Source organism: Flavobacterium collinsii (assembly GCF_902804485.1).
Taxonomy (GTDB): domain Bacteria; phylum Bacteroidota; class Bacteroidia; order Flavobacteriales; family Flavobacteriaceae; genus Flavobacterium; species Flavobacterium collinsii.
Genome location: NZ_CADCST010000138.1, coordinates 1 through 57,671 on the forward strand (window position 1 = coordinate 1; position 57,671 = coordinate 57,671).

At 32.8% G+C, this 57,671-nt stretch carries 57 protein-coding genes and 1 tRNA gene (1 of these 58 running past the window's edge); 16 read left to right on the forward strand and 42 right to left on the reverse strand.

Translation table 11 applies throughout. The features are described from left to right. Nucleotides 1-108: 108 nt before the first annotated feature. The 4 genes from FLA105534_RS21370 to rbfA all read right to left on the reverse strand — a co-directional run bounded on the left by FLA105534_RS21370 (nt 109) and on the right by rbfA (nt 3,960). Nucleotides 109-711 (reverse strand): N-acetylmuramoyl-L-alanine amidase family protein, encoded by a 603-nt coding sequence (locus FLA105534_RS21370; protein WP_173968111.1) that lies wholly within the window; start codon nt 709-711, stop codon nt 109-111. 58 nt (nt 712-769) lie between these two features. Then, the gene (locus FLA105534_RS21375) at nt 770-2,197 is read right to left on the reverse strand and encodes an MATE family efflux transporter (protein WP_173968112.1); all 1,428 of its coding nucleotides are present in this window, start codon (nt 2,195-2,197) and stop codon (nt 770-772) included. 169 nt (nt 2,198-2,366) lie between these two features. Continuing rightward, nucleotides 2,367-3,566, reverse strand: a complete 1,200-nt coding sequence (locus FLA105534_RS21380; protein ID WP_173968113.1) for an ABC transporter permease — start codon at nt 3,564-3,566, stop codon at nt 2,367-2,369. Between the two features lies 1 nt (nt 3,567). After that, nucleotides 3,568-3,960 carry a 30S ribosome-binding factor RbfA gene (rbfA, locus tag FLA105534_RS21385; RefSeq protein ID WP_173968114.1) on the reverse strand — a complete coding sequence of 131 codons (393 nt, stop codon included), beginning with the start codon at nt 3,958-3,960 and terminating at the stop codon, nt 3,568-3,570. Between the two features lie 230 nt (nt 3,961-4,190). Here rbfA and FLA105534_RS21390 point away from each other — a divergent pair, with 230 nt between their 5' ends. Beyond that, a complete protein-coding gene (locus FLA105534_RS21390; RefSeq protein ID WP_173968115.1) occupies nt 4,191-4,610 on the forward strand; it encodes a CBS domain-containing protein in 420 nt (139 codons plus the stop codon). Between the two features lie 135 nt (nt 4,611-4,745). Here FLA105534_RS21390 and FLA105534_RS21395 read toward each other — a convergent pair whose 3' ends face one another. From FLA105534_RS21395 to FLA105534_RS21480, 18 genes are all read right to left on the reverse strand, one after another. Next, nucleotides 4,746-5,999, reverse strand: a complete 1,254-nt coding sequence (locus FLA105534_RS21395) for a murein hydrolase activator EnvC family protein (protein WP_173968116.1) — start codon at nt 5,997-5,999, stop codon at nt 4,746-4,748. A 23-nt stretch (nt 6,000-6,022) separates the two neighbouring features. Then, on the reverse strand, nt 6,023-6,808 hold the full coding sequence (locus FLA105534_RS21400; protein WP_173968117.1) for a DUF4292 domain-containing protein: 786 nt from the start codon (nt 6,806-6,808) through the stop codon (nt 6,023-6,025). A gap of 139 nt (nt 6,809-6,947) precedes the next feature. Beyond that, a complete protein-coding gene (locus FLA105534_RS21405) occupies nt 6,948-8,300 on the reverse strand; it encodes a tetratricopeptide repeat protein (RefSeq protein ID WP_173968118.1) in 1,353 nt (450 codons plus the stop codon). Nucleotides 8,301-8,349: 49 nt separating this feature from the next. Next, nucleotides 8,350-9,366: a sugar phosphate nucleotidyltransferase gene (locus FLA105534_RS21410; protein WP_173968119.1), complete on the reverse strand. Its 1,017-nt coding sequence runs from the start codon at nt 9,364-9,366 to the stop codon at nt 8,350-8,352. A gap of 82 nt (nt 9,367-9,448) precedes the next feature. After that, nucleotides 9,449-9,883: a dUTP diphosphatase gene (gene dut, locus FLA105534_RS21415; RefSeq protein ID WP_173968120.1), complete on the reverse strand. Its 435-nt coding sequence runs from the start codon at nt 9,881-9,883 to the stop codon at nt 9,449-9,451. Nucleotides 9,884-9,911: 28 nt separating this feature from the next. Beyond that, a complete protein-coding gene (locus FLA105534_RS21420) occupies nt 9,912-11,372 on the reverse strand; it encodes a lipopolysaccharide biosynthesis protein (protein ID WP_173968121.1) in 1,461 nt (486 codons plus the stop codon). Between the two features lie 94 nt (nt 11,373-11,466). Beyond that, a complete protein-coding gene (locus FLA105534_RS21425) occupies nt 11,467-11,913 on the reverse strand; it encodes a GNAT family N-acetyltransferase (RefSeq protein WP_173968122.1) in 447 nt (148 codons plus the stop codon). Nucleotides 11,914-12,389: 476 nt separating this feature from the next. Beyond that, entirely contained in the window at nt 12,390-13,250 is an 861-nt protein-coding gene (gene atpG / locus FLA105534_RS21430; protein ID WP_173968123.1) for an ATP synthase F1 subunit gamma, read from the reverse strand. Between the two features lie 89 nt (nt 13,251-13,339). Beyond that, nucleotides 13,340-14,917, reverse strand: coding sequence for a F0F1 ATP synthase subunit alpha (gene atpA, locus FLA105534_RS21435; protein WP_053472983.1), 1,578 nt, complete (start codon nt 14,915-14,917; stop codon nt 13,340-13,342). Nucleotides 14,918-14,955: 38 nt separating this feature from the next. After that, nucleotides 14,956-15,489 (reverse strand): ATP synthase F1 subunit delta, encoded by a 534-nt coding sequence (atpH, locus tag FLA105534_RS21440; protein WP_173968124.1) that lies wholly within the window; start codon nt 15,487-15,489, stop codon nt 14,956-14,958. A 4-nt stretch (nt 15,490-15,493) separates the two neighbouring features. Further along, complete coding sequence (locus FLA105534_RS21445) at nt 15,494-15,994, reverse strand: F0F1 ATP synthase subunit B (RefSeq protein ID WP_026727280.1); 501 nt, start codon at nt 15,992-15,994, stop codon at nt 15,494-15,496. A gap of 89 nt (nt 15,995-16,083) precedes the next feature. Continuing rightward, the gene (atpE, locus tag FLA105534_RS21450; RefSeq protein ID WP_008465835.1) at nt 16,084-16,281 is read right to left on the reverse strand and encodes an ATP synthase F0 subunit C; all 198 of its coding nucleotides are present in this window, start codon (nt 16,279-16,281) and stop codon (nt 16,084-16,086) included. Nucleotides 16,282-16,314: 33 nt separating this feature from the next. Beyond that, complete coding sequence (gene atpB / locus FLA105534_RS21455; protein WP_173968125.1) at nt 16,315-17,487, reverse strand: F0F1 ATP synthase subunit A; 1,173 nt, start codon at nt 17,485-17,487, stop codon at nt 16,315-16,317. A gap of 567 nt (nt 17,488-18,054) precedes the next feature. After that, complete coding sequence (locus tag FLA105534_RS21460) at nt 18,055-18,282, reverse strand: AtpZ/AtpI family protein (protein WP_173968126.1); 228 nt, start codon at nt 18,280-18,282, stop codon at nt 18,055-18,057. Then, complete coding sequence (locus FLA105534_RS21465) at nt 18,230-18,658, reverse strand: bactofilin family protein (RefSeq protein ID WP_173968127.1); 429 nt, start codon at nt 18,656-18,658, stop codon at nt 18,230-18,232. Before FLA105534_RS21465 ends, FLA105534_RS21460 begins: the two co-directional genes overlap by 53 nt. Before the next feature lie 2 nt (nt 18,659-18,660). After that, entirely contained in the window at nt 18,661-21,273 is a 2,613-nt protein-coding gene (gene porW, locus FLA105534_RS21470; protein ID WP_173968128.1) for a type IX secretion system periplasmic lipoprotein PorW/SprE, read from the reverse strand. 88 nt (nt 21,274-21,361) lie between these two features. Beyond that, entirely contained in the window at nt 21,362-22,057 is a 696-nt protein-coding gene (locus tag FLA105534_RS21475; RefSeq protein ID WP_173968129.1) for an ABC transporter ATP-binding protein, read from the reverse strand. Nucleotides 22,058-22,156: 99 nt separating this feature from the next. Beyond that, a complete protein-coding gene (locus FLA105534_RS21480) occupies nt 22,157-23,617 on the reverse strand; it encodes a DUF5687 family protein (RefSeq protein WP_173968130.1) in 1,461 nt (486 codons plus the stop codon). 127 nt (nt 23,618-23,744) lie between these two features. Here FLA105534_RS21480 and FLA105534_RS21485 point away from each other — a divergent pair, with 127 nt between their 5' ends. From FLA105534_RS21485 to FLA105534_RS21495, 3 genes are all read left to right on the forward strand, one after another. Then, nucleotides 23,745-24,797, forward strand: coding sequence for a ferredoxin--NADP reductase (locus FLA105534_RS21485; protein ID WP_173968131.1), 1,053 nt, complete (start codon nt 23,745-23,747; stop codon nt 24,795-24,797). 121 nt (nt 24,798-24,918) lie between these two features. Then, a complete protein-coding gene (locus tag FLA105534_RS21490; RefSeq protein ID WP_173968132.1) occupies nt 24,919-25,227 on the forward strand; it encodes a hypothetical protein in 309 nt (102 codons plus the stop codon). A gap of 149 nt (nt 25,228-25,376) precedes the next feature. Continuing rightward, nucleotides 25,377-25,790, forward strand: a complete 414-nt coding sequence (locus tag FLA105534_RS21495; protein ID WP_173968133.1) for a hypothetical protein — start codon at nt 25,377-25,379, stop codon at nt 25,788-25,790. On the opposite strand, the gene FLA105534_RS21500 is transcribed toward FLA105534_RS21495, so the two are convergent. Together FLA105534_RS21500 and FLA105534_RS21505 are read right to left on the reverse strand one after the other, a co-directional pair. Next, nucleotides 25,779-26,786, reverse strand: a complete 1,008-nt coding sequence (locus FLA105534_RS21500; RefSeq protein WP_173968134.1) for a glycosyltransferase family 9 protein — start codon at nt 26,784-26,786, stop codon at nt 25,779-25,781. The genes FLA105534_RS21495 and FLA105534_RS21500 overlap by 12 nt on opposite strands. A 40-nt stretch (nt 26,787-26,826) precedes the next feature. Next, nucleotides 26,827-27,432 carry a DUF4254 domain-containing protein gene (locus FLA105534_RS21505; RefSeq protein ID WP_173968135.1) on the reverse strand — a complete coding sequence of 202 codons (606 nt, stop codon included), beginning with the start codon at nt 27,430-27,432 and terminating at the stop codon, nt 26,827-26,829. 111 nt (nt 27,433-27,543) lie between these two features. Here FLA105534_RS21505 and upp point away from each other — a divergent pair, with 111 nt between their 5' ends. Continuing rightward, the gene (gene upp / locus FLA105534_RS21510; RefSeq protein WP_173968136.1) at nt 27,544-28,197 is read left to right on the forward strand and encodes a uracil phosphoribosyltransferase; all 654 of its coding nucleotides are present in this window, start codon (nt 27,544-27,546) and stop codon (nt 28,195-28,197) included. Here upp and FLA105534_RS21515 read toward each other — a convergent pair. Beyond that, nucleotides 28,192-29,121 (reverse strand): DUF6427 family protein, encoded by a 930-nt coding sequence (locus FLA105534_RS21515; protein WP_173968137.1) that lies wholly within the window; start codon nt 29,119-29,121, stop codon nt 28,192-28,194. The two genes, upp and FLA105534_RS21515, sit on opposite strands and share 6 nt — an antisense overlap. Nucleotides 29,122-29,261: 140 nt before the next feature. Here FLA105534_RS21515 and FLA105534_RS21520 point away from each other — a divergent pair, with 140 nt between their 5' ends. Further along, nucleotides 29,262-29,492, forward strand: coding sequence for a DUF6341 family protein (locus tag FLA105534_RS21520; RefSeq protein ID WP_017496855.1), 231 nt, complete (start codon nt 29,262-29,264; stop codon nt 29,490-29,492). On the opposite strand, the gene purD is transcribed toward FLA105534_RS21520, so the two are convergent. Then, nucleotides 29,484-30,758: a phosphoribosylamine--glycine ligase gene (purD, locus tag FLA105534_RS21525; protein WP_173968138.1), complete on the reverse strand. Its 1,275-nt coding sequence runs from the start codon at nt 30,756-30,758 to the stop codon at nt 29,484-29,486. The two genes, FLA105534_RS21520 and purD, sit on opposite strands and share 9 nt — an antisense overlap. 134 nt (nt 30,759-30,892) lie before the next feature. On the opposite strand from purD, the gene FLA105534_RS21530 reads away from it, so the two are divergent. The 4 genes from FLA105534_RS21530 to FLA105534_RS21545 all read left to right on the forward strand — a co-directional run bounded on the left by FLA105534_RS21530 (nt 30,893) and on the right by FLA105534_RS21545 (nt 35,163). Next, on the forward strand, nt 30,893-32,203 hold the full coding sequence (locus FLA105534_RS21530) for a phenylacetate--CoA ligase family protein (protein ID WP_173968139.1): 1,311 nt from the start codon (nt 30,893-30,895) through the stop codon (nt 32,201-32,203). A 45-nt stretch (nt 32,204-32,248) separates the two neighbouring features. After that, complete coding sequence (locus FLA105534_RS21535) at nt 32,249-32,770, forward strand: ORF6N domain-containing protein (protein WP_173968140.1); 522 nt, start codon at nt 32,249-32,251, stop codon at nt 32,768-32,770. 117 nt (nt 32,771-32,887) lie between these two features. Beyond that, entirely contained in the window at nt 32,888-33,976 is a 1,089-nt protein-coding gene (wecB, locus tag FLA105534_RS21540; RefSeq protein WP_173968141.1) for a non-hydrolyzing UDP-N-acetylglucosamine 2-epimerase, read from the forward strand. Continuing rightward, a complete protein-coding gene (locus FLA105534_RS21545; RefSeq protein WP_173968142.1) occupies nt 33,976-35,163 on the forward strand; it encodes a glycosyltransferase family 4 protein in 1,188 nt (395 codons plus the stop codon). The genes wecB and FLA105534_RS21545 overlap by 1 nt, the downstream gene beginning before the upstream one ends. A 55-nt stretch (nt 35,164-35,218) precedes the next feature. Here FLA105534_RS21545 and FLA105534_RS21550 read toward each other — a convergent pair whose 3' ends face one another. The 3 genes from FLA105534_RS21550 to FLA105534_RS21560 are packed head-to-tail and all read right to left on the reverse strand — an operon-like array spanning nt 35,219 to nt 38,569. Then, nucleotides 35,219-36,202 (reverse strand): UDP-glucuronic acid decarboxylase family protein, encoded by a 984-nt coding sequence (locus FLA105534_RS21550; RefSeq protein ID WP_042564890.1) that lies wholly within the window; start codon nt 36,200-36,202, stop codon nt 35,219-35,221. Next, nucleotides 36,199-37,521, reverse strand: coding sequence for an O-antigen ligase family protein (locus tag FLA105534_RS21555; protein WP_173968143.1), 1,323 nt, complete (start codon nt 37,519-37,521; stop codon nt 36,199-36,201). Before FLA105534_RS21555 ends, FLA105534_RS21550 begins: the two co-directional genes overlap by 4 nt. After that, complete coding sequence (locus FLA105534_RS21560; protein WP_173968144.1) at nt 37,481-38,569, reverse strand: DUF1972 domain-containing protein; 1,089 nt, start codon at nt 38,567-38,569, stop codon at nt 37,481-37,483. Before FLA105534_RS21560 ends, FLA105534_RS21555 begins: the two co-directional genes overlap by 41 nt. Before the next feature lie 138 nt (nt 38,570-38,707). On the opposite strand from FLA105534_RS21560, the gene FLA105534_RS21565 reads away from it, so the two are divergent. Beyond that, a complete protein-coding gene (locus FLA105534_RS21565) occupies nt 38,708-39,484 on the forward strand; it encodes a 2OG-Fe(II) oxygenase (protein ID WP_173968145.1) in 777 nt (258 codons plus the stop codon). A gap of 17 nt (nt 39,485-39,501) precedes the next feature. Here FLA105534_RS21565 and FLA105534_RS21570 read toward each other — a convergent pair whose 3' ends face one another. The 8 genes from FLA105534_RS21570 to FLA105534_RS21605 form a co-directional block, all read right to left on the reverse strand. After that, entirely contained in the window at nt 39,502-40,614 is a 1,113-nt protein-coding gene (locus FLA105534_RS21570) for a glycosyltransferase family 4 protein (protein WP_173968146.1), read from the reverse strand. After that, nucleotides 40,604-41,800, reverse strand: a complete 1,197-nt coding sequence (locus tag FLA105534_RS21575; RefSeq protein ID WP_173968147.1) for a hypothetical protein — start codon at nt 41,798-41,800, stop codon at nt 40,604-40,606. Before FLA105534_RS21575 ends, FLA105534_RS21570 begins: the two co-directional genes overlap by 11 nt. A 68-nt stretch (nt 41,801-41,868) precedes the next feature. Beyond that, nucleotides 41,869-43,137, reverse strand: coding sequence for an oligosaccharide flippase family protein (locus FLA105534_RS21580; RefSeq protein ID WP_173968148.1), 1,269 nt, complete (start codon nt 43,135-43,137; stop codon nt 41,869-41,871). A 126-nt stretch (nt 43,138-43,263) separates the two neighbouring features. Beyond that, entirely contained in the window at nt 43,264-43,812 is a 549-nt protein-coding gene (locus FLA105534_RS21585; protein WP_173968149.1) for a hypothetical protein, read from the reverse strand. 95 nt (nt 43,813-43,907) lie between these two features. After that, nucleotides 43,908-44,894, reverse strand: a complete 987-nt coding sequence (locus tag FLA105534_RS21590) for a hypothetical protein (protein WP_173968150.1) — start codon at nt 44,892-44,894, stop codon at nt 43,908-43,910. Nucleotides 44,895-44,902: 8 nt separating this feature from the next. Further along, nucleotides 44,903-46,582, reverse strand: a complete 1,680-nt coding sequence (locus tag FLA105534_RS21595) for a DUF6909 family protein (protein WP_173968151.1) — start codon at nt 46,580-46,582, stop codon at nt 44,903-44,905. A 129-nt stretch (nt 46,583-46,711) separates the two neighbouring features. Further along, nucleotides 46,712-48,196 (reverse strand): GH3 auxin-responsive promoter family protein, encoded by a 1,485-nt coding sequence (locus FLA105534_RS21600; RefSeq protein WP_173968152.1) that lies wholly within the window; start codon nt 48,194-48,196, stop codon nt 46,712-46,714. A gap of 11 nt (nt 48,197-48,207) precedes the next feature. Next, nucleotides 48,208-48,708 carry a peptidase gene (locus FLA105534_RS21605; RefSeq protein ID WP_173968153.1) on the reverse strand — a complete coding sequence of 167 codons (501 nt, stop codon included), beginning with the start codon at nt 48,706-48,708 and terminating at the stop codon, nt 48,208-48,210. A gap of 211 nt (nt 48,709-48,919) precedes the next feature. On the opposite strand from FLA105534_RS21605, the gene FLA105534_RS21610 reads away from it, so the two are divergent. After that, complete coding sequence (locus FLA105534_RS21610; protein WP_041519852.1) at nt 48,920-49,108, forward strand: Sec-independent protein translocase subunit TatA/TatB; 189 nt, start codon at nt 48,920-48,922, stop codon at nt 49,106-49,108. A gap of 74 nt (nt 49,109-49,182) precedes the next feature. Here FLA105534_RS21610 and FLA105534_RS21615 read toward each other — a convergent pair whose 3' ends face one another. Beyond that, complete coding sequence (locus FLA105534_RS21615) at nt 49,183-51,306, reverse strand: Tex family protein (RefSeq protein ID WP_173968154.1); 2,124 nt, start codon at nt 51,304-51,306, stop codon at nt 49,183-49,185. Between the two features lie 116 nt (nt 51,307-51,422). Between FLA105534_RS21615 and FLA105534_RS21620 the strand changes: the two genes are divergently transcribed. Further along, nucleotides 51,423-51,692, forward strand: a complete 270-nt coding sequence (locus FLA105534_RS21620) for a DUF1294 domain-containing protein (protein WP_173968155.1) — start codon at nt 51,423-51,425, stop codon at nt 51,690-51,692. A gap of 145 nt (nt 51,693-51,837) precedes the next feature. On the opposite strand, the gene rpiB is transcribed toward FLA105534_RS21620, so the two are convergent. Beyond that, a complete protein-coding gene (gene rpiB / locus FLA105534_RS21625) occupies nt 51,838-52,269 on the reverse strand; it encodes a ribose 5-phosphate isomerase B (RefSeq protein ID WP_173968156.1) in 432 nt (143 codons plus the stop codon). Nucleotides 52,270-53,068: 799 nt separating this feature from the next. Next, on the reverse strand, nt 53,069-53,302 hold the full coding sequence (locus FLA105534_RS21630) for a DUF2007 domain-containing protein (protein WP_173968157.1): 234 nt from the start codon (nt 53,300-53,302) through the stop codon (nt 53,069-53,071). A gap of 107 nt (nt 53,303-53,409) precedes the next feature. Here FLA105534_RS21630 and rnr point away from each other — a divergent pair, with 107 nt between their 5' ends. From rnr to FLA105534_RS21645, 3 genes are read left to right on the forward strand one after another with little or no spacing between them, the layout of a single operon-like run. After that, nucleotides 53,410-55,587 (forward strand): ribonuclease R, encoded by a 2,178-nt coding sequence (gene rnr, locus FLA105534_RS21635; RefSeq protein ID WP_173968158.1) that lies wholly within the window; start codon nt 53,410-53,412, stop codon nt 55,585-55,587. 27 nt (nt 55,588-55,614) lie between these two features. Next, nucleotides 55,615-56,283, forward strand: coding sequence for a head GIN domain-containing protein (locus tag FLA105534_RS21640; protein ID WP_173968159.1), 669 nt, complete (start codon nt 55,615-55,617; stop codon nt 56,281-56,283). Nucleotides 56,284-56,297: 14 nt separating this feature from the next. Next, nucleotides 56,298-56,975, forward strand: a complete 678-nt coding sequence (locus tag FLA105534_RS21645) for a LysE family translocator (protein WP_173968160.1) — start codon at nt 56,298-56,300, stop codon at nt 56,973-56,975. A gap of 347 nt (nt 56,976-57,322) precedes the next feature. On the opposite strand, the gene FLA105534_RS21650 is transcribed toward FLA105534_RS21645, so the two are convergent. Together FLA105534_RS21650 and folB are read right to left on the reverse strand one after the other, a co-directional pair. Then, a tRNA-Cys gene (locus tag FLA105534_RS21650) sits at nt 57,323-57,393 on the reverse strand. A gap of 94 nt (nt 57,394-57,487) precedes the next feature. After that, on the reverse strand, nt 57,488-57,671 hold the 3' portion of the coding sequence (gene folB / locus FLA105534_RS21655) for a dihydroneopterin aldolase (RefSeq protein ID WP_173968161.1). The gene runs 176 nt beyond the window's last position; the window shows 184 of its 360 coding nt (coding positions 177-360); the start codon falls outside the window, past its right edge; its stop codon occupies nt 57,488-57,490.

Below are 57,671 nucleotides of genomic sequence, written 5' to 3' on the forward strand. Positions count from 1 at the left end.
GAAGATATAAAACAAAAAACAGTTGCAAGAGGGTTCTTGCAACTGTTTAATTAATTATTTTTATGTAATAACCTGTATCGCTTTTTTAGGACGAGACAAAAACTGTTTTTACTTTACTGCTTCTAATATTTTATCTGCAATTTCGGCTTGCCCTTTTTCAGTAGTCATATAATTTCTGTCATTTACATTTGACAAGTATCCCAAATCTAAACTAACTGACGGGCAATTCGCATTTTTCAAAATATAAAAAGGAGCTTCTTTAACTATTCCTTCTGAAAAGTAATTAGCGGCTACTTTTTCAAGTAAATTTTCCGCGTATGCTTTAGATTGATCGTGAAATTTTGCATTTGAAGAAATGTAGGCTTCTATCCCATTCTTACTAAAATTTGGTGAAGAAGCTAGGTGCAGCGAAATCACTAAACTTGGATTTATGTTATTGATCATTGAAACTCTTTCTTTTAATTCCATGTCATGATCTCCTTCGCGCAATAAAACAATCTCCAGGTTCTCATTGTTATTCTGAGCTTTAATTTTTCTCGCAATTTTCTCTACAATACTCTTCTCCTGAACGTCATTTAAGGTTGCTCCAAAATCATTTCCTCCATGACCGGCATCGATTACGATAATCTTTTTGTCAACAGGTTTAAAAGCAAAAATAATACCTAATCCTAAAATTCCTAAAAAGGTTAAAACCTTAATTTGATTTCTCATAATGTTAGTTATTGGTTACCGGTATTTTAACGTTTGTTTTTAAGAAATATTGTACAATCTAAACCTGAATACGTTTCCATTTCCCTCTTTTATAAAAGAAAATTGCCGCTAGCGTAATGGCCGTTTCGGCAACCGGAATTGCGATAAAAACACCTTTTGGTCCCATACTAAAATGCTTAGCTAATACATAGGCTAAAGGAATCTGGAACAACCAAAACCCAAAGAAATTAATTCCTGTTGGTGTCCAGGTATCTCCTGCCCCATTAAAGGTATTGGTCAAAACCATCCCTATTCCGTAGAAGACAAATCCGATACTCATGATTTGCAATGCTTCGACCGCAACGCTTTTAACCAAATCATCATTCGTAAAAAACGAGATAATATACTCCCCAAAACACAATGTAACGATCATAATCGTTGCCATAAAAACTACATTATATTTTGCTGTGGTAAATACTGATTTTTCCGCACGATCGACTCGTTTGGCTCCCAGATTTTGCCCCACCAAAGTTGCGGCGGCATTACTTAGTCCCCAGGCCGGAAGAATAAAAAACATCATTATTCTAAGAGCTGTCTGATAACCCGCCGATCCGTGATCGCCTCCCGTAGTAGCCACCAATTGCGCCAAAAAAATCCAACTGCAGGAAGCTATAACAAATTGTAATACTCCCGGAGCTGCAATTTTAACTAAAGCTTTTATTTGTGTGAAATCGGGAATTAAATAAGAACCTTTAATTTTTAAGACTCCATTTCCATAAAACAAATGATAAATTTGATACACAACTCCAAGACTTCTTCCTGTTGTTGTAGCAATTGCGGCACCAACTAAGCCAAACGCGGGAATTGCTGCAAAGCCATTAATTAGTATCGGGCATAAAATAATATTACAAATATTGGCAATCCAAAGACTTTTCATTGCAATAGCCGCATTTCCTGCACCACGAAAAATTCCATTAATTAAGAATAAAAAGGTAATACTTAAACTGGAACCAATCATAATTTGAGTGTACCTAAAACCATGTTCGGCTGCATCTGCAGATGCTCCCATTAGAAGAAGAATATCTTTTGCATAGATAATTCCGAAAATGCTCAGAAAAATACTCAGTACAAATGCAATAAATAACGCCTGCATACCTGCTTTTGCAGCGGCAACAGGATCTTTTTCCCCAATTCGCCTTGCCACAACAGCAGTTGCTGCCATACTTAACCCAATGTCAATAGAATATACAATTGTCAAAACCGACTCGGTTAATCCAACCGTTTGGATGGCAAAACTGCTATGCTCCAAATGTCCGACAAAATATAGGTCAACCAGCGCAAAAACAGATTCCATCATCATTTCCAAAACCATCGGAATAGCTAATAGAATGACTGCTTTTTTTATGCTTCCTGCTGTATAGTCAAAAGACTCATCTCCTGTGAGTGCTTGTTTTAAAGTAGTATAAATTTTAGAAAATAGATTTTTCTGTATAGTAGTTTCTGTCATGATATATTAAGATAAATGATAAAATTTGTCCAGATGTAGTAATCTGAACTCAAAAAATAAACGTAAGTATCCTAATTATTCCAAAAATAAAATAGGACTAGGCAGAAACAATCATATGCTGTAGATTTTTAAGACGATAAATATAAGTAATATTTTCCTTGTAGAAATACTAATCTAAAAGCTTTTTACTTACCCGGCTGCTCGCTATTAGAGAAGCCACAAAACCAAGTGATACAATGGTTCCCATTACAATGAGTACATTTTCTAAAGTAAAAACTACCGGATATGCCAAAGTTGGTGTCAGCATAATCAGATTGTATTCCTGTTGAAGCAAAACCAAGATAATTCCCAGAACCAGACCAATTACACCTCCAAAAACACTCAATAACGTTCCCTGAAGCAGGAATATTTTTCGTAAACTGTTGATTTCTGTTCCCAGATTATAAAGTGTTTTTAAGTTCGATTTCTTCTCTAAAATCATCATGATTAAAGCTCCAACTAAATTAAAAAGAGCCACAATGATCACCAGTGTAAAAATCAGGTAAACCACAATGTTTTCGGTATTAAGCATCTTGTACAAAGACTCGTTTAGCTGTGCTCTGTTTCTTATCGTTATTTTATTTTTGAATATCTTTTCAAGCTGAGATCTGATTGCGCTTTCATTGGCATTCTCTTTCAGATTGAATTCTATTCCGGAAACCTGATTTGATTTGTACATCAGTAATTCCTGAGCCAGACTTATATCAGCAAAAACATATTTTGAATCTAAATCTTCGCTAATTGAATAAATTGCAACCGGCAAAACGTCTGTTTTATTAAACGCTTCTTCCGGATTTTCAATAGCTCCTTTTCCTGGTTTAGGCGCAAATATTTGCAAAGGATTTTCGAAATCAAGAATTCCTAACGAAAAATCACGGGCAATTCCATAACCAATAACCACCTGATACGTATCTGGTTTCAACCATTCTCCATTAAAAAGTTTTTTCCTAATGTCGTTAACAACAACATAATTTTTGTCAACACCTTTTAGATAGGTTACCAGCTGTTTGTCTTTAAACAAAAACAAAACCCGCTCTTCGATTATCTTACTGTACGAAGCAATACCCTCAATGTTTTTAAGCTGAGCTTCCTGATCCGGTGTTATCAAAAATGATTTCCCATAGGTACTGCTCATTTTCAAATCAGGATCTATTTCGTTTGTAAACGAAAGGCTGAAAACTTTTAGTCCGCTAAAAACGGACAAAACCACAAACAAAGCCATCGTTCCAACAATAATTCCCATGCTGGCAATACGATTGATGATATTGATAGCATTGTTTTTACTTCTGCTAAAAATATAACGTTTGGCTATGTAAAGGGGGAAATTCAATTTATGATTTTCTTCTTTTTTCTAAAAGATCACGGTTTTCAATTGGGTTTTCTCTGTTTGATAACGCATTATCAATTTTTTCGATATAATCTAAAGAGTCATCAATAAAAAATACCAAATTCGGTACACGACGCAATTGCAAACGTACACGTTGTGATAAATCATGTTTGATTAAAGTTGAATTCGACTTTATGCCTTCTAAAGTTTCTTTGGCTTTATCCTGAGGAAAAATGCTTAAATAAACGGTCGCCACAGATAAATCTGTAGTAACACTAACTTTGGATACTGAAATTACTAAATTAGTGATTCCGTTTTTTCGCACTTCACCTTGCAAAATATCAACCAAATCTTTTTGGATGACACCGCCTATTTTTTTCTGTCTGTTTGTTTCCATACTGCAAAAATACTATTTTTAAATTTCAATCGATGCAATTTCAAATGAACAATAGGATGATTTTTATATTCCGGTTCACTTTCTTTCAAAAACGGCTCTTCTTCTGAAGAAAATTCAACAAATATTCTCTGTCCTTCAATATTCCGAATCATTTTAAAACATGATAAAGGTCATTTGTTTTATCTGAATTATTTTACAATTTTAATAAAAATAATACAACACCTTATATTATGAAAAAGAGAGAACCGATCAGTCATATTATGACTAAAAGCGTCATTACTGCAAATGAAAATGACGGACTTAGAAAAATAGTTGACCTTATAAAACAACATACTGTACGCCATATTCCTATTTTGAGAGGCAAAGAAGTAATTGGTATTATAAGCCGCACGGATATTAACCGTTTAACTTTTGGCGCACTCTTCGAAGGACAGGAAGAAGCAGACGAAGCTATTTTAGACATGCTTACTATTCCTCAGATTATGACTTCAAAACCGAAAACAGTTTCATCAGATCTCTGTATTCGGGATTTGGCTCAAATTTTTGTTGTCGAAGAATTTCATGCACTGCCCGTTGTAGATAATGGCAAGCTTACGGGAATTGTAACTACAACAGATGTTATGAAATATTTACTTGAACAATACGATTAACTTCACATAAAAAATCCTTTTCACCATTGTACTTCTGGTGAAAAGGATTTTTTTAAAGTCTGAATCAACTTTATTATTCTATAGTTTTCCGAACCTTTTAACGGTTACATTTAAAACCGGCAAGCGATTATACTATTATCTGTTTTGCAGCCATCCTTCCGGATTATTATTGGATGTATTTTGAAGAATTAAGAACTTGATAATTGTTTTTCCGGTGTCTCCACTGGTTCTTACTTTTCCAATGCTTTGTTTTACATTTACTTTATCCCCTTTCTCTACAAAAACCTGACTAAGATTTTGATAAACCGTAAAGTAATCTCCATGCTGAATCATAACAGCTCTATTTATTGGAGATAAAACAATAACACTTGATACTACTCCCTCAAATACAGCACGGGCACTGGCTCCTTGTTCTGTCGTAATCTCAACCCCTGAATTGTGCACGGTCAATGACGGATAAAGAGGATGAGGCTGATCACCATATCCTAGTGAAATAAATCCTTTTTCTACCGGCCATGGCAATTTTCCTCTGTTGGCTTTAAAATCGGCTGCTAAAATTTTTCCTTCCGGAGTCAATGCAATTTTAGACGACGAAACTGGAGTTTTAGACGCTGTCGAACCCGGGTTTTCTTTTGCTCTTTCCAGGGCCGCTTTTCTGTTGGCTTCGGCAATTGCCTCACGAATCAAACGATCAATTTGTCTGTCAATTCTTTTAGCTTCCTGCTGTTTACTTCTGGTATCAGCAATAATTTTGTTTTTGTCCTTTTTAATCGAATTAACTAATTTTTGCTGCTCTTTCTTTTCTGTTTCTAAGCTTTGTTTTTCTTTTTCATTTTCAGCAATAATTTTCTTCTTTACAATACGCTGACCATTCAGTCTCGCATTATAATCTTCCAGTTGTGCTGTTTTCGATTGAATTTCCAATCCCTGATTTTTTCTGAAATTGGTATATTGTTTTAAATATTGTGCTCTTTTATAAGCTTGTAGAAAACTCTCTGAAGATAAAATAAACATGGCTCTGCTTTGCTCCGATCGGCTTTTGTATGATTTAAGTATCATTTTAGAGTAGTCTGCTTTTAACACTTCAAGTTCTTTTTTGAGTTTATTAACCTTAACCTGATTAATATACATATCATTACTCAAAAGTTTTTCCTGCTTAGCCGTAGTATTAATCAGCTTCTCTTTCAATTTTATTTTATTCGCCTGAATTAAAAAAACATTTACTGCCGATTTTTCTTTTTTCTTTACCGACTGCAACATTTTTTCATTATCTCTAATTTCCTGTTGAATTTGAGCTTTACGCTGTTCCAGTTTTTCTTGTTGCGAATCTTGCGCCCACATGAAGGTAGTGGCACATATAAAAATTAGGCTTAGGAGAAATTTTGGCATGTTTATATTTTCTTTTTGCAAATTTACTTAATTATAACTTTCTTATAACCGCTTGGCACACTGTAAGGAAAAGAAAGTTCTTCGTTAAATGAAATCGTATTGTAATTCAAACTAATATTTGTTTTTCCTTTTGGCTGAATCGCACTGATTTCAACACTTGTTGGTAGTGTTCCCTGATTGAAAACTTTACTATCAGAATAAGAAATCTGTAACATTCTGTTTTCTTCAGGCTGTGAAATTTCTTCTTTTTGCAACAGGTATTTTTCAGCATCCAGATAGAATGTCTTTTTCAATTTAGAATCTTTTTCATCCTCTAAGCGAAAAAGGTTGTCTACAATGGTCTGTGCATATTTTCCTTTTCTCAAATCATCTAAGGCTTCACCAACCAATAAATTCTGAACTTTACTGTAATCCAGTTCTGTCCCCAGCCATTTGCTTAAACTTGTAAAATCGCCTTCGTAATAGGTACTGTTTATTTTCTCATAATAGCTTACTGCTGTTGGGGTAATCAAAGCTTTTGCCATTGTAATCCCCAGAAAACGAACACTTACTAAAATTTGTTTGTCTTTTTCAATTTTAATCTCGGCCGTAACATTTTGACTTTGTTTATCGTCAACATATCGCGCTCCGGCTTTTATGTACAGCGTAGAAAAATCTAACTTATTGTTATAATGATTCTCTACTACTTTTTTTTCTTCTTTTGGAGTAACTTCTTTTACTTCGCTATTATTGTTCTGCACTGCAACCGCCTTTGATTTACAAGAAATCATAAAGACCGACAATAATGCTATCGCTATATATTTTTTCATTTACTGCCTTTTTTAATTTTGAATCTGGACAAATCAAAATCTGTTTAATTGTTTATAGTATTGTTTCGGGTTGTCGAAAACTAAAAATCAAAATCTTAGCATATAAGTACATCCCCCTCTTTCCTCTATTTTCTTTCTTCTATTTTCTCTTTTTCAATAATTCATTTGCCTTCAAAAAGTATTCCTCTTTTTTCTTAGAATCTCCCAAACCATTGTAAGCCTCTCCTAACTGAATATTAAAATTTGCTTCGAGTGTTTTGTCCTCTACCACATAATCAAGCCCCATTTCTAAAACGGTTTTTGCATTTTTAAATTGCTTTAACTGATTATTTCCTAAACCAGCATAATAGTAAAATTGCGGCTGACTTGGATAAACCTCAATCATATTCATTGCCCGTTTGGTCATCGGCTCAAACTGTTTGGACTGCGCATATGCTTCAAGTAAAAGCAAATTGGTTTCACGATCTGTTTCTGAATTGGCTTTTAAATCCTTTACATAATATTTAATCGCATTTTCAAACTGACCTTTGCTGTGATAAAATTTTCCAATTTCTTTCGCCACATCAACATTCGAATCATTATCAAAATAAGAAATCGCTTTCTCTAATTCCGGCGCATATTGCGGGTTCTTGTTTGCGTAGATCAAAAACTCATTTAACGTACGGTGTTTTATTTTAGAATCAATTTTTGAACTTGCCAAAATTACATTCATAGCTTTAATAGCCTTGTCAGCCTGGTTCGCATCTAAGTAAACTTTAAACAAACTTACCTGCGCCCATTCTGACGTCGGAATTTCCTTAGCCAACTGTTTCGCAACATTCAGCGCCTTATCTGTTTCTTCTGCTTTTGAATATAAAAAAATCAGATTTACATAATTTGATTCCTCTTTGGGATGCTGTTTTATCTGATCAATTAAATTATCAATTTCTGCATTTTGATATTTTCCCTGAGATAAAATTTGCATTTTATATCGGTCACGATCTTCTGATTTTCCAAACTTATCATTCATTTCATTGATCGCCACCAATGCTTTATCAAATTGATTCGTGATCATATACAACGAGATCAGATCGTCTTTGTACTCTTCATCAAAAGCAATAATTCTCTGAATCGTTTCAATCGCTAAAGGATAATTTTTGGTTTCATAACTTACGTCATAGATTCCCAACCAATACCATTTATTTTTTGGATCCAGCTGAGTTACTTTTTCAAATGAATCCTGTGCACTTCGATAATCTTTTAAAGACAGATAGTTTTTCCCGAGTTCAAAATAGGCGACCGCATCATTAGGTTTTAACTTAATACATTTCTGTAGTGAAGTAATCGCTTTATCATAATTTTCGATTCCTTTTTGTTTTAATGATTCATAAAAAGCATCCTGATACTCGTCGGTTGCCATAGCAATATCTTCCGGTTCTGTCTGAGCCATAATCGAAATTGGATTGCCAAGCAAAACGAAAAATAAAATTGCGATAACTCCTTTTTGTATCATTTTTAAAATTTATTTTTTAAACAAAAACGAATTTATTCTAACTCATACTCTATTCTAAAATCGAATAATCTCCGATACTTACACTGGTAAACTTGCCATCATAAACAACATGATTACCAATCATTGCATTGTCAAGATGCGCATTTTTTATTTGAGAGTAAGTTTGAATCAAACTGTTGCTGATTGAACTATCCACAACGTGGCAGCCTTTACCAATAGATACATTTGGACCAACTGTTGCATTTTTCAACACTACATTTTCACCAATGTAACACGGTGGAATAATGGTAGAATTTTCCAGTTTCACATCATAATCTACTAAATGTTCACCGTCATTATGTAAAAACCCTAACATTCTTGAATTTGTTTCAACGGTAACATCTTTATTTCCGCAATCCATCCATTCATCAACACTCCCGGTTTTAAAAACTTTACCGTTTGCCATCATTGCTTTGATTCCGTCATTGATTTGATATTCTCCACCATTTTGGATATTATTATCCAAAACTCCCTGAAGTTCATTTTTCAAATCACCTACTTCTTTAAAATAATAGATTCCAATCACCGCTAAATCACTAACGAATTCTTTTGGTTTTTCTACTAATTCTATAATTTCATTATTGGCATTTAACTTTACTACACCAAATGCTTCCGGCTGGTCTACTTGTTTTACCCAAATAACCGCATCGGCAGCAGGATCTAATTCAAAGTCAGCTCTGATCAAAGTATCTGCGTAAGCAATTACTGCCGGGCCTGATAATGATTCTTTGGCACACATAATCGCGTGTCCTGTTCCTAAAGGTAAATCCTGACGGTATATCGAAGCTTTAGCTCCTAAACTTCCTGCCAGTTCTTCTAAACTAGCTACAAGATCATCTCCAAAAAAAGCAGCGTCTCCTAAAATAAAAGCTACCTCTTCGATAGGTTCTTTTAATATTTTAGCAATGTCTTCCACCAATCGATGTACGATCGATTTACCTGCAACAGGAATTAATGGTTTTGGAACTGTTAAAGTATGTGGTCTAAGTCTGGATCCACGACCCGCCATTGGAACGATTATTTTCATTTTTTTATTGAAAGATTAAAAAATTGAAAAATTAAAAGATTTGCTGTTTTTTAAATTTTTCAATTATTAAATTATTAAATTTCTATTTTACTCCTGTACTACCGAATCCGCCTTCACCTCTTGACGTTTCTGAAAGCTCTTCAACTTCAATCCACTCTGCTCTTTCGTGTTTTGCAATTATAAGTTGTGCTATACGTTCTCCGTTTTCAATTACAAATTCTTCATTTGATAAATTTACTAAAATTACGCCTATTTCACCTCTATAATCTGCATCAACGGTTCCGGGCGAGTTTAAAACGGTTACGCCTTTTTTCGCAGCCAATCCACTTCTTGGTCGTACTTGTGCTTCATAACCAATAGGAAGCTCAATAAAAAGTCCGGTTTTTACAATGGTTCTTTCTAAAGGTTTTAACGTAATAACTTCCGTTAAATTGGCACGCAAATCCATTCCAGCCGAGGCAATAGTTTCGTAGTTGGGTAAAGCGTGCTGTGATTTATTGATAATTTGTATTTTCATTTTTATTATAAAAGGTTAAAAAGTATTATTACTTTTTATTCATCATTCCTTTGATTGTTTGTTTTTCGTTGTGATAAACAAAATAGACAAAGCCTAGAAATAAAGGGATTCCAACAAAATAATTCTCTCTAAATCCATAAAAAGAAATAGCCGAAAATACAATTGAAATTCCCAAATAAGCTCCAATTTTGTTCATATCATAAGGTATCGGATAGTATCTGTTTCCTAAAATATAAGAAATCAGCATCATACTTCCATAAGCAGAGATAGTAGCAATTGCAGAACCGTAATAACTGTATTTTGGAATTAAAATATAATTTAAAACCAGAGTTACAATCGCACCTACAATAGAGATATAAGCTCCTATTTGCGTTTTGTCTGTTAGTTTATACCAAACCGAGAGGTTGTTGTAAATTCCCAAAAAGAAATTCGCCAGAATGATTAGCGGCACTACTTTCATTGCCTCCCAATAGGATTTATTATCCAGCAATAAATATTTTAAAACATCGGCAAAAACAATAACACCCAATAAAATCAACGAACCCAGAATCACAAAATATTTAGTAATTACGGCATACGTCTGAGGCGCATTTTCGTTTTTTGCGTGACTGAAAAAGAAAGGCTCGATACCTAATCTAAACGCCGTAGCAAATAAAACCATGAACAATCCAAGTTTATAACAAGCGGAATAAGCTCCTACCTCAGATTTTGCAAGATTCTCAGGCAATAAATAGCCCAATAAAATTTTATCAAAATGCTCGTTAACCGCAAATGCAAGTCCCGCAACTAAAATCGGTAAACCGTATTTCATCATTTTTTTCCAAAGTATCGGATCAAATTTTCTTCCAAGAGAAAGGTAGTTAGGGGAAAGCACAATAAAAGTCGCTAAACTCGCTAGCAGATTTGCAATAAATATATAGGCAATCTGGAAGTTCTCAACATACAAATTATCCCAAACAGAATTAGGGTTTGATGCTGCCAGTTTAGGGAGATACATCAGAAAAAACAAGTTCAGTAATAAGTTAATTACAACATTACCGATTTTAATGGCCGCATAAACCATAGGTCGCTGATTGGCTCTTAATTTAGAAAAAGGTATTAAAACCAAAGCATCTAAAACCAGGATCCATACAGTGTAAGTGATATACTGCACATCTACTTCGGCCAGAGTTGCCAGTGTGTTTCTAAAAATTAAGGCTGCAAATAAGAAAATTATGGACGACCAGAATATCGAAATCGTAGACGTTGCTATTACATTTTTCTTATCCTCTTCGGCACTATAAAATCTAAAAAATGCTGTTTCCATTCCGTAGGAAAGCACCACATTAAAGAAAACCATCCAAGACAAAACAATGGATACCTCACCGTATTCTGCAGTTGGTAAAATACCTGTATATAATCGCACTAATAGAAAACTTAGCATTCTCGGCAAAACCGTTGCCAGCCCGTAAATAGCAGTTTGTTTGAATAGATTTTTATATAATCCCAAAATATGTCTGTAATAAAATTTATAAAACAAAAATAACCAATTCTTTGGTTTATTATTGATTTTGTAGGTTCAATAAAAAAACTTGCCGGTAATTTTATTGAGTTAATTTTTTTTCGTCTAAAATTTTAACAAAGTGAAAACCTCTTGGTCCATATCCCTGATTATAATAGAAACGATGTGCTGCAAAATTTCCAGTAAAAGCATCCAAAACGATGCTACTACAATCTAAATCTAAAGCTTTTTGTTCGATGTAATCCGTCAACAATTTGCCAATACCTTTTGACCTAACCTCGGGATTTACGACAAAATTGTCTATTTCAAGATATTTTCCTGTCCATAGTTTCGTAGCCGACCAGCAACCGGTAATTCCTAAACAAACTCCATCTTCAAAAACACCTATTTGGATGTAGTTATGTGGAACCATTTCTGAAAGATATGCCGTGTACTTTTCGAGGGTAAGCTTAGGATAAAGAAATCGCATGGTTTCAATTTGTCCCAGCATTTCTTCGACTGTAGTGAGTTCTTGTATTTGTAGTTTCATTGTTTAAAAAAATAGATTTCAAAAATACTCAATTTTTTTCATAGCTCCTCACAAAATTGAACCACAACTGCACCTGTAAAATGTATAAAAAAGTTTGAAAATTCTATAAATTTCCAGAACCTCTTCTGTCTTAACTTTGTATCAAAGGGAATGAAAAAGCTAAAAAACACCCCTCAAAAAAGAAAAGCATTAGGACTAATAAAGCTAGTTTGTTCCTATAAAAGACAAAGCACAGGGATTGATTCTGCTGAAATGTAACCCTTAAAAAAACAGAGCATCGGGACTAATAAAGCTAGTTTGTTCCCATAAAAGACAAAGCTATTGGTGATTTTATAAAATGGTATTGATTCTCTGTTTTTGACTAAATTGAGAATCACCATTTTATAACTAAGGTCTAAAAAAATAACAATCCTATATATAAAAAGAGCCGACATTGATATGTCGGCTCTTTTGCTTTTTCTTATAATGAAATTTTCTTATCCGTTCAAAGCTTCCGCTCCACCAACGATTTCTAAGATTTCGTTTGTAATAGAAGCCTGACGTGCTTTATTGTAAGTTAATTTCAATTGGTTTCTTAACTCAGTTGCGTTGTCAGTTGCTTTGTGCATTGCTGTCATACGTGCTCCGTGTTCTGAAGCAAATGAATCGCGAATTCCTTTATATAGTTGTGTCTTTAATGATTTTGGAATCAAAGTCAACACAATTTCTTCTTTTGAAGGTTCGAAAATATAATCTCCTGTAGAAACTGCTGCATCAGATTTAATTGGAGCTAACGGTAAAAACTGTTCTGTTTGAACAATTTGTGTCGCAGCATTTTTAAATTGATTGTAGATTAATTCGATTCTGTCGTATTCTCCAGACAAGAATTTCTCTGTTAAATTATCAGCAATTCCGGCAACATTTTCAAAAGTTAAATGATCAAAAATTGCATTATGATGACCGTGTACTTTATGCGTTTTGCTTAAAACATCATTTCCTTTTTTACCAATAGCAAAAACGTCAACTTGTTTTCCTGCGTAAAATTCGGTACGATTCTTAACCTCTTTAATTACGTTAGAATTGAATGCACCACATAAACCTCTGTTTGAAGTTATAGCTACAAGCAATACTTTTTTTACTTCACGTTGTGTAGTGTAATCACCTCCAACTTCACCATCAAGTGTAGCCGAAAGATTTTGCAATAACTCCGTTAATTTCTCGGCATAAGGGCGCATCGCAGTGATTGCATCTTGTGCTTTCTTAAGCTTTGCAGCAGAAACCATTTTCATAGCCGATGTGATCTGCATCGTCGATGAAACGGAAGTAATTCTATTACGGATTTCCTTTAAATTTGCCATCTATTAATTAGAAAATGTGACAATTTGCAAATTAGATAATTAGAAAAATGCGATACATTCTCTAATTATCTAATCTACTAATTATCTAATTAGTTATATTTTGCTGAAATTTCTTTTGCTGCTTTTTCGATAACATCAGTAATGTTGTCATCTAACTTACCAGCTTTTAACGCGTTAAGCGTATCTTTATGTTTGCTGTTTAAGTAAGCTAAGAAATCAGCTTCAAATTCTTTTACTTTATTTACAGGTACGTTTCTTAATAAGTTTTTAGAACCTGCATAGATAATAGCTACTTGATTTTCAACTGTATAAGGATCATTCAAACCTTGTTTCAAGATCTCAACGTTTCTTTTACCTTTTTCAATTACGTTTAATGTAACAGAATCTAAGTCAGAACCAAATTTAGCGAAAGCTTCCAATTCACGGAATTGAGCCTGATCTAATTTTAAAGTTCCGGAAACTTTTTTCATTGATTTAATCTGAGCGTTACCTCCAACACGAGATACAGAAATACCTACGTTGATCGCAGGACGAACTCCAGAGTTGAACAAATCTCCATCAAGGAAAATCTGACCATCTGTAATCGAAATTACGTTTGTTGGGATATATGCAGAAACGTCACCAGCCTGAGTTTCGATAATTGGTAATGCAGTTAATGAACCACCACCTTTTACGATAGACTTGATAGAATCTGGTAAATCGTTCATGTTTTTAGCAATTCCATCATCAGCAATTACTTTACAAGCACGCTCTAATAAACGAGAGTGTAAGTAGAAAACGTCTCCAGGGTAAGCCTCACGTCCCGGTGGTCTTCTTAATAAAAGAGAAACCTCACGGTAAGCAACAGCTTGTTTAGATAAATCGTCATAAACAATTAAAGCCGGACGACCTGAATCTCTAAAATACTCTCCGATTGCAGCACCTGCGAAAGGAGCATAAACTTGCATTGGAGCTGGATCAGAAGCATTAGCTGCAACAATAACTGTATAAGCCATTGCACCTTTTTCTTCTAACATTTTAGCAATTCCTGCTACAGTTGAAGCTTTTTGCCCAATTGCAACATATATACAGAATACAGGTTTTCCTGCATCGTAAAATTCTTTTTGATTTAAGATTGTATCGATACAAACAGTTGATTTACCTGTTTGACGGTCACCAATTACAAGCTCACGTTGTCCACGACCAACCGGGATCATAGCGTCAACTGCTTTTACTCCTGTTTGTAATGGCTCAGTTACCGGCTGACGGAAGATAACACCAGGTGCTTTTCTTTCTAAAGGCATTTCATATAAGTCTCCACCAATTGGTCCTTTTCCATCAATTGGAAAACCAAGAGTGTTTACTACACGTCCTACCATTTGCTCACCTACTTTAAGAGAAGCAATACGTTGCGTTCTTTTTGCTGTTGATCCTTCTTTGATTCCAGTTGATGGTCCTAAAAGTACCACACCAACATTGTCTTCTTCAAGGTTCAATACAATAGCTTCAAGTCCGTTGTCAAATTCAACTAACTCACCATATTGTACATTCGATAGCCCGTAAATACGAGCAATACCGTCTCCAACTTGAAGTACTGTTCCTACTTCCTCTAGCGTAGCACCAGATTCAAAACCTTCTACTTGCTTTCTTAATATTGCTGAAATTTCAGCAGGTTTGATTTCCGCCATCTTAATTTATAATTTAGACACTTTTATGTGTAATAAAACTAATTACTTAACTCTCTTTTTAATACCTGCAATCTGTTTGCGACAGAAGCATTGTATTGTTGATCACCTATTCTTAAAATAAATCCTCCAATAATAGATGGATCTACTGTATTTTCAATTGTTATCTTTTTATCTGATAAAGTAGCCACTTTTGCCAAAACTTTAGCTTCTAAAGCTGCGTCCATTGGAATTGCTGTTGTAACTTTTGCTACTTCAACACCGTTACCTTCGTCAAATATTTTTTTGTATTCTAAAGCAATAGCTTCCAGAATTTCAAATCTTTTATTTTCAAACAATAAATGAAATAACCCTTTAGTTACACCATTTACATCTGCAAAAACTTCTAAAAGAGCACTTTCTTTAACTTCAACTTTTGTAGTTGGGTTTTGAATAAAGGTACTCAGTTCTAAATTACTCTCAATTGCTGTTGCAATTGACTTCATATCGTTATTGACAGCTTCGGCAACACCTTTAGAGTTTGCTAAGTCCAGAATTGCTTTTGCATAACGAATTGCTGCTCTTGTACTTGCCATAATCTTAGTTTAGCTTTACGTCACCTAACATTTTCTCTACTAATTTAGTTTGAGATTCTTTGTTAGATAATTCTTCTTTCAATAATTTCTCAGCGATGCTTAATGATAAAGTTGAAACTTGTGATTTCAATTCAGCCATAGCAGCATTCTTTTCACTTTCGATAGCAGCTTTAGCTTGCTCAATCATTTTTTGACCAGCTTCTTGTGCTTCGTTTTTAGAATCAGCAATCATTTTCTCTTTCATTTCACGAGCTTCTTTTAGCATCGCGTCACGCTCTGCACGAGCTTCATTCAAAATTCTTTGATTGTCAGCTTGTAAGTTTTCCATTTCTCTTTTTGCATTTTCTGCAGAAAGTAATGCATTTTTAATACCTTCTTCTCTTGCTGTGATAGATTCCATAATTGGTTTCCAGGCAAACTTTACTAAAAGTAAAATTAAAACCAACAAGATTAGAGCTTGCCAAAAGAATAAACCGAATGAAAAATCGTTAATTAACTTATCCATTTTATAACTATATTAAATATTTAATTTCTTTTTTTAAAAGTAACAACACCTTTAACCAACCGTTAAAGATGTTGTTAGTTCTTTCTTTATTATTTTCCTAAGATTAAAGCAGCAAATGCTAAACCTTCTAATAAAGCCGCGATAATAATCATCGCAGTTTGAATTTTACCAGCAGCTTCTGGCTGACGAGCAATAGCGTCCATAGCAGATCCACCGATTTTACCTAGACCTAAACCAGCACCGATTACTACTAAACCTGCACCTACTAAAGTTGGAATTGTTCCCATAAGTATTTATATATATAAAATTAAACTTCTAAATTAAATAATAACATTGTCATCGTGACCGTGATCATGATCATGGTCAGCAACTGCCATACCAATAAACAATGATGATAACATTGTGAAAATGAACGCCTGCAAAAATGCAACTAAAACTTCGATTACCGAAATAAATAATGTAAGTCCTAAAGAGATTGGCAAATCTGCAGCTAAATTTTTACCTACGAAAATCATCGCAATCAAACTCATAATTACTACGTGACCTGCCGTAATATTTGCATACAAACGAATTAATAATGCAAATGGTTTTGTCAATGTTCCTAAGATTTCAATTGGAGCTAAAATAATTTTCATTGGAACAGGAACTCCGGGCATCCAGAAAATGTGTCCCCAATAATCTTTGTTTGCACTAAACTGAGTAATGATAAAAGTAAACGCAGCTAAACAAACTGTGATTGCAATATTTCCTGTAACGTTAATTCCAAGTGGAGTCATACCTAATAAGTTTAACAACCACACAAAGAAAAATACAGTTAACAGGTAACCCATAAATTTTCTGTATTTTTTCTCTCCAATATTTGGAACTGCGATCTCATCTCTGATGAAAATAATAAGCGGTTCTAATACTCTTCCGAATCCAGTTGGGATTGGTCCTTTTTTGTATGATTTTGCTAATCCGGTAAACATTAAAAATAATAGTACCGAAACAAAAAGCATTGACACTACATTTTTAGTAATAGAAAAATCTAATGGCTTTTCGTTTTCCGGATGTCCGTGATGATCTAAAGTAATCGTTCCGGCAGCATCTGTTTTGTAAATTTTACCGTGAACCAGTTTGTAAAAGTTTCCGTCAACTTCAGCAACTGCTTCACCATGGTGTAATTTTGAAGAAGAGAAAATTTTCAAACCTCCGTCAAAAAGAATTACAGGTAATGGAAAACCGTATTGTTTATTTTCTTTTTCATCTGAGAAGAAAACAAAATCGTGAGAATCTTGTAAGTGATGATCAATAAAAGCATCCACTTTTGCTTTCGGATCAAGAGCTGCATGCTCACCTTCCAAAGGTGCGTTATGTGAAATTACTTTTTCTTCATGAGCTGCCTCAGTATGTACATGCGTTGAGTCATTCTCTGAATTTGCAAAACTCATTACTGGAGAACAAGCTACTAAAGCTGCAAGAATAAATTTGAGCGGTTTGTTTGAAATCACCATATCTGTTAAAAATCTTATTTTTTACGTTTCTAAAATTTGGTGCAAAGGTACATTTTTTATTAATATTCAAAAGGATATGAAAAATTATTTTTGAACCTTGTTTTACAGAATCCCTATTTTAACGCTTTTCATTTAATAATCGGACAGTTAAAAGCGTCTCAAATAACAAAAATAAAATAAATGTTATAAAAAAGTTGATTTTTTCAACCATAACCTCTCCGCTTTTATTTTCTAAAATAGGTCTTAAAATTAGATATCCTACTAACATCTGTGTAAAGGTTCCGAACAGGAAAGCCATACCAATAACTTCAAAGTTCTTTTACTTTACTATTAATAATATAAGGTATAAAAGCGCAGATAGCCCGAAAAAAATCAAATACAAAAATTCTATACTGTAATAAAAATTTTGGGCATTAATGTCTAAAAATAAAAATAATGCTTTGTGCACTACACAAGCGACCAATGCAAAGAAGAATAAATATAAAATGGGTTTGTAGCTTTTTACTAACATTTGAAATAATTTTCTGCAAAGATGCACTATTTATTTAAAGCTGCTAAATAGATCAATTACTTTGTTTTATTGATTTCATTAACCTGGCGAATAACATTATATAGTGCTAATCCAACCCCAATCATTACAAAAATGGTGTTGTAAGACAGTTTTTGGCTCGGATGATTTTCATCCAGCCATGTACCAAAATAGGAAAATAAAAAAATTATAATTCCCATTTGAACGGGAATGTTAATAAGTGGAAGCCACTTGTTCCTTTTGTTTTTGTTCGGTTCCTTTTCCATCTTTTAGGGTTACTTCTTTAGTATGAGTTAACATGGTACAGGTAGCGGTAAAATTCGCGCCTGGTTCTATAGACAGTTTTCCGATGGCAACTTCTCCATGAATCTGTGCCGTTGCTTTTATATTAAGGACTTCTAAAACTTTAATTTTCCCCTGAAATACGCCTTCAATATCGGCATTATTGCAAACAATTTCGCCTTTTACAATACCGGAGGCTCCTATAACCAGTTTGCCTTGCGAAGTAAAATTTCCTATCAATTCACCATCTAGTCTAAAATCGTCTTTAGAAACGATATCTCCAACAATAGAGGTTCCTTCAACTATTCGGTTTGTTTTTCCTAAAAGTTCTGTTCCGTTTTTTTTTACTTTGTCAAACATGATTATGGGGTTTTTGGGGCTAAGTAGGTTTCGAGATTTTTTTTAATTTGAACCAATTTGTAATTATCACTCGAGATAATAATTGCCGGATTTGATATTTTATACTTTTTATCATCTCTAAAAACTCCTGAAATATCTTTGGCGTAAGCCTCTGATTTTAAACCATGAATAACCACAAAACTTTCGGTTCTGTTGTATTTATCAAAAGAAGTTGTTAACCTCTCATAGTTTTCAACTAACAAAAATACTCTAATTGCTTCTTCAATCTTTTTACGAGTTTTAGAATCGTTGTTAGGAACTACATATAAAATTTTCCAGTTTTTACTATCTACTGAAGTAAAATCCATTTTTTCTAAGCCTGGTATTTGCTTTTCTAAGATCTCACGCGCATTTTTACCTTCATCACTGTTCGGATAGTTATCGGCAACAGATTCTAAACCTTTTTTATAAGCAGCCAAACCGTTTACTTTACCTAAAGTATTGGCTTTTAACAATTCATACTTAGAAACAATTTCATCCCCCGAATATTGATTAATCAGGTTGTCAATGTTATCCAGGACAGTATCAAACTGTTCTTCCTCATACAATTTGTACCATTTTTGGTATTCTTTATCCGGTGAGGCCAAATCTCCTGCATTAGTATTATTTAAGATTTGTGCATATCTCGAACTTGGGTAATTGGTTATGATATCCGATTTTATTCTTTCTGCGCGTGCAGGATTGGTAATTTGATATATTTTATACAAATTATACATTGCCGGTAAAACCAGTTTTTCTTCCGGTTTGTTTTTTAGCAATTGTTCCAGTTTATCACTTGCCAGATTATATTCCTTAAATTTCTCTTTGTAGATCAGTCCTAATTGGTAATACGCAAAATTACGCTCTACACCAATGCTGTCAATTGCAGCCTGTGTTTGAGGAAGTTGTTTTTCGTAAAAATCAGTAGTATACTTTTCAATAACAATGGTGTCTTTCAGTTTGTTTGCATCATTATTATTTAAAGTATCATTTAAGGCTGCAGTATTGGCTGATTTCACAGCTGACAGTCTCCAGTTTCCATCTAAGACTCTGTTACCCCATACTTTCTTGAATTGCAATTTTCCGTAAGCCACTGTCGTAGGATTGTAAAAATAAAAAGTACTTGTACTTGCCGTTTCGTTTCCTGATGGCGGATTAAACGCCCCTATTCCAGGATTGGTCCCTCCTACTGCTTGTGGATTTACAGCTGTTGGTCCTCCATCAGCCTTAGTGTTGCGATCAATATTGGCTAATTTTTCCTTTTCTTTTTCTTCTAAGATTCGTTTCGCCTCATCTTTTTCTTTAAGTGCTGCGATATAATCGTTAAAATAACTTTTTCTGTTGGCCGGAGACAAACCATACACTTTAATGATACTGTCGTTGCGTTTTGCAATCGCTTCGTATTTAATTACGTTGTCCAGATTTTTTCTGTTTTTTTGAATAAAAGCAAATTCTCTGGTTTTAGGATCTAATTTTACTAATGTACTGTCGTAGTATTTGGCCGCCACCGTATAATTGGTGTTCTTAAAATACATATTCCCAATATTCCTATAGGTCGAAGCAACCAAATAAGGATCTTTTGATTTTCTTCCCAGTGACTTATTATAGAAAAATAAGGCATCCTGCTGTTCATCATTTTTATCAAAAAAGACTCCCATTTCATAAAACAACACATCCAAATAAGGTCTGTTTTCACGATCTGCCAGTAATTTATTGTACATTTCTATAAACAAATCCTGATCTCCGTTTTTATAATCAAACATTTGGGCCTTTTTTGCATAGGCATGCATCATGTATTTTCGATCGGCTTTTCGATTCATATCGATCACACCGTCATAATAATAAAAGGCACTGTCCCTTATTCCGGCTTCCTGATACATCTGCCCTAAGATAAAACGGTACCGTGCGCGGTCTTCACTTATCTTGGTAAATTTTTCCGCAATTTTAAGTTTGGTAACCGCACTGTCTTTTTCTTCCAAATGTAAATACGCCTCTGCCAATAACGCATTTGCATCCGAAAAAGTCTGTTTGTTCAGATCTGTATTTTTTAATAACAAGTTGATGTTTTTTACCACAATAGCATCATTGCCTAAGCGCATATTGGTTTTCTCACGCCAAATTTTTGCCGTGTAGATATTACTGCTGTTAGGGTATTTGTACAAAATATAGTTGAATGCCTCCAAAGCCGGAATAAATCGTTGATCGTAATATCTGGCTTTTCCAAGCATCAGATAGGCTTCGTCAATTTGTGAATTTCGCTCTCTTCCTCCAATATTCATAGAGTGCTTCTGAATGGCTTTTGTTGCCTTGGTCTCGGCTTTTTCAAAATCTGCATTCTTCGCTTTTTCTCCTTCCGAAAAATTCTCATCGATCTGCATTTTTTCGATCGGAAGCATTTTCCAGAAATTATCCTGATTGTTGGCCTGAATAGCCTTTAATCCCTTGTCAAGACCTATTCCACCATTATACAAAATGTTATACTTTGTACTAAGCGCATGGGAATTTCTGGCCAAAAAAGTATTTTTCTTGGTAGAACAGGCTATCAAAAAGAATAAAAAAACGATAAAAAAACTATATTTAAGAGTATTCTTTTTCAATAGAAAAGAGTTTATATCAATTAACTTCTAAAAAGGATTTTTAGTATATTGACTTGTAAAAATACGCTTCTTTTTGAAATATAGAAACTTATACAGCAAAAAACGATTCCAGTTCTTGTAAGGTTTCTTCTGAAGTCTGAATATCCTTGACCACTTCACCTTTATTTAAGGCTACAATTCGATCACAAACCTCTACTGTATGCTGCAAATCATGGCTGGAAACCAGCACCGTAACATTTGGATTATCAGCCAGATCTTTAATGATCTTTTTTAATCGGCTCACAGTTGTCGGATCTAAATTGGCAAAAGGCTCATCTAAAATAACTACTTCAGGATTTCCAATAAGTGTTGCGATAATACCCACTTTCTTCTGATTTCCCTTAGATAAATCTCTCAGGTATTTTTTATTGTTCAGGATTTCTCCGTTAAAAAACTCTTCGTGCTCTAACAGCAAAGCATCAATATCTGCTTTATTCTGATGGCGCAAATCTCCGATAAAATAAAAATATTCCTCTGGAGTCAAATATCCAATCAGGAAACTTTCATCTAAAAATGATCCTGTAAAAGATTTCCAGTTTTCGCTTGTATTTACCTGAATATCATTATTTTTTATATTCCCTGTAGTAGGTTGAATCAAATCCAATAATAAGCTGAAAAAAGTAGTTTTCCCTGCTCCGTTGTTTCCCACCAATCCGAAGCTCTGCCCTTTTGGAATTTCTAGATTGTTAATGTTTAAAACTGTTATTTCGTTATATTTTTTTGAAAGTTGATTTACTTGTATCATTTTTGAAAGTTTAATTGTTGATTTGTTTAATCGTTAATTTAATTGGTTTTCAATTATATGCGATCAATTTTCTAATTGACACATTTTCTAATTAACTAATTAGTTTTTTTGTTTATAAGCGCTTATCGTACTGTACTTCTCTACTTTATATCTTTTTTCGATAAGAGAAAAAACCTTGTCTTTAAAAACAAAGCCTAAAACTCCGGCACCTGCCACAAGTGCTAATCCGATGGTTTTGTTTCCTAAATAGAGTCCGATCGCATAAAGTCCTAAAGGCAATAATATCTTAGGTAACGTTAACAGCATGGCATTAACATTAAATGCTTTTTTATCTCCAAAAGCCCCTCCTGCCGAACTTAGATCGATTGGTGTTTTTGTGAAAGCACCGCCCAAAAGTACCAGATGAGAATTGACTCCTATGTTATAAATAGCGCCAACAACAACGGTTAAATAAATTTCCCATCCAAAGAAAAGGTAGAAAGAAGAAAGTATGGTCGATATAAAAGTAGCAATCACAATCAGCCACCATTTTGACGTAATATAACCGCGATACGGAATGTTTTGTGTCATCATTAACTGGTAATACGAACTGTCCCAGCTAGGTACAAACTGACCAAAGACAAACAAAAATCCACCCGAAACAAATATTCCGGCAAAGATATTCATCACTTCCGGCTGCTGTTTGTTTCCGAAAAAGATTAATCCGTAGAACAAAAAGAAAAAACTCATTAATATAGTCGTTTTTGACCTTTTATTTCTCTTAATTAATTTGATATCATTTTTAAGAAAAGTTCCCAAAGTTCCAAATTGATTCAGCCAGGAAAGATTTTCAGTCGTCGCAATGTCTTCTTTTTTAGAAAGCCCGGCATCTAAAAACAAATTATTCTTGAAGTACTTGAATGTAAACAGATAAAGTCCAACTAAGATTAAAACAGGAATCAAAAACACTCCTTTGACAGCATAAAATCCTTGGAAAACTGGTGTTGTAAAAAGGGTAATATCAAAGAGTTTATAATATTGCGCTGCTGCTAAAACAATAATTGCTCCAACAAAAACAACAAACAACTTATCAATATTACTTAAAATAATATTCAAAAAATTGTTGATATAGATTAAGGAGAACGCAGCTAAAAACCAAAAGACAACCCCCAAAGGATCATAACCTTCCAGAACTAGCACAATTGAAAAAGGAATAAAAAAGAGCGCATGAACCCAATTAAAAAAAGACAAAGCTGTTTTGCCTAATGAAAAATGGACGATGGTTGGTTTTTTGAAAGGTAAAATCAACAAGGGTTTGATGTTCAACACAGGAATTGCCTGCATCAATAAACGAATGACCAGGTCGAAAAGAAAATAATAAATCAAAAATTGATTGACGGTCACTAATGGTTCAAGATTCATTTTTTTTAGAATATAAAATGCCCCTACTCCTGCTCCGACAAAAAGCAACGAAAAATAGACCATTAAAAACCCTATTAAAACTTTCATCACGACACTTGTGCCAAATGATGCAGATCTAACAAAGGCTTTCCATTCCAGATAAATAAACTTTTTAATCATGGTTAATTGTTTTGAGTTTCTTAGTATGTGATCAAATGTAAGAAAACGTTACAAAAAAAGTTAAAAATAATAACTTAGTGCCTGTGAATTAACCATCGTTTGCTACTTTTGCATAAAAAATACAATCATGCCTTCATTCTTAAAACTAATAATTAAAGAGGTAAAACGTGAAACTGCCGATGCTGTTTCTGTACTTTTTAATGTTCCCGAAGAACTAAAACCGGATTATAAATTTATAGCCGGACAATACATAAATTTAAAATTAACTCTTGACAATCAAGAGATTCGTCGTGCTTATTCGATTTGTTCTGCACCGGAAAGCGGTGAATTACGCATTGCGGTAAAAGCAGTAAAAAATGGTTTGTTTTCTCAATTTGCCAATACTAGACTTAAGGCCGGAGATGTTCTTGAAGTAGGTCATCCGGAAGGAAAATTTACTTTTGAACCGGATGCTGAAAGACAAAAAAACTATGCCGCTTTTGCAGCGGGGAGTGGAATTACTCCTGTTCTTTCTATTATAAAATCGGTTTTAAAAAGTGAACCAAAAAGTTCATTTGTATTGGTTTATGGAAATAAAACTCCAGACGAAACTATTTTTTATCAGGAATTACACGATTTGCAATTGCAATATGTAGGTCGCTTTTTTGTGCATTATGTTTTCAGTCAGGCTAAAGCCGAAAATGCTTTGTTTGGCAGAATCGATAAATCAGCAGTAAATTTTGTTCTAAATAACAAACACAAAGAACTGCAATTTGATAAATTTTTCCTTTGCGGTCCGGAGGAAATGATCGATACGGTTTCCGGAATTCTGAAAGAGAAAAATGTAAAAGAATCCGCTATTAAGTTTGAACTTTTTACTTCTTCTACACAGGAAAATAAAATTAATACCTCGTTAGAAGGACATACCAAAATTACTGTTTTAGTAGATGATGATGAAGTTTCATTCGAAATGTCTCAAAAACAAACGATCCTTGACGCGGCTTTAAAACAAGGTATCGACGCTCCATATTCTTGTCAGGGTGGAATTTGCAGCAGCTGTCTGGCTCGTGTAACTTCCGGAAGCGCAGAAATGACTAAAAACTCGATTTTAACCGATAAGGAAATCGCTTCAGGTTTAATTTTAACCTGTCAGGCGCATCCAACTTCAGAGTCTATTTATGTAGATTATGATGATGTTTAGACATTAAAATCTCAAAATATTTAAATTCCAAATTCCAAATTTACAATTGGGATTTGGATTTTTTTTTTACAATTATTAGCAATCTTTGTAAAATTGGAATTTGAAACTAAAAAATTACGCCATGAAATCTGTACAGGAAATTTTTAAAAATAAAGAATATCTTTTAGAGGAACCTGAGGTTGAAAAACTTGTGGAATACTGTGAAGAACTTCAGGATGAACTTATAGAGTTTAAATTTCAGAAGACAAACAATAAAGAACTCGCCATGCTGGATATGCTTAAAGAAGTTATAAAAGGCTGCAATGCTATCGAAAAAGAACAAATGGAACACGAACGATTTGGTTATGAAGCACCAAATTATCAAGCCACGATTTCGAATCTAAAAAATTATATTTATAGCAGATGTCGGGATGAGAAAATTTGGCTATAACTGCAATTACAATAAAGCAGATTATTTTTTAAAATATTGCTGAATTTTTATTACATTAGGGGTAAAATTAAAGTAATCGCAATCTCATGTTCTTCTGGAGATTTGTAGAGCTAAATCAAGTTTGTCAACACGTTTAAATATTAAATATTATGACAATACATCACTTCCTTCGTTTATCATTTATAGCACTTTTTGTAATAACAGCTCTTTTTTGTATTTACTTTATCATTAAAAAGCAACAAAATAAAAAAGCTCCTAAATTACTTACCAAAGAAAAATACAGTGCTACAATGATTGGTAAAATGACTGAAATAAAGGCTTCAGATAAAAACAATTTTAATATCTGGCCTTATATCAGCAAATTAAAAGCCGCTAAAGTACTATCGAGCAAAGTTAAAGAATCTCAATTGGTGCATAAAATCTACAGAAATTCAACGGAAGATTTTGAACACATTTTGTTGTCTACCGAAGAAGAAAATCATTTTGTTGTAATTGTTGCTAATAAAAGCAAAAAGAAAACAATTGGGTATTTTTTCTACGATTTAAATGGATTATATGCTTAACTGAATCTTCTCCACTACTTCTTTTGGAGAAATCGATCTCATAGCGTCTTCATAACCCTCAACGATTTTGTTTCCATAAACAGATGTTGGTAATTTTGGATATTGATTTCTATCTGAAACCAAAGCATTTTCCATTGTTTGTCCGAATGGTAAAAATCCTGCATACGGATGTGTAGCACCCCAAAGTGTAATTACTTTCACTCCCAGCATTGCAGCAATATGGGCGTTTCCGGAATCCATAGATAGCATGACATCCAAATTACTAATCAGTTGTAATTCCTGCTGAAATTTAATTTTTCCAGCCATATTAATTACATTTTCAAATGGTTCTGAAAGGGAATCCAGAATTTCAATTTCTTTCTTTCCTCCTCCAAAAAGTAAAATTTTACAGGATTTATTCTCTGCTAATTTTGCAATTACTTCCTGCATTAGATCTTGGGGATAAACCTTAGAATTGTATTGGGCAAAAGGTGCAATACCAATTAATTTATGGCTTTGGTTACCAATTATTTCTAAAATATCTGAGCTTAATATTGCTTTTTTCGGATACTCCGGATTCGATAAATCTAAAGGAAAACCAAGTTTTTCAAAGACTTTTGCGTGTCTTTCGAACATAGTCGGCAACTGCTTAAAAATTTTATTCTCGGCACGCGTTAGTTCTTTTTTACCATCACGGCCTTTATCAACTGTGGCTCTTTTTTTTCCGCTTAAAACGAAAAGAAGATTTACAATTTTAGATCTCAGAACGTTATGAAGATCTGCAAAAGCATCAATTTTAAGTTTTTTTACGTCAGCGTACAACCTTAAAAGCCCTGCAAATCCTTTGTGGCGTTCTTTTTCGTCAAAGGCAAAAAAATCAAGATTAGGAATTCCTTCAAAAAAAGGTTTAAAAAACGGACGCGATATTACAGTGATTTTAACGGTTGGATACTGTTTTACAAAAGCGCGCAAAACAGGAACCGTCATGGCGACATCTCCCATTGCGGATAGTCTCATGACGGCTATATGCTTTATTCTATTGGACAACTCTGCCAAATTATTTTTTGTTTTGGTATAAAACAGGATTCAATTCGTCGTCATTGTACATTTTCATTTGTTTGTACACTTTCATAAATTTATCTCCATTTTCAATATCAGTCAATAGATCATCAATCGCAGTAGACAAATCACTTCTTTGCTCTAAAAGCACATTTAATTTCTCCTGACATTTATCTCTGTGTTCTTGTGAAGCTTCAGCACGAGTGGCTTCTTCATGCATGTGATAAATTTTTAAAGCTAAAATAGACAATCGGTCAAAAGCCCATGCCGGACTTTCAGAATTGATTTTTGCGCCATCTTTTACTTTTACATCACTGTATTTTTGCAAAAAGTAGCTGTCGATGTATTCAACCATATCTGTACGTTCCTGGTTTGAGGCATCGATTCTTCTTTTTAGAGTCAGAGCAGCTACCGGATCGATTTTCGGATCACGAATAATATCTTCAAAATGCCATTGAACAGTGTCAATCCAGTTTTTTAAATACAATAAATGCTCAAACTTATCCTTTGGGTAAGGATTGTTTATAGGTTGATCAACATTATCAAATTGGTGATAATCTTTGATGCTTTGTTCGAAAACAGAATATGCTAATTTTGAAAACATGTCTTTATTTATTAGAGACACAAAGATACTTTTTATACTTTTATGGTGTGAAGAAAACGATTAATTTTTCGTTATTGCACTACAATATATCCATAATTCTAAAATTTCATTATGAAAATTCATTATATCTCCAAAAACAACAGTGTCTTAAATCATTTTTTGGGCCAAATCAGAAATGTAAATGTTCAGAACGACAGTATGCGTTTTCGAAGAAATATTGAAAGAATTGGCGAAATTATGGCTTATGAACTGAGCAAGGATCTTGCTTATAAAAATGTCGAAATTCAAACTCCGTTAGGCATTAAAGAAACTACCGAAATAGAAAGTGATTTGGTTTTATGTTCTATTTTAAGAGCCGGTTTACCGTTGCATAATGGTTTTCTAAATTACTTTGACCATGCCGAAAACAGCTTTGTTTCGGCCTGTAGGTATCATCCAAATAACGATGCTGAATTTGAAATCCGGGTTGAATATCAAGCGGTTTCAAACATAAACGACAAAACGGTTTTACTTCTTGATCCAATGCTGGCAACAGGTCAGTCTATTGTTGCAGTTCACGAAAAACTCATTCAAAATGCAACTCCAAAAGAAATTCATATTGTAGTGGTTATCGCAGCACCAGAAGGCGTTGCTTTTCTTGAGGAAAATCTTCCTGAAAACTGTCATTTATGGGTCGCTTCTTTAGACGAAAAGCTAAATGAAAAGAACTACATTGTTCCGGGGCTTGGTGATGCAGGCGATCTTGCTTACGGAAGTAAATTATAACTGAGAGAAAAATGTAAATAAACTACACAAAATCAACACGTAAAATACAATTTCGTTATTCAATTTTTGTTGCATATACTCTACATGACTTGCTGCCATGATGGTCAAAGGTGCAATACTAAAAAAGAGTAAATCGTTACTTTTATCTGTTGAAAGAATGTACACAAAGGCCGCAATAAAAAAACATGCTACTACTTTTTTGTATGAAGAATGTAGTATTTGCGGTCGATTAGACAACGTCATCAGCATCGAAACTACAAAAAATAAAGATACAGCCACATAGATTGAAAGTGCTCCGTTTTCGTAATTGCTCTTGAAATAATCAATATTAAAATCGATTACAGCACGTTTCTGAAAAAACTCAGTTATATCAATATGGAAGATTAAGGAGATCAATAAAAAGATTATCGATACCGCAATAAGCGCTATAAATGGTAAAATCCAGTTTCTATAATCTCTCGAAACATGAAAAACGATGGAGATAAAAACTAAAATCAGAAAGAGAATACACCAAAATTGAAATAAAGAAGCTATTAAAATCCAAAATGAAGCATCAAATATTTTTTCTTTTGAAGCTTTTAAAGATTGCAGCGAAATCAATCTTCGAAGTGCCAGCAGTACAAAAAAGTTCGCATATATTACATTAGCATTGTTAAATATCGTGGGGAAAAACAATAGAAACAATAAGTAAAAAAATATCGCGTATCCATTGTCTTTACTAAGTCCGTTCTTTTTTACGATAAAATTAATCAGGAAAAAAGACGCCAAAATAAAGCACAACAAACTCACTTTTTGGAACGCCAAAAAATAAGAACTCACCCATGATGGTTCCTGAATTTGAAAAAGAAAAAAGAAAACCAGTATCAAAATTACGACCAATGAATAATTTAATGGCGTAGATTTTTTAAAAACACTTGTTATCATAAGGATATTTTATACTTTTGTGATTGTAAATATAATACTTGTTTAAAAAGGAAAACCAACAAGTTGAAAAAAGATTCTACTACTAGACTTCTGGTTTCAATGCGTTACACAACAATAAATAACATATAATTTTATAAATTATGACAGCTTTTTTTGAAGGAATACAGTACTTATTCGTTAACATTTTATTCGCTCCACTTGATTTTTTACGTCGTTTGGAACTTGTTACCTGGTTTGGTGCTAATACTATTAACTGGATTTTTATGATCATCTGTTCATGCGCAATCGTTTATTGGATCAAACAATTACGCATTTTTGATGACGCCGGAACTGAAAACCAAGATACTACAGCTCACTCTTTTTTAAAGTAAGTCGAAGCCAATATCTTTTCTAAAATACATCTTATCAAAATTTAGTTTATCTATATTTTGGTAAGATTTTTTTATGGCCTGCTGGAAATCGTCTCCATAAGATGTTACGGTTAGTACACGTCCTCCGTTACTAACGATGTTCTCGCCTTCTAATTTTGTTCCTGCATGAAAAACAATAGAATCGGTAATGTTTTCTAAACCTGTAATTACTTTTCCTTTTTCAAAATCTTCCGGATATCCGCCAGAAACCACCATAATAGTAGTCGCACTTCTTGGATCTACCTGTAATTCGAATGAATCTAATTTTTGATTGGCCACTGCAAGAAACAATTCGACTAAATCTGATTCTAATCTTGGCACTACAACTTCAGTCTCAGGATCTCCCATTCTTACATTGTACTCAATAACGATTGGTTCGTTTTTTACATTGATCAGACCAATAAATACAAATCCTTTATATTCGATTCCATCTTTCTGGAAACCTTCAATAGTTGGTTTTACGATACGTGTTTCAATTTTTTCCATCAAAACAGCATCAACATAAGGAACCGGAGAAACAGCTCCCATTCCACCTGTATTTAAACCTGTATCACCTTCGCCAATACGTTTGTAATCTTTTGCCGTTGGTAAAATTTTATAGCTTTTACCGTCAGTTAAAACAAAACAGCTTAATTCTATTCCGTCCAAAAATTCTTCGATAACTACTTTTGAACTTGCTGCTCCAAATTTTTCGTGAACCAGCATGTTTCTTAATTCTGTTTTAGCTTCTTCTAAATCCTGAATAATCAAAACTCCTTTTCCTGCGGCCAAACCATCTGCTTTTAAAACATAGGGAGGCTGTAATGTTTCTAAGAAAGCACATCCATTCTCTACTGTTTCAGCCGTAAAACTGTCGTAAGCAGCAGTTGGAATATTATGTTTCATTAAAAACTCTTTGGCAAATTCTTTACTTCCTTCTAACTGAGCTCCCAATTTTGATGGCCCAATAACCGGAATATGTTGTAAACTCTCGTCGTTTTTAAAATAATCGTAAATCCCTTTTACCAAAGGATCTTCTGGTCCTACGACCACCATTTTTACATTTTCCTTAATTACAAATGCTTTGATCGCATCAAAATCTGTTGGAGACATTGCGACGTTTGTAGCAATTGCTGCCGTTCCTGCATTTCCTGGTGCAACAAAAAGTTTTTCGCAAAGCGGACTCTGAGTCATTTTCCACGCAAAAGCATGCTCTCTTCCGCCGGATCCCAATAGTAAAATTGTCATGGTATAGTTGTATTTAGTTGTGGTGCAAAAATAATTGCTTTTGTACGTAAAAAATAATTAAATCTTAAAAAGTTGTTGATTCTTCTCTGTTAGTAATTCGATAGTATTATTTTTGGCAAAAATTAATACTTCAAATGATTTCTCTTTTTGATATTTCGCTGCAATTAAATGGTTTTCCAATAAAGAAGGCCAAAGCCGAATTGGATGAAATCAAGAATTTATCTGAAAAGAAATATGCTCGTTTTCTTCAGAATAAAAAAGAAGAAATTGTCACTTTTCATCTGAAAAACAACTCTTTCTATAAAGAATTAGTTGGTGATATAACCGAATTGAAATGGGAAAGCTTACCCGTTTTAAACAAACAAAATTTACAAAAACCGCTCGAAGAAAGACTCTCAAAAGGTTATTCCAGAAAAAACATATACCTCAACAAAACATCCGGATCCAGTGGTACCCCTTTTGTTTTTGCTAAAGATAAATATTGCCATGCCTTAACCTGGACTTCTATTTTTATGCGTTTCAGCTGGTACCATATCGATTTTAATCGCTCCTACCAGGCTCGTTTTTATGGTATTCCGATGGATTTTATTGGATATCATAAAGAACGGATTAAGGATTTTTTGACACATCGTTTTCGCTTTCCGGTTTTTGATTTATCTGATGCTGTTCTCGAAAAATTTCTGCAAAAGTTTAAAACTAAAAAATTCGATTATATCAACGGTTATACAAGTTCAATCGTTTTGTTTGCCAAATACTTAGAACAAAATAATCTTATTTTAAAAGAAATTTGCCCCACGTTAAAGGCCTGTTTTGTTACTTCGGAAATGCTTTTTGAATCGGATAAAAAGCTCTTGCAAAGACAACTCGGAATTCCTGTTATTAATGAATATGGCGCTTCAGAATTGGATTTGATTGCTTTTGAAAACTTAAATGATGATTGGCAAGTAAATGCTGAAACGCTGTTTGTTGAAATTTTAGACGAAAACAATCAGGTTTTGCCTTACGGTAACGAAGGTCGAATTGTGATTACCTCTTTATTCAACAAAGCGCATCCATTTATTCGATATGATATTGGTGATATTGGAATTTTAGACGAAAAAAGTACACCTCAAAAGCCTATTCTAAAAAAACTGATTGGAAGAACCAACGACATTGCAATTCTGCCAAGCGGAAAAAAATCACCTGGTCTAACCTTTTATTATGTAACCAAAAGCATTATTGAAGATGACGGAAATGTTAAAGAATTTATCATCAAACAAATGCAATTAGACTCTTTTGAAATTGAGTATGTAAGTGATATCGAATTAAATGCAGCTCAAATTGAAAAAATAGATAAGGCAATTTTTACCTATTTAGAACCCAATTTAAATTTTAGTTTTACCCGAAAAAAGGTTCTTGAAAGAAGCAATAGTGGAAAGTTAAAACAATTTAAATCTTGTCTTTAATGTAAATAAAATCCTATATTTGTTTTTTTTTCTAATTAAAAACTTATGCAGGATCAATCGTTACTTTCAGAAGAAACTATTTCCAACAAAATATATTACATCCGCAATCAAAAAGTAATGTTAGATAGTGATTTAGCATTGCTTTATGATGTGGAAACGAAAAGATTAAATGAACAAGTTAAAAGAAATTTATCACGATTTCCTTCAGATTTCATGTTTCAACTTACTAAAAACGAATTTGAAAACTTGAAGTCGCAAATTGCGACTTCAAGTTGGGGCGGAAACAGAAAATTACCTTTTGTTTTCACTGAACATGGTATTTTAATGCTCTCAAGTGTCTTAAAAAGTGACAAAGCAATTCAAACCAATATTCAGATCATGCGCATTTTCACGAAAGTGAGACAAATGCTTTTGGATACAACTGAAATAAAAGTTGATATTCTACAAATTCAAAAGAAGTTAGAGAATCACGATAAGAATATTGAATTGGTTTTTTCCTATTTAGATGAATTGACAGAGAAAAAAGAAAATGAAAGTGAAAGAGTAAAAATTGGATATAAAAAATAGTTCATTAATTCTCCTAAATCACACTTAGATATTGAAGAAAGTCTTTCAATCGACAAAGAATTCAATTTAAACTTTACTTTTGCCAAAAGAACGTTTTAAAAAGAATTCACTCAACCTATGAAAATCACCCTAATCGCAGGTGCAAGACCTAATTTTATAAAAATAGCTCCCCTCATTAATGCTATACAAAACAAACAAAATGAAGGTTTTGATGTTTCGTTTCGATTGGTTCATACAGGTCAGCATTACGATAAAAACTTAAGTGATACTTTTTTTGAAGAATTAAATATTCCCAAACCAAATGTAAATCTGGAAGTGAAAAGTGGTTCTCAAGCCGAACAAACTGCCGCAATTATGATTGCTTTTGAGAAGGAATTACTTCAAAATCCTACTGATTTGGTTTTAGTTGTTGGTGATGTAAACTCCACTATGGCGTGCTCGATTGTTGCCAAAAAATGCAATACTAAGGTAGCGCATGTTGAAGCGGGAATTCGTTCCGGAGATTTAACAATGCCGGAAGAAATCAATAGGATACTGACGGATAGTATTACCGATTACTTTTTTACAACCTCAACTTCAGCCTCAGATAATTTATTAAAATTAGGCTCCGATCCTGAAAATGTACATTTCGTAGGAAATGTTATGATCGATACTTTGTACCAAAACATCAATAGAATTTCTCCTCCTGATTTTTGGGAAGAACATCAGCTTAGTGAAAAAAACTATATCGTTCTAACCTTGCACCGCCCCGGAAATGTCGACGAGGTTTCTTCTCTTATTGCTTTGCTTCAGGGAATTGATGATTTGGTAACTAACAAAAAAATACTATTTCCTATTCATCCCAGAACACAGGCTATTTTGGGGGAAAATGCAATTTCTTTTGAAAATATCATTTTTGTTGCACCGCAAAGCTATCTGAATTTCATGTATTTAATAAAAAACAGTTTTGCAGTTATTACCGATAGCGGCGGTATTTCTGAAGAAACAACTGTAATGGGAATTCCCTGCTTTACAATGCGAAATAATACAGAGCGTCCTGAAACAGAAACCATTGGATCTAACACTATTGTGGGAACATCCTTAGAAAATTTACAAAAGGTATTTCATTCCTTCTTAAAAAATGGTCCTCGAAAAAGTGGCATTCCTAAATTATGGGATGGAAAAGCCTCTGAGCGAATTGTTACAATTTTACTGGATAAAAACTAATGAAGGATATTCTGATTATATCAAACTATTATCCACCCGAAAAAGGTGCTGCAGCCAATAGAATAGAACAACTGGCTTTAAAATTAAATCAAAACGGATATGAAGTTTCGGTAATTTCTCCTCTTCCAAATTATCCCAAAGGTGAATTATTTCCGGAATACAAAGGTCGATTTTCTGTAACAGAGAAGATTCAGAATATTACATTAAAACGTCTTTGGATTTATCCAAGTAACAGTCCGAATATCTTTAAACGAATTGTTTCGACGCTCTCCTTTTCAACTACTTTATTTTTCTATTTGTTATTTGCCAAAACTCCTAAAAAAGTTATCGTGCAATCACCTCCATTGTTGCTCTCTTTTATTTCGGTTTTCGTGCTTTGGCTGAAACGTAAAACCATTATTTTGAATGTTTCAGATCTTTGGCCTACTGCTGCTATCGAATTGCAGGTGCTCAAGAAAAACAGTATTTCGCACAAGATATTGCTTTTTATAGAACGATTTATTTACCAAAAAGCCACACACATTTTTGGGCAATCTAATGAAATCATTACTCATATTCATTCGATCTTTCCTAAAAAGAAATGCTTTTTGTATCGCAATTATCCGGATCATTTTATTGAAGATTTCCTCGAAGAAAAAAACAGTTCCAGCGAACCTATTAAACTATTCTATGCCGGATTATTAGGCGTAGCGCAAGGAGTTTTAGAACTTATTCAGCAATTGAATTTAGAAAATGGCAATATTGAACTTCATATTTTTGGAGATGGCGCCGAGAAAACTCAAATTGTAAATTACCTCAACCAAAATCCGACTAAAAAGATAATCTTTCACGGAATGCTTGAACGCAATGTTTTGCATGAAACTTTGAAAAATTTAGATATTGCCCTTGTTCCGCTCAAGACAAGGATTTACGGCTCTGTTCCTTCCAAAATATTTGAATATAGTGCTTTAGGATTTCCAATACTTTACTATGGAGGAGGCGAAGGAGAAAATATTGTAGAAGAGAATAACCTGGGTTGGGTAGTTCCCGTTGAAGATTTCCAACAATTAAATACAACTTTAGGAACAATATCGACATTAGGTAAAGCAGAAATTCAGAAGATGAAAAAGGCTATTTTTCTTCATGCCAAAAAACATTTTAATTTGGACCAGCAAATGAAGGAACTCATCGAAAAGAATGCTTTTTAAGTAACTTAATAAAAACGGGCAATTATTTCCAGAATAATTGCCCGTTTTTATTTTCTTATTTGATATAGTTCGAAAAATCTTTGTGTTCTTCTTTTGAAAGCTCTTCTTTTGAAAGTGATCTGAAATAATCATACGTAATTTTCATTCCTTCAGAACGGCTTACTTTTGCTTCCCAACCCAATAACTCTTTTGCTTTTGTAGTGTCTGGCTGGCGTTGTAACGGATCATTTATGGGTAATGGATGGTAGACTACCTTTTGATTGGTTCCTGTTAATTTAATGATCTCTTCTGCAAAATCCTTAATCGTAATCTCATCCGGATTTCCAATATTTACCGGATATACATAATCCGAATGCAGCAGTCTGAAAATACCTTCAACCTGATCGTCTACATAGCAGAAAGAACGTGTTTGCATTCCGTCTCCGAAAATAGTTAGATCTTCCCCACGTAATGCCTGTCCGATAAAGGCTGGGATTACACGTCCGTCGTTCAGGCGCATTCTTGGACCGTAGGTATTAAAGATACGCACGATTCTGGTTTCTACACCGTGAAAAGTATGATAGGCCATTGTGATCGATTCCTGAAAGCGTTTTGCTTCATCATATACCCCGCGTGGTCCAATTGTATTTACGTTTCCATAATATTCTTCTGTTTGTGGGTGAACTAATGGATCTCCGTAAACTTCAGATGTGGAAGCGATCAAAATTCTAGCTTTTTTTACACGAGCTAATCCTAATAAATTATGTGTTCCAAGAGACCCTACTTTTAACGTCTGAATTGGAATTTTTAAATAATCTATAGGACTTGCCGGTGAAGCAAAATGTAGAATATAATCTAAATCACCTGGAATGTGTACAAACTTGGTAATATCATGATGGTAAAACTCGAAATGTTCTAACTTGAATAAATGTTCTATGTTTTTAAGATCTCCCGTAATCAAATTATCCATTCCGATAACATAGTATCCTTCTTTGATAAAACGATCACATAAATGCGATCCCAGAAATCCAGCCGCTCCTGTAATAAGTATTCTTTTCATTTCAATATTTTCTGTTCATTAGAATCATTTGCTACATTAAACATGCAGTAAAGAATTATAAAGAAGATTATTCCTCTTTGTCTACTCAAAAAAGATTCGGTCAAAAATAAGACTATCATTGTTACTGAAAAAGCAATATGTATAAAATCTTTATTTATAATTCCTTTTCTAATTGTGACCACTAGCATACTTATCACTAATAAAAAACCAAATACACCTAATTCTGAAAATATTTGAATGTATTCATTATGAAAATTAAACTCCCCATAATCTGGATATAAATTATGTTCTTTTACTTTTTCTTTTATTTTATTCTGTGACGCATCTAATCCAAATCCTGTAAAAAAAATATTCTCTTCCTGTAGCATTTCTTTAAAAATTCTAATTTGAAAGAATCTAAAAGCTGCTCCCGGGAAAAAGTCATTCTGCTGAAATTTATCCTGGCTCCAGGCTTGTTTTAAACTAATATTATAAATTGGCCCTTGATTTTCTTCCGTCGTTTTCTTTAAAGAACTATCGACAAGTATTGTTTCAAACTCAATCATAAATCTGTCTCTGACTGGCTTAATAAAAATTACAGCACTAATAGATACAATAACTACTGTTGAAAGGATTAATCTTTTTGTTCTTCTGGAAACAGTAGAAAAAAAGAAATAATAAATAATTATCATAGCCAAATCAACGATAATAATATTCTTAGATGACAATAAAAATATTAAAACTATAAGAATAGAGAATCCTGTTTTATCAACAATTGATTTTTCTTTTTTAGCAAGCAAACAGAACATGGCTAAAGAAGCAAAAACTGCCACATAAATGGCATTTACTTCTAAAGTGACTAACTCATGATAGAAAAATACCTTTTTATTTCCGGAAGCTATGAATTTTACAATCGCCTTTAATAAATAGAAAATGGCGAAAATAACCATTGCAAAACTGTAGTAATTTAACACCTTTTTTACTTGATTACGAGTTATTTTTGGTAATCCGCAAAAAGCTAAAGGAATCAACAAAAACAATACTTCTTTTTGTAATCCTTTAATTGTTTGTTTACTTTCTATTGTCCAAAAAAGCGACATAAGCATCAAAGCATACAGTAGCATGGGAAGTAACAAAACTTTTGGTATCGAAAAATCTTCTTTTTTGGATTTAACAAGAGTAAAAATCAGAAAAATAACACCGGTTAAACTTCCAATTATATACTTCATTGGGAGTGTAATCAACATTGCTGTTAAAAGATAAACCAACAATGTTTTGTTCTGCCATAATTCATCAATTTTATTGAAGACTTTTTTCGAATAACCTGAGGTACGATTCATTTATTTTATTCCAATTAAATTCTTGAATTATAGTGTTAAAATTATCGCGAACGATTTGTTCATGATCTTTTCTTTTTATGGTTTCAATAAGTTTTTTAACTTCTGTTGCATTTAAAAAATAGAATGCGTTTTTTTCTAAAATAGCGCGATTAAATTCGTTATTATGTGCTACAATTAATGCCTTTGTTGCCATTGCCTCCAATAAAGAAGGATTTGTTCCTCCTACTGAATGCCCGTGAAAATAAAGATTCGAAAAATATCTTAGATTGTCTAAATGCTCTTTATTATAAATTCCTCCCGTAAATCTTATATTTTTATTTTTTGAAAATTTCTTTTTAAGATAATTTCCAAAAGTATTATTGCTATTTCCTATAACCAATATTACTTTATCATCATTACTTTCCGCAATTCCATCCAAAATTACCTCGATATTATTTTCGGGCTCAAAACGCGCTATTAGTAGGTTGTAGTTGTATTTTTCGACATTATATTGTGAAAGTAAATCTTCTTTTGGCTCATAAAATGGTTCCGCTCCATAAGCAATATAAACTGCTTCTTTATTATATTTCTCTTCTAAATATTGTTTAATTCCAAGCGAATCTGCAATCAAATGATCACTACTTTTGACTGCTTTTTTCTCAGCAAATTTTAAAAATTTTTGGGTTGTTTTAGAATATTTACTTCTCTTCCATTCTAATCCATCCATGTTAGTAATGATGGTTGATTTTTTTGGTAAAAGAAACGACCATATAGAACTGCTTGTGTAACCCAATTGCAGAATGATATCGAAATTTCTTTTTCTGGAATCCAAAATACAGTTCAAATCATAAATAAATTGTCCTGCAGAGCCTATTTTATCCTCCGGGTCATATTGATGAATAATGTTCACGCCCATGTAAGATGTCTCCTGAAAAACATGATTCTGCGAATTATAAACATAAACATCATGTTTCTGTTGTACTAAATAAACTGCAAAACACTCTGCAAATTGCTCAAATCCACCATAATTATTAGGGATCCCTCTGGTACCAAGAATGGCTATTTTCATCTAAATTTTATCAATCAGGATCCAAAAATAATGATTTTAAAAGTTCTTAAAAATTTAATTAGAACAAATTCAATTTTAATTTATGAATATTTAATTTAATTTCTACATTTGTTTCAAAGCGCTTATAACAATATTTTTATGATTAATTTTGAATATCTGGAAAACCATTTAGACGATCTGCGTTTAAAGTACTTAACTGCCAGTCCATTTCCGCATTTAATAATTGATGGTTTTTGCGAAGAAGAAAAATTGATAAAAGCCTATAAAAGTATTCCTGAACTCAATAATAAGAGTCGCGATTATTCATTTGCAAATAATAAATTTGAAAAATCAAATTATAAGGAATTAGGTGTTGAACTACACGAATTATATGATGATCTCTCGTCTGAACGATTCAATAAAATCATATCTCATATAACCTCAAAGTCAATTTTTGTTGATCCAAAAAATCACGGTGGAGGATTACATCAGGGTAAGAAAAATAGTTTTTTGGATATGCACCTGGACTTTAATTATCATCCTATTAACAAAGACTGGTACAGAGAACTAAATTTGCTTTTGTACTTAAATAAAGATTGGAAACCGGAATATAAAGGAGGCTTAAAAATAAGTGATTTAAGGACAGAAGAAGAAGCCGAGCTTGATGTTCCTTTTAATCGTTTAATTATTCAACAATGTGCACCCTACACGCTTCATGGATATGATATGACAAACTTTCCTGAGGGAAGTTTTAGAACATCTGTTGCAACCTACGCTTATCAAATACATAAAAAACAAATTGAAAAACCAAGAACAACAGACTGGTTTCCAAAAGAAGATGCCTCATTTTTTAAAAAACAATTTGCTAAAAATTATAATTTTTTAGTAAAAACAAAAAATAAATTGTTTGGAAGTAATACGGCAAAAAATCAATAACAAATTTCTTTAGACTTTTAATTTTGTTTTATAAGCTGATATAATACTGCTGCTGATTTTTTCCAACTGTATGTTTCTTTAATTTTTTGCGACATTAACTCAAAATCTGAATCTCGGTTTTCTTCTAAGATCTGAAGTAGTTTTTTATTGAATTCAACCTGGTTATAGGGATCAAAATAAAACTCTTTAAAAAAACTAAAATCTGACATTGCCGTTTTATCTGAGCAAATTGTTGGAATTTTAGCCGCAACAGACTCTAGGGGCGGAATTCCAAAACCTTCAGCAATTGAAGGATAAACAGATGCATTGGCTCCTCTTAGAAACAACAACATGGTCTGAAAATCGGTATTTTTCAAAGTAATTACCTGCTTTTTTATTTGAGAATCTATCTGATCAAAAACTTCATTATATTCAGGATTGAAAATAGTATCGTTTCCTAAAAAAAGAAGTTGGTACTTTTTATATAATTCTAAATCAACAAAAGCCTTTAAAACCATTTGCTGATTCTTTCTTGGCTCCCATCTACTTACATAAATAATATATTCTTTAAGAGAGAACTCTTTCATCACCTTTGCTTTAATCGATTCTTTATCGTATTCTTCAAAAAAAGCATTATCAATAGCATTGGGTGTAATCTCATAATTAGAAAATCCAAAATGTTGTTGAATTTTCTCTTTAGAGTATTGTGAAACTGTTAATCTGATATCCGCCCATTTAGCACTTTGTTTATATAGTAAAGTATTTATTATTTTACTGAAAAATGGAAAATATTGCGGAAAATCAATAAATAACACGTCATGGGTTGTGACGATGTATTTACATCTTTTAAATGGGGAAACAGTATACTGAAAATGTGTAAAATTAATTTTATTTTTTTTAATAATTTTCGGTATATCAATTAGTAACCTCAAATATTTGTTTTGGTATTTATACTTTACATAGGTAACATTTGAATGATTCCCGAAAATCGATTCTAAATTTTGTGGATTGTTTGAAGCCAAAAAAAAATGAAGCTCTTTCTTCCTTATTAACTCAGAATATAATCCCTGAATATAAGTTCTTGTTCCTTGAAAACCACCATCAAAAACATGACAATCAACAAAAATAAAAGTTGAATTTTTACTCCTCATTTTCTATTCTATTTTGACTATTATGCTCTCTAACAATAATTTCTCTAAGAGCAATCAGGAATCCGATTATTATTGATTTATTATCTAATTTTAAATACAACCCCAAAAATACCCAGTTTGAAACGATCAGAAAAACACTCGAGCCAATTAATAAATAATTAATGGCTTGCACAGCTTCGATATCAGATTTTTTTTGTCTGTACAAAGCAATCAAAAAAACAAGAAGCAATAAAACACCCAATAATCCAGATTTTAAAAACACTGTCATATAGCCATTATGGACAATTGGAATATACTGAACATATTCGTGATCGTTAGTCCAGACTTTTCTACCCAAATTAAGCGTTGATCCCAAACCTTCGCCAAAAAAAACGGCTCTTTTTCCTTTGTCTGAAACTTGTTTAACAGCAATTATATTTTCAAACGATCTGTAATTATCATTAAAATCTTTCCAATCTTCTTTGTCGATTCGTGTTTTAAAAGCCTCTTGAGGGGCAATTTTAATTTTATATAAAAAAGCTTGTATCCCTTTCCCTTCTCTTTTTGGATTAATGTAAACAATCGCTGTATACCCAATAACAGTACCTAGTAATACAAATAAAATTACTCTTAAAGATTTCTTGTTAAAAATCAAATATCCTTTTAAACCGACATATAAGATTATAAACTGAATCAGATTTGTTCTTGCTAAATATAGAAAGCTCGATAGACCTATTATCGACATTAATATTAGTCTCTGCCTCTTTGAAATTTCTAACTCCAGATTTTTATAAAAAATAAGTATGATTAATACATAGATCTCATAATCACTAAAATAGCCTCCATGCTCTCTTAAAAGATTAACACTTAAAGTTCTAAACTCAATAACCGTAAAAAACAGCATTGCCAGGTGCATTAACGAAATCGCTAATCCGGTATAAACTATAACTTTTAACGCTAATTTACTACTAAATCTACACAGTTGATAACCTACTAATAATCCTAAAATGGGTTTAAATAAATATGTAAAATCTCTAACGAATAAAAAAACAGTTGTTTTACTGAATAAAGTAGAAACAATTGCAACTAAAAGTATTAAGAGAAAAATGAAACAATACTTAATTATTGTAACAGAGTATTTTCTTTTTATTGTTGCAAGTAAAGTTAAAGTCCAAACCGCAAAAGTGAGTTCATAATTTGCAAACAAAGAAACTCCAATACAAAGCAAAAATAAAATCTGATAAGGAAAACTTTTATAAATAGTGATATTCATGATTACTTGCTTAATCTAATTACTGGTTTTAAAACAATATAATATAAAACTATCACCATTATTTCTATGATAATCGTGGCAATAAAAGCACCTTGCAGTCCAATATTTTTTACTAATAAAAAGAATACCAACAAGCTAAAAATAGAAGAACCAATTGTTATGTTTATATATGCCTTATTGCTGTCTAATGCAAAAATCAGCTGCTTTAAAGCAATAGAAATTGTCATAAATACCGGGATAATCAAACCTAACCTAAAAAAGAATGTCATCGAATCCAATTCATTTAAAGCAATATTAAAATATAATAAAATTTGCTCTGTGAAAATAAATGCTATGGCCACTAATACTAGTACAAACAAGTAATTTAGACCATTGTAATTTAACCAGTGCAAAATTCCGTTTTTTAAATTTTTATGTATCTGCAAACAAACATCAGCATATATAAAATTGAAAAACATTTGCAAATAGGTTCTGAAAGTCATAATAATTTGATCTATAATTCTATATTGTCCCGCCATACTGTTTCCTCCTACATAACTAATTATCATTATAGGCAAATATTGGTAAAATGAAAGGAATAGTTGTGAAAAGGTCAAAGAAAATTCCTCTCTTAATAAATATAACGCATCCTTTGTAGCATTTTGATAGAATCGCAAATCGTATTTTTTTATCAGACTAATTAATCCTATTAAACTCGAAATTATCAACCCTACTCCCAAGTAAGCATTTGCATAAATATAATCATCCTTTTTACTGATAAAAATAAAAATACCAGCCACATAAATTACTTTAGAAATAATGTTAATAAAAGAAATCCATTTGTAGTTTTCCAAACCCTGAAAAATCCATGTTGGATTTATTAATTGACCAATTACATACAAAAAACTAAAAAAGAAAAGAGCTTGTTCTTTATTAAAAAAAGGCACAAAATAAATAAGCAAAAAAGCCAGAAATAGTAAGATTACAATCAAAAACAGTTTCATTACATAGATAGAAACTATTTTTCTTTTAATAATCTCAGGATTGTTCCTATTGATCGATATTTCTTTAGTTCCGTTAATATAAGATCCATAGTCAACCAAAACATTAAATATTAAAGCAAACGAAAACCCAACTCCAATCTTTCCCAACCCTTCTTTTTCACAAATAGTAACCAAATAAGGCATTACCAAAAGTGGGCTAACCAGATTAACAATCTGACCAATTCCATAAATAACAAAATTTTTAATTCTATTATTTTGAAATACATTTAGGTGTTTTGATTTAAGCAAGATAATAGGGTTTGTTTATAAATACAGTATAAGACTTTAAGGTTTATTCTAAAATGATAAAATTCAATATTAGGAACTTAAGATAAAAAAAGCCACAAATTGTGGCTTTTAAACAATGTAAAATAATTATTTTACAATTAATTGAATTTGATCGTAAAGTGCTTTTTCTGAATAAAACAACGGATCATATTTTCCATCCTTAGATTTGATGTTTTGTATAATCGAATTCTTTTTGTCAAGAACTTTTATACATTCATTTGGAATAAAATAGTTAAAAAATAGTGAGTCTTTCGCTTCAAAACTTTTACTATAGTACTTCATTTTAAAATTTTTAATAATGATTTCCTTTTGTCCTTCGTTTGTTCCAAAATCAATTCTGATATAGTTCGGAATTGCATCTTCAGGCAAATTAAAAACGATATCTTGTGGATTATCATTAGCTTTTACGGCCATCCAAACAGAATTTTCTTCTTTAAAAGGTACCTCATATTCATCCTCACTATAATACAGCTGAAAATTATCATCAGTTTTTACTGTTGCGGTTAAGGTTACTTGGAAATTATTCTTTTTTGTTTCAACTTCAATTGGTTTGACCTCGTCTTTACTTACTTCTTTCTTACAGGAAGTAAAAGATACTAATAAAATCAAACTTGCAAAAATTAGTTTTGTTCTCATTATTAAAATTTTTCGGCTAAATTAGTTTTTTAAACTTAAAAAAAAAATGCTCAACCTAAACTCATAATATTACGTTTTAGGTAGTCATTAAAATATTAATTATTTTTCTCTAAAATCAACTTTTGTTTTCTGTAAAAAGATTTAAAAGATTTTAATAAAATATAAATAAAAATAAACAATAAAGGTAATATTAACTTCTTGTTTCCATAAAGTAAACCTGTTTTTTCGATATTTAACGTTGTACTGATATCTTTAACAATTTTATCATATCCTATTAATTCAATTTTATAATTTCCTTGCTCATTGACTAAATCTCCCTTAGTTTTAATAACATCGTTAAGCTGTGTATTGTCGTTAAAATAGACCAACTTGTCACTTTTTTGAGAGCTATTCAGGTTCGAAGAAAACCCTTGTAATACACCATTAATTTGAGAAATAGTCGTGTCATTTTGTGTCATTTTCTCTTTGACATTAATCAGTTTTGCTTCCTGGATTTTTTTGTAATATTCTGTTTCATTTAAAAAATTCAGAAGAGACTTTGTAATTTTATCGCCATTCAGATCATCTGTGGCAACCGAAATTCTGTGATATCGATAATTTTTACTTGTCAAATTATCCTCAATAATTTTTTTAATATCACCATTATCAGCCATCAACTTAATTAATTCAAAATTTTCCGGCTTATTTTCTATCAATTTATATATATCAGTAATCGGTTTGATTTCAATAAATTTAAGACTTTTTGGTTGTTTAACTCCAACAGTTTCTTTCAAAAAAAGCGTGTCGTTTTCTTTTATTTTAGAATTGATTAAATCAATTTTTGCATATAAATAATCCGTACTACCAAAATTTGGAGCCACAATAATTTCATGCTCATACCTTTTTTGAGTATTGTCTAAAAACATTCCCAAACCAAATCCCACCAAAACTAAAATTAAAACAATGACCCAATTTCTAATAAAAAACTGGATTCCCCTGAAGATAGATGCATTGATTCCCTGAAAAAAATTATTGATTTTTTTTGAAACCAGGGCTAAATCAATTTCCTGATCGGCATTATTTTGGGGTATTTTTGTACTCATTTATGTGGTTATTTTACGTTGAAAATTTGTTCTAAAATTTTAATGGTAATCAGATAAGTTGGTTTTACACCGGTAGTACCTAATCCGCCTGAAGCTAACGTGCTGCCTGTTTCTAATGGATTATCTGATGCATAATAAGCATAACGAACCTTGATATCATGCGGTACACTTTTTCTTATTTTAGAGGCAGACTGAATCGCTTTCTGATAATAAGAACCTTCCATTTCCAGACCAATTACACCCCAGGTCGATTCGTGAAAGAATTTCAATAAATCTCTGTTTTGCAATGATGTTCCTAAAACAGTAACCATTGCCCCTTCGAAAACAGCAATGTCGTTGCCTTCAAACATAGCTCCGGTTAATTCGTTTTCAAAGAAATAGTTATCAGCTGTTCCTTCATTTATATGCGCAGTTGGGATCATGATATCTCCTTTTCCACCTTCTAAAATTCCGGCTTTCCCCATAATCGAAACTGATTTCACATTCAGTAAAGTTTCTTTTTTAAATGGTTTTAAAAGTTCATCAATCGTTTCGTATGCCTGCTCCCCAAAAGCATAATCCATTACAATAATAACCGGTGCTGCTTCATCAAGAACAGCTTTTGGAAATGCCGTTTTTGCCCAGTCAATTTTGGCAGTGTCAAAAATCTGAACATCGATATTCGTTCCAGAACTATCCGGTAGGGAAATCATACCATTTTTTAATGCAAGCTCTTCTACAAGCCCTCTAATTTCTTTTGCTCCTGATTTGCTTAACTCTTCGTAAATATAAAAATCAGACTTATCCTTAAATTTTGTTTTTAACAACGGAGTTGCAAAAATGGAATTCATTACACTGTGCATATTGGCACTTATAACGTGAATCGGACGCTTTAAAAGATTATTTGCTTTCAGAACTTCCTTGATGTTGGTTGCCCAAATTTCACCATGGATATGATGTCCTAAACGCTCTCTTAAAACCGGACTAAATGTAATGGTACGCTTATTATTGTCGATAACTTCTTCAATCGCTAATTTCCCTAACCAGTAAATAACGTGAAGGAAACGATCCGGAGCATTTTCTGATCCAAAAGCGTCATAAATATCCAACACCTCTTCAAAGGTTCTTGCAAGAATATTGGCAACATGAGAGATTGCTTTTTCTTTTTCAATCTGAGAAAGTTTTTTCGTCTGCAATACAGCTTGCTCTAATTTCATCCAATCGCGCGAAACCTCACCTCCATCATCCAGTAAAACTCTGTTTTTAATTTTATGTGATTCGATAAAAATAAAAGTCAAATGCGTCAGAATATCGTAAATATCAGATCGGCCACGAGTGATTTCAACGTTCATTTGTTCCTCATCAATTCGGTAACAGTTTCTCCTTCTTTTTGGAGGAACAATTGGCTGAAAATGTGATTTAGAATATCCTTCGTCCGAAGTTAAATTAATAAAACGACATTGCTCAATTCCTATTGGTAAACGCTCTATAACGTACAAAAGCCCATTAAGTTCTACTTTTTCTTCACCTATATTTCCGTAAATTTCCGGACGTAATGCTAATAATGATTCACGTAAACTATCGCCCGAAACTCCCATTGGTTTATAAAAACCACGGTTGAATAAGTGACGCATTGTAATGTACATTTTTTCTATAGCAGCAGACGATTCCTGTGCTCTTGATCGTGATATATGTTTGGTTTCTTTCATGCTTATTTTATTTTAAAATCTTCTGTTTTGAGAAGATGTATTTTGTGTTTTTCAGTCAACGAAAATAGTAATTAAAAACTACACTTACATAAAACTGCAGTGTTACTAAACTGTTGTTTCATTATGATTTTATCTTAAATTATCGGCAATATCTCTATTATTTGATAATCTCGGTGTTTTATTCTGTCCGCCTAATTTTCCTTGCGATTTCATGTATTCCTGAAATGCGTTTTTAGAAACTTTGGTTACGACTACTTTTCGCAAAACATTTCCTGTAATCAAATCATCATAATAAATGTTTTGCTTTCTCATCGAATTGTCAATCGCTACCTCGAAAGCGTCAATACTTTCAGGTTCGGTTTCAAATTCTACAAACCATTCGTGATATGGCAATCCGCTTGAAGGATTTATTTGTGGTGCAACTGTGAATTCGTTAATTACAATATTAGTTCCTTCTGTCGCTTCTTTCATTGCATTTTCGACTTCGTTTGCAATAACGTGTTCTCCAAAGGCCGAAATATAATGTTTAATTCTTCCTGAAACGATTACTCTGTGTGGAAACAATGAAGTAAACTGCACGGTATCGCCAATATTATAACGCCAAAGTCCTGCGTTAGTCGAAATAATCATGGCATAATTTACACCAATTTCCACTTCGCCAATTGTCAAACTTTTAGGATTAGGTTCAAAGAATTCGTCGGCTTTAATAAACTCATAGAAAATTCCTGAATTTAATAAAAGTAACATTCCTTTTGCTTTTTGAGAATCCTGATAAGCAAAAAATCCTTCGGAAGCTGGAAACAACTCAATGCTGTCTACTTTTCTACCAATCATGTTTTCGAACTTGGCGCGATACGGTTCGTAATTAACTCCTCCGTAAATAAACAAATTAAAGTTCTTGAACAGATTTCCTATTTTTTTACCGCCGCTTTTTTCTTGTAAACGTTCAAAATACATTTGAACCCAAGATGGAATCCCGGAAATAATGGTCATATCCTGCTCAATGGTTTCCTCAACAATGGCATCAATTTTAGTTTCCCAGTCTTCGATACAATTGGTTTCCCAAGATGGCATTCGGTTTTTTTGAAGATATTTTGGAACAAAGTGCGCTCCAATTCCTGATAATCTTCCAAATTTGATTCCGTACTTTTCAACTAAAATCGGACTTCCTTGCAGAAAAATCATTTTTCCATCAACAAAATCGGCATTTCCAGTTTCATATATATAGTGAAGAATTGCATTTCGCGAAGCTTCAATATGATAGGGCATCGACTCTTTAGTCAGCGGAATATACTTCGCGCCAGATGTAGTTCCGGATGTTTTTGCAAAATAAAGCGGTTTTCCTTTCCACAGAATATTTTTTTCTCCCATTCGAACTTTGTCGATATAAGGTTTTAAATCTTCATAATCCCGAATTGGAACACGCTTCTTGAAATCGTGAACTGTCTTAATTTTATCAAAATGATGATCAACACCAAACTGAGTTTCTTTAGCGCTATTAACCAAACTTTTAAATACGGCCTGTTGAGTCTCAACGGGCTTATTGGCCCAAGCCGTTGTTTGATAATATATGGTGCTGGCAAATAATTTTGCTGCTACTGATTTAATAGACATTGTTTAATATATTATTTCTTGTCACTTTTGTTTTTATTTCGGGTCTTTTCACCCGACTCCTTCTCCATTCTGGCCACCTCTTCTCTTAGTTTAATCTCTTCTTCTGTTGGCTTCATATTCACCTCTGAAGGTTCATCTGCTTCTGCTAGAATAGAATCTTTATTGAATTTTGCATACTCCAGTTCTCCTCTTAAAACCTTTTGAATTCCTTTTATATAGGCCTCATTTTTTTTTAAAGCAGTTTCTAATGAATCTGATTTTATCGCCAATTCCGTTGCATTCTTTTTTAGTTCAGAAGAAGAATACCCAGGAATAAATTCACGTAAAGGCGTGAAAGCAATGATGAAAGTGGTGATTAAAATTAAAAAAATTCCCCCCAAAGTAAACGTCACAAAAACGTTCATTAAATTAAGTTTGAATGAAAAAATTTCTTCAAAAGTATCCTCATTCAAAATCACCAATCGGTTTTTGATGAATAATCTTTTCCTGAAATTGAACTTTTTCTTGGTCATTATGGCTATTTAATACGAGCAAATATAATAATTAATCGTCTTGTTACTGCGGAACAAAAATGAACGAATACACTTATTTTACTATTTTATAAAATATTTAACGCTGTCACAAACAAATATTTTAATCCAAATCCTGTTGTTCTTCGTATATTCTATATACATTTGCGGAACAATTAGAAATCAATTTGCTTCGGCATTAAATATACAAACCATGGGAAGATTAGGTCTTACAGAAATCCTTGTAATAGTAGGTATCGTGATATTACTTTTTGGAGGTAAAAAAATTCCGGAATTAATGAAAGGTTTAGGAAGTGGAATTAAGGAATTTAAGAACGCTGCTAAAGACGATCAAACCGCGCCTACGCCTCCTGTTAAAAAAGAAGAGGAAGAAACAAAATAATAACTTTCGAGTTGTTAGAAATCCCAAATTGCAATTATTAAGATTGTAATTTGGGATTTTTTTTATTCCATATTTTATAATACCATCGTCAACTGAATTCTCTTTCTATCCTCATCAACTTCAGTAACCTTTACGTCAACATGCTGATGCAATTTTACCACCTCGTTTACATCGCTCACAAAACCTGCCTTTAACTGAGAAATGTGAACCAATCCGCTTTCTTTAATTCCGATATCAACAAAACAACCAAAATTGGTAATATTATTCACAATTCCCGGTAAAATCATTCCGGTTTTCAAATCTTTAATTGATTTTACGTTTGCATCAAATTCAAAAACCTTAGCCGACTTTCTTGGGTCTAATCCAGGCTTTTCAAGCTCTTTTATGATGTCTTTTAAAGTCAATAACCCAATTTCAGGAGTAATATAGTTTTCGGCCTTAATAAGAGCCGTTTTCTCTTTATTCGCAATTAGATCATTCACAGAAAGTTTTAAGTCTTTTGCCATCTTTTCAACAACCGGATAAGCTTCCGGGTGCACAGCCGAATTGTCCAGCGGATTTTTAGCATTTGTAATTCTAATAAAAGCAGCCCCTTGCTGATAAGCCTTATCACCTAAACGAGGTACTTTTTTCAGCTGCTTTCTGTCTTCAAAAGGACCATTTTCGGAACGGTATTGAACAATATTTTCGGCCAGCTTCTCTCCTATCCCACTCACATAACTCAATAAATGTTTACTCGCCGTATTGATATTGATTCCAACCGAGTTCACACAACGAATTACCGTATTATCTAATTCTTCTTTTAATTTCGTCTGATCCACATCGTGTTGGTACTGTCCAACTCCAATTGCTTTTGGATCAATCTTCACCAATTCTGCCAAAGGATCTGAAAGTCGTCTTCCAATAGAAACCGATCCACGAACCGTAACATCATAGTTTGGAAATTCTTCCCTCGCAATTTTTGATGCTGAATATACCGACGCTCCCGCTTCAGAAACAATAAAAACCTGTAACGGTTTATCGAACGCGATTTTTTTGATGAAAAATTCCGTTTCACGCGAAGCAGTACCGTTTCCAATAGAAATCGCATCAATTTGATAAGCGTTTACCATAGAACGGATTTTTTTGATCGCCATGGTTTCCTCATTTTGAGGCGCATGCGGATAAATTGTTTCATTATACAACAAATCTCCTTTTTCGTCTAAACAAACTACTTTACAACCGCTTCTAAATCCGGGATCTATGGCCAAAATACGTTTTTCACCCAAAGGCGGTGCTAATAATAACTGTCCCAGATTGTTTGCAAAAACCTGAATTGAATTCGCATCCGCTTTTGCTTTAGCTTCTTGCAGCGTTTCATTTCCAATAGCAGGATTTAACAATCGTTTGTAACTGTCTTCAATCGCTAGCTGTAAATGTGCTGTTGTACTATTTTGTTTTTTAATGATGATTTCGTCAATAATATCATAAGCTTCATCTAAATCAACATCAACTTTCATTTTCACAAAACCTTCTTTTTCAGCACGAAGCATTGCCAATAAACGATGCGAAGGCGCTTTTGTTAATGGTTCTTCCCAATCAAAATACTGGCTGAACTTTTGAGCTCCTTCTTCTTCACTCTTCTTTTTTACAACTTTAGTTCCAATAGTTGCTTTTCTTTGGTATAATCTACGCAATTGTTTACGAACATAAATGTTTTCGTTAATCCATTCGGCAACAATATCTCTAGCACCTTGCATGGCAGCTTCCTCATTAACAACATTTTCATTTAGATATTGTGTCGAAATAAAATCAACATCAACATCATTTTCAGACATAATGATTTTTGCCAAAGGTTCTAAACCAAATTCGCGTGCCACATCTGCCTTTGTTTTTTTCTTCTTTTTGTACGGAAGATAAAAATCTTCTATTTCCTGTAAATCAAAACTTTGCTCAATCTTATGCTTCAATTCAGTCGTAAGTGATTTTTGTTCTTCTATCGATTTTAAAACCGCCTCTTTACGTTTTACGATCGTTTCATATTCCTTTTGAAGTTTTGCAATCTGCTCGATCTGAACTTCATCAAGATTTCCGGTCGTATCCTTTCGGTAACGGGAAATAAACGGAATCGTGCAATCTTCTTCTAATAATTTTACCGTGTTTTGAATGTTAATTGCTGCTGTTGTTACAGACTTCGCAATAAATTGAATATTAGTCATACTTTATAATGAAATAATTTCTGGATTAGAAAATGAGATAACCTGTCTTTCAAAATCAACAACAGATTAAACAATCACCCGGCTAAAATAATATCTTTGTTTTTAATTTTTAGCCAATGGAAGTTTTATTAACGTATTTTTTAGTTGTAAATATCACCGTTTTTATTCTCGCGGGATATGATAAATATCAAGCCCGAAAAAACAAACAAAGAATTCCCGAAAATACCTTATTTTTTCTGGAAGCTATTGGTGGAACTGTTGGATTATTGTTAGCAATGTTATCCTTCAGACATAAAACGAGTAAATCTTCTTTTATTATAAAATTCTCATTTATTTTTTTCATTCAGATTGTCTTGATCTATCTAAAATTAAAGGCTAAGATTTAAACATTTGCATTGTTAATAACTACGTAAATACCTTTTTATCAAATATTTAAATCTATTATTTAAACAAAAAACCGGATGAATTATTAAAATCCGCCCGGCTTATTTATATTATATTTGGTGCGAAGCACCCGCAATTTTTGACTTTTTACTGACAAGCTATTTTATTTACTCTGTTTTGATGCCTTCCACCTTCAAATTCAGTTGTTAAAAAGGTTTCAACAATTTCAACTGCTTGTGGAATAGACGTAAAACGTGCCGGAATACTCACAATATTGGCATCATTGTGTAAACGTGTTAAATAGGCTATTTCTTTAGTCCAGCATAACCCAGCTCTCACTTTAGGATGTTTATTTGCAGTCATAGCAATTCCGTTTCCGCTTCCGCAGATTACAATTCCAAAATCAGCTTTCCCTTCAGATACATCATTTGCAACCGGATGACCAAAATCCGGATAATCTACAGAATCTTCTGAGTCTGTACCATAATTAGTTACTTCATATCCCTTTGCCTGAAGCATCTTAACAATTGCTTTTTTATACTCTGGCCCTGCGTGGTCATTTCCTATCGAAATTTTCATTGTAATTACTATTAAGTTGTGTCCTGCAAATTTACTTAAAGAATTTCTTAGCTGTGTACTATTTAGAAAAAAGTTAGCCACGAATTTTACTAATTAGCACTAATTATTGTTCTTTTTAACAATCAAAACTATTTATAAAGGTTTAAATTTAATTAATGAAATTCGTGGCGTAAAGATCATAAATCTAATTAGCTTACAGTCAAAATATTAACACTTATTAACATTATTAACAACTCTGTAAGTGGCTCATAATCAATAAATAATAATCAGTTATTTTGTTAAAATTTTATAATGTTAATAGCAAAAGCTAATTCGTTGATATTCAATTAACTTTAAGTTAACATTATTTGTTAATAAGTTGAGATAGAAAATTAGAAGTTTTTTTTGGTCGTGTCGAAAAAAAACCTAATCCAAAACCGGAATGAAATAACCTAATAAAGTTTGAGGAATTTTTGGAAAAGTTATCAATATCAAAAATGCTATTTTCAACAAAAATCAACAAGTGAACTTATCTACAAAATCAATTCATTTTTAGTTGTCAACCGTTGTTAATTAAAATACAAAAACTCTTATAAATTAGACTTTTAACTAAATATAAGTATGTTGATAACTCTAAATAACTAAGAGAAACTTCATTTCAATGCTTTTAAAAATAAATTTATAGCACATATTAACAAGCTATAATAACAAACAAAAATTAATTTAATTTAAATTTTTCTTTTTGTTGTATTTAATATATGTTGACAACTTTGAAAGATTAAAAAGAAAAATATTTTTTTGAAATTGAAAAAAGAAGAGATCAAACAATTTTAAGTGGGTTATTAAGATTGTCCAGAATTTGCTGAACTTCTTCGAAATCGTTTGGATGAACTTTGAGTTTGATTCCGCCGAGAGCTGTGGTGTACATGGGAACAACAGAGAGAGTCATTTCGTTTTCAAAAAAATAAGGAATCTCTTCTTGTTCTAATAAGTGTTTCAGAACAACTGTTTCGTGCAGGTAATTGAATACTGCAATGGTTTTAAAGCTTTCCATATTGGGTCTTTTTGTAAAGATACGAAAGTTATATTTTTAATAATTTATTTGTTAAAATCTATAATCTGATATCTTATTTGTAATTTTAACTTTTTAAGAAAAGATATATGAGTAAGAAAATTAGAAAGCCGATAAAAAAGGAGAAAGATTTCTCCAGTAAAATAGTAAAAATTTTATCGCAAAGCCCAAATAAAGCATTCAACTACAAACAAATAGCAGCAAAGTTAGAACTTGATGATACTAAAAGCAGAAATGAGATTATAAAAGATTTAAAGATTCTCGCTGCTTCAAAAAAAATTATAGAATCTGAACCGGGTAAATATTTAGTAAAAGCCGAAAGTCAGGATTACTACGAAGGAACAATTGATATGACCAGCAGAAAAACGGCATATTTTATTTGTGATGAGTTTACCGAAGACGTTTTTATCCCAACCAATAATTTAAACAGGGCATTAGATAAAGACAAGGTAAAAGTTTATGTGTATAACCGTAGAAAAGGTAAAAGACCTGAAGGTGAAGTTATTAGTGTTGTAGAAAGAAATAAAACAGAGTTTGTTGGAGTAATAGATATTCAGGCCAACTTTGCTTTTGTATCTACTGCAAATCCTAAGATGTACACGGATATTTTTATTCCAAAAGATAAAATAGGGGAGGCCGAAAATGGTGATGTTGTTTTAGTTACCATTGAAGATTGGCCTAAAAGAGCCGATAGTCCGTTTGGATCTGTAATCAGAGTTTTAGGAAAACCGGGTGAACACAATACTGAGATTCATGCTATTTTGGCTGAATACGGTTTACCGGCAGATTTTCCGGTAGAAGTAGAGGTGTATGCCCAAAAAATAGATACTTCGATTCAGGAAGCCGAGATTGCAAAACGTCGTGATATGCGTGATACACTTACGTTTACGATAGATCCAAAAGATGCAAAAGATTTTGATGATGCATTGTCTTTCAAAAAGTTAGAGAATGGAAATTACGAAATTGGTATTCATATTGCCGATGTTTCGTATTATCTGGAAGAAGGAACAATCTTAGATGATGAAGCGTATCAACGTGCAACTTCGGTTTATTTAGTGGATAGAGTAGTGCCAATGCTTCCGGAAGTTTTATCTAATTTTGCCTGTTCGTTACGTCCGAATGAAGAGAAATATACCTTCTCTGCAATTTTTGAAGTTTCGCCAACTGCACAAGTTATTAACCAATGGTTTGGAAGAACAGTAATTTATTCCGATCAGCGATTTGCATACGAAGAAGCGCAATATATTATTGAAACAAAAGACAATACAATTCCTGTTGATGTTTCAATCACCGGAGAATCTTATGTGGTTTCGGATGAAATTACCGAAGCTACTTTAAAATTAGATGAATTAGCTAAGATTTTAAGAAAGAAAAGAATGGCCAATGGCGCTATTTCTTTTGATAAAGTAGAAGTAAAATTTAACCTGGATGCCGAAGGGGAACCGGAAGGAGTATACTTCAAAATTTCAAAAGATGCCAATCATTTAATTGAAGAATTCATGCTTTTAGCCAACAGAAAAGTGGCGGAGTACATTGGAAAACAAAAGAAAACATTTGTTTACAGGATTCACGATGAACCTAATGAAGACAAATTAATTGCGATGCAAACCGTAATTGCTAAATTTGGATATAAAATAGATTTTAGAAACAAAGGCGATATTTCGAAATCACTGAATGCTTTGATGGAAGAAGTAAATGGTAAAAAGGAGCAGAACTTAATTGATACTCTAGCTATTAGAAGTATGAGTAAAGCCAAATATTCGACAGAAAACATTGGACATTATGGTCTAGCTTTTGATTATTACAGCCATTTTACATCACCAATTCGTCGTTATCCGGATGTCATGGTACATCGTTTATTGCAGTATTATTTAGACAACGGAGCTTCTGTAGATGAAGAAGCTTATGAAACAAAATGTTTACATTGTTCGAATATGGAAAGTTTAGCGACTAATGCTGAACGTGACAGTATCAAATACATGCAGGTAAAATACATGCAGGATCACCAGGACGAAGAATTCCTGGGAGTTATTTCGGGTGTTACAGAATGGGGAATTTATGTTGAAATTGTTTCCAACAAATGTGAGGGAATGGTAAGGATCAGAGAGATAAAAGATGATTACTATACTTTTGATGAAAAACAATATGCATTGGTTGGAGCCACTTCAAATAGCATTTTACAATTAGGAGATGAAATTTACGTAAAAGTTAAAAATGCTGATTTAGTTAAAAAACAATTGGATTTTCATTTTTTAAGAAGAGCATAATAGAAGTTTAATTAAAAAAATAAAAGTATGAAAAAGTTAATTATTGGAGCTGCAATTTTATTTGTTCAGATGTCTTTTGGTCAGGTTACCAAAGAATTAGGTGATTTTGATTCCGTTAAAGTATTCGATAAGTTAAGTGTAAAATTAGTTCAGTCTTCAGAGAACAAGATTGTGATTAAAGGAGCAAGAGAATCAGAAGTTGAAGTTGTTAACAAGAAAGGTTTATTAAAATTAAGGATGCCTTTTCCTAAGCTATTATCAGGAAATGATTTGGATATTACCGTATATTACAAACGTTTAGAGCTTATAGATGTCAATGAAGGAGCTAATGTAACCAGTAAAGATGTTATAAAAGCGACGGTATTTAAAGTAAGTGCACAAGAAGGCGGAACTATAAATGCTGAATTGAATGTTGATAAACTAAATGTAAGTTCGGTTTCCGGAGGTTCAATCACTTTAAGTGGTAAGGCAGATAATCAGGATGCGAGTCTTGGAGCCGGTGGTTATTTGCTGGCAAGTAAATTAAAGACCTCACAAACGAAAGTAAGCGTTTCTGCGGGAGGAAAAGCAGATGTGAATGCTTCAACCCTTGTTGATGCAAAAGTGAGCGCAGGAGGCTCTATTTACATTTATGGAAAACCGAAACAAATTAATCAGAAAACGGTTTTTGGAGGTAAAATCGAAGAAGTAAAATAAGAAATTGTATTTGAATGATAAATGATATTTTAGCTGGACTGCCATGGGGACTTTTTTTAAGTTTTATGGTAGGTCCGGTATTTTTTATACTATTGGAAACCAGTATTACAAAAGGATTCAGAGCTGCAATAGTTTTTGATCTTGGTGTAGTATTAGGTGATATTTTCTTTATTGCAGTTGCTTATTTGGGAAGTTACAGACTGATTCAGAGTTTAAAAGATAAACCTGCTCTTTTTATTTTTGGTGGAATTATTATGCTCGCCTATGGTATAATTTCTTTCGTAAGATTAAGGAAAGAAGAAAAGATTAACGATGAAGAAATTGATCGTGATATTATTAAAAGAAACTATGGAAGTTTATTTGTAAAAGGCTTTTTACTCAACGTTATTAACATTGGTGTACTTGGTTTCTGGTTAGCGGTTATTATTTCTGTTGGTCCAAAATTAGAAATGCAAAATTCAAGAATGTTTACTTTTTTTACTTCGGTTATCATAACCTATTTATTGGTTGACTGTCTTAAGATATTACTTGCCAAACAATTAAAATCAAAAATGACACCTACTAACATCCTGAAAATAAAGAAAGGAATCAGTATTGTTTTAATGGTTTTTGGAGTAGCTTTAATGATCCAGGGTTGGTTTCCAAAAGAGAAAGAAATGGTTAAAAATGCTTTTGAGAAGATTGAAAAGTAGTTGTTGATAACTCTGAAATATACTATAAAGTCTCTGAATTTCAGAGACTTTTTTATGTTTATAACTGTTAGTTTAGAAGTTTGAAAAAGTTATTTTACGTAAAGTGTGTCGTTTCGACGAAGAAGAAATCTTCACAAGAAACTCCACAAAGATTGGACAATTGTTGTGAAGTTATGTTACGAAGATGGTAAACAGGAAAGGTTTAAAATATTTAGAAAAAATAAAAAAAACTCTAAATTTCTGTATCTCTTTTTGAGGTATCGTCTGGATTCGAAGATAACTCTTTATCTAATTTTTTCTAAAAAGTAAACATAAAAAAAACCTCTAAATTTCTTTAGAGGTTTTTGAGGCATCGTCCGGATTCGAACCGGAGTAGGAGCTTTTGCAGAGCCCAGCCTAGCCGCTCGGCCACGACGCCATTACTTGAACGGATGGCAAAAGTAACTAAAATCTTTAAAATTCAAAAGTTTCAAAGTAACTATTTTAAAAAATTAGTTCTTTTTTAGAAAAAATTACTTTCTGATTTCCGTCATTTTTATAGTAACTGTTTCAACATCACCACCAATAGGAGGATTTATTTTAGAAACCCAAACTGTCGTTTTTTCTATCATTTCTATCTCCGAAAGTACACGAATATTGATTCTTTTGGCAACATGCTCCAATAAATGAGACCGAATTGCCATTTCTTCGGTTACA

Bases quoted from the DNA above. Each gene is read 5' to 3' on its own strand.
- FLA105534_RS21370 (WP_173968111.1), bottom strand. From the start codon at position 711: ATGAGAAATCAAATTAAGGTTTTAACCTTTTTAGGAATTTTAGGATTA.
- FLA105534_RS21375 (WP_173968112.1), bottom strand. From the start codon at position 2,197: ATGACAGAAACTACTATACAGAAAAATCTATTTTCTAAAATTTATACT.
- rbfA (WP_173968114.1), bottom strand. From the start codon at position 3,960: ATGGAAACAAACAGACAGAAAAAAATAGGCGGTGTCATCCAAAAAGAT.
- FLA105534_RS21390 (WP_173968115.1), top strand. From the start codon at position 4,191: ATGAAAAAGAGAGAACCGATCAGTCATATTATGACTAAAAGCGTCATT.
- FLA105534_RS21395 (WP_173968116.1), bottom strand. From the start codon at position 5,999: ATGCCAAAATTTCTCCTAAGCCTAATTTTTATATGTGCCACTACCTTC.
- FLA105534_RS21400 (WP_173968117.1), bottom strand. From the start codon at position 6,808: ATGAAAAAATATATAGCGATAGCATTATTGTCGGTCTTTATGATTTCT.
- FLA105534_RS21405 (WP_173968118.1), bottom strand. From the start codon at position 8,300: ATGATACAAAAAGGAGTTATCGCAATTTTATTTTTCGTTTTGCTTGGC.
- FLA105534_RS21410 (WP_173968119.1), bottom strand. From the start codon at position 9,366: ATGAAAATAATCGTTCCAATGGCGGGTCGTGGATCCAGACTTAGACCA.
- dut (WP_173968120.1), bottom strand. From the start codon at position 9,883: ATGAAAATACAAATTATCAATAAATCACAGCACGCTTTACCCAACTAC.
- FLA105534_RS21425 (WP_173968122.1), bottom strand. From the start codon at position 11,913: ATGAAACTACAAATACAAGAACTCACTACAGTCGAAGAAATGCTGGGA.
- atpG (WP_173968123.1), bottom strand. From the start codon at position 13,250: ATGGCAAATTTAAAGGAAATCCGTAATAGAATTACTTCCGTTTCATCG.
- atpA (WP_053472983.1), bottom strand. From the start codon at position 14,917: ATGGCGGAAATCAAACCTGCTGAAATTTCAGCAATATTAAGAAAGCAA.
- atpH (WP_173968124.1), bottom strand. From the start codon at position 15,489: ATGGCAAGTACAAGAGCAGCAATTCGTTATGCAAAAGCAATTCTGGAC.
- FLA105534_RS21445 (WP_026727280.1), bottom strand. From the start codon at position 15,994: ATGGATAAGTTAATTAACGATTTTTCATTCGGTTTATTCTTTTGGCAA.
- atpE (WP_008465835.1), bottom strand. From the start codon at position 16,281: ATGGGAACAATTCCAACTTTAGTAGGTGCAGGTTTAGTAGTAATCGGT.
- atpB (WP_173968125.1), bottom strand. From the start codon at position 17,487: ATGGTGATTTCAAACAAACCGCTCAAATTTATTCTTGCAGCTTTAGTA.
- FLA105534_RS21460 (WP_173968126.1), bottom strand. From the start codon at position 18,282: ATGGAAAAGGAACCGAACAAAAACAAAAGGAACAAGTGGCTTCCACTT.
- FLA105534_RS21465 (WP_173968127.1), bottom strand. From the start codon at position 18,658: ATGTTTGACAAAGTAAAAAAAAACGGAACAGAACTTTTAGGAAAAACA.
- FLA105534_RS21475 (WP_173968129.1), bottom strand. From the start codon at position 22,057: ATGATACAAGTAAATCAACTTTCAAAAAAATATAACGAAATAACAGTT.
- FLA105534_RS21480 (WP_173968130.1), bottom strand. From the start codon at position 23,617: ATGATTAAAAAGTTTATTTATCTGGAATGGAAAGCCTTTGTTAGATCT.
- FLA105534_RS21485 (WP_173968131.1), top strand. From the start codon at position 23,745: ATGCCTTCATTCTTAAAACTAATAATTAAAGAGGTAAAACGTGAAACT.
- FLA105534_RS21490 (WP_173968132.1), top strand. From the start codon at position 24,919: ATGAAATCTGTACAGGAAATTTTTAAAAATAAAGAATATCTTTTAGAG.
- FLA105534_RS21495 (WP_173968133.1), top strand. From the start codon at position 25,377: ATGACAATACATCACTTCCTTCGTTTATCATTTATAGCACTTTTTGTA.
- FLA105534_RS21500 (WP_173968134.1), bottom strand. From the start codon at position 26,786: ATGAGACTATCCGCAATGGGAGATGTCGCCATGACGGTTCCTGTTTTG.
- FLA105534_RS21505 (WP_173968135.1), bottom strand. From the start codon at position 27,432: ATGTTTTCAAAATTAGCATATTCTGTTTTCGAACAAAGCATCAAAGAT.
- upp (WP_173968136.1), top strand. From the start codon at position 27,544: ATGAAAATTCATTATATCTCCAAAAACAACAGTGTCTTAAATCATTTT.
- FLA105534_RS21515 (WP_173968137.1), bottom strand. From the start codon at position 29,121: ATGATAACAAGTGTTTTTAAAAAATCTACGCCATTAAATTATTCATTG.
- FLA105534_RS21520 (WP_017496855.1), top strand. From the start codon at position 29,262: ATGACAGCTTTTTTTGAAGGAATACAGTACTTATTCGTTAACATTTTA.
- purD (WP_173968138.1), bottom strand. From the start codon at position 30,758: ATGACAATTTTACTATTGGGATCCGGCGGAAGAGAGCATGCTTTTGCG.
- FLA105534_RS21530 (WP_173968139.1), top strand. From the start codon at position 30,893: ATGATTTCTCTTTTTGATATTTCGCTGCAATTAAATGGTTTTCCAATA.
- FLA105534_RS21535 (WP_173968140.1), top strand. From the start codon at position 32,249: ATGCAGGATCAATCGTTACTTTCAGAAGAAACTATTTCCAACAAAATA.
- wecB (WP_173968141.1), top strand. From the start codon at position 32,888: ATGAAAATCACCCTAATCGCAGGTGCAAGACCTAATTTTATAAAAATA.
- FLA105534_RS21545 (WP_173968142.1), top strand. From the start codon at position 33,976: ATGAAGGATATTCTGATTATATCAAACTATTATCCACCCGAAAAAGGT.
- FLA105534_RS21550 (WP_042564890.1), bottom strand. From the start codon at position 36,202: ATGAAAAGAATACTTATTACAGGAGCGGCTGGATTTCTGGGATCGCAT.
- FLA105534_RS21555 (WP_173968143.1), bottom strand. From the start codon at position 37,521: ATGAATCGTACCTCAGGTTATTCGAAAAAAGTCTTCAATAAAATTGAT.
- FLA105534_RS21560 (WP_173968144.1), bottom strand. From the start codon at position 38,569: ATGAAAATAGCCATTCTTGGTACCAGAGGGATCCCTAATAATTATGGT.
- FLA105534_RS21565 (WP_173968145.1), top strand. From the start codon at position 38,708: ATGATTAATTTTGAATATCTGGAAAACCATTTAGACGATCTGCGTTTA.
- FLA105534_RS21570 (WP_173968146.1), bottom strand. From the start codon at position 40,614: ATGAGGAGTAAAAATTCAACTTTTATTTTTGTTGATTGTCATGTTTTT.
- FLA105534_RS21585 (WP_173968149.1), bottom strand. From the start codon at position 43,812: ATGAGAACAAAACTAATTTTTGCAAGTTTGATTTTATTAGTATCTTTT.
- FLA105534_RS21590 (WP_173968150.1), bottom strand. From the start codon at position 44,894: ATGAGTACAAAAATACCCCAAAATAATGCCGATCAGGAAATTGATTTA.
- FLA105534_RS21595 (WP_173968151.1), bottom strand. From the start codon at position 46,582: ATGAAAGAAACCAAACATATATCACGATCAAGAGCACAGGAATCGTCT.
- FLA105534_RS21600 (WP_173968152.1), bottom strand. From the start codon at position 48,196: ATGTCTATTAAATCAGTAGCAGCAAAATTATTTGCCAGCACCATATAT.
- FLA105534_RS21605 (WP_173968153.1), bottom strand. From the start codon at position 48,708: ATGACCAAGAAAAAGTTCAATTTCAGGAAAAGATTATTCATCAAAAAC.
- FLA105534_RS21610 (WP_041519852.1), top strand. From the start codon at position 48,920: ATGGGAAGATTAGGTCTTACAGAAATCCTTGTAATAGTAGGTATCGTG.
- FLA105534_RS21615 (WP_173968154.1), bottom strand. From the start codon at position 51,306: ATGACTAATATTCAATTTATTGCGAAGTCTGTAACAACAGCAGCAATT.
- FLA105534_RS21620 (WP_173968155.1), top strand. From the start codon at position 51,423: ATGGAAGTTTTATTAACGTATTTTTTAGTTGTAAATATCACCGTTTTT.
- rpiB (WP_173968156.1), bottom strand. From the start codon at position 52,269: ATGAAAATTTCGATAGGAAATGACCACGCAGGGCCAGAGTATAAAAAA.
- FLA105534_RS21630 (WP_173968157.1), bottom strand. From the start codon at position 53,302: ATGGAAAGCTTTAAAACCATTGCAGTATTCAATTACCTGCACGAAACA.
- rnr (WP_173968158.1), top strand. From the start codon at position 53,410: ATGAGTAAGAAAATTAGAAAGCCGATAAAAAAGGAGAAAGATTTCTCC.
- FLA105534_RS21640 (WP_173968159.1), top strand. From the start codon at position 55,615: ATGAAAAAGTTAATTATTGGAGCTGCAATTTTATTTGTTCAGATGTCT.
- FLA105534_RS21645 (WP_173968160.1), top strand. From the start codon at position 56,298: ATGATAAATGATATTTTAGCTGGACTGCCATGGGGACTTTTTTTAAGT.